Below are 57,671 nucleotides of genomic sequence, written 5' to 3'. Positions count from 1 at the left end.
ATGACCGTGCGTGGTATCGGTCCGATTATCGCCACGGCACTGCTGGCCAAGCAGACTGAACCTGAACGCTTCTCCAATGCGCGCATGTTTGCCGCCTACTTCGGCATGGTGCCTGAGCAGCACAGCAGCGGGGAGCAGGTGCGCCTGGGCAAAATGAGCAAGCGAGGCGATGGCTACATACGCAGCTTGATGGTTCAGGGTGCCCATTCGGTGTTGAGGCAACTGCGGCCTGATTCACAGCAGCCCGACGATCTGCGGCTGCTGCGCTGGTTAGGGCGCCTGGGTCGAAAAGAGGCGGCGGTCCGGTTAGCGAACCGTAACCTGCGCATCGTCTGGGCGCTGCTACAGAATGAACAGACTTATCGCCGCCAACCGGCCAATGGCCAAGCTGCGATGGGCCACTGATCCACAGAGTTCTGCCACCGTGGCGCGAAAGCGCTTCAACCCTTGCTAGAAAACATTGACCCCAGGTCAGACCGTCGCGGATTGATGCCTTGGCTCCTACTGGCCCTTGAGGCCTGAATGTAATTGGCATACCGCGAGCTGAACCAATGTTGGCCAGAAGCCGAAGACGGCTTCCTCGAATAGGCCTTATACATAGATGCAACCGGGTAGCGGTGTTTAAAAGCGGGTTGACAGTGGAGGCGAGTCCATACATAGGAGCCAGCGGTTGGTGAAATGGCCTAAATCACGCCAACTTCTTGTGACGCACCCGGTGCGGCTGGGAAGCTGAATCGCCGAGGCGCTTTTTGCGGTCGGCTTCGTACTCGGTGTAGTTACCTTCAAAGAAGATCGCTTGCGAGTCATCTTCGTAGGCGAGGATATGAGTCGCAACGCGGTCCAGGAACCACCGATCGTGAGAGATCACAATGGCAGCGCCTGGGAAATCGAGCAGTGCTTCTTCAAGCGAACGCAAGGTTTCCACGTCAAGGTCGTTGGACGGTTCGTCGAGCAGCAAGACATTGGCGCCCTCTTTAAGGGTCAACGCCAAGTGCAGACGACCGCGCTCACCACCGGACAAGTCTTTAACGAACTTCTGCTGATCGCCGCCCTTGAAGTTGAAACGGCCCACGTAGGTACGTGACGGAATTTCATAGTTGCCGATGCGGATCTGATCGGAACCGTCGGAGACCATTTCCCACACGGTTTTCTTGCCGTCCAGATCATCTCGACTCTGATCGACGCATGCCAATTGCACGGTATCGCCGACTTCGATGGTGCCCGAGTCTGGCGTTTCCTTGCCCATCAACATCCGGAACAGCGTTGATTTACCCGCGCCATTGCCGCCGATTACGCCAACGATGGCGCCTTTGGGCATGGCAAACGACAAGTTGTCGATCAACACGCGATCGCCATAGCCTTTGCTGACGTTTTTGAATTCGATGACCTTGTCGCCCAGACGGGGGCCGGCAGGGATATAGATTTCGTTGGTCTCGCTGCGCTTCTGGAATTCCTGCGATTGCATTTCTTCGAAGCGCTGCAGACGAGCCTTGGATTTCGACTGACGCGCCTTGGCGCCTTTACGGACCCATTCCAGCTCGTCTTTCATGGCCTTTTCATGGGCCGACTGCTGCTTGGATTCCTGGGCCAAACGGTCCGACTTAGCTTCAAGCCAACCCGAATAGTTACCCTCGTAAGGAATACCTGCACCGCGGTCGAGTTCTAGAATCCAGCCGGCCACGTTGTCGAGGAAGTACCGGTCGTGCGTGATCGCAACCACAGTGCCCGGGAAGTCGTGCAGAAAATGCTCCAACCACGCCACGGAGTCGGCGTCCAAGTGGTTGGTCGGTTCGTCGAGCAGTAACATGTCGGGCGCCGACAGCAGCAAACGGCACAGCGCGACACGGCGTTTCTCACCGCCGGACAGAAACTCGATTTTCGCGTCCCAAGCCGGTAGACGCAGTGCATCGCCGGCGACCTCCAGCTGGCGCTCAAGGTTGTGCCCATCGCTGGCCTGCAAAATAGCTTCGAGCTTGGCCTGTTCTGCCGCCAATTTATCGAAGTCGGCATCAGGGTCGGCGTATTCGGCGTAGACCTCATCCAGACGTGCCTGCGCGTTTTTGATCACGCTAACAGCCTCTTCCACCACTTCACGCACTGTTTTGGTGGGGTCCAGCTGAGGTTCTTGAGGCAGATAACCAATGTTGAGCTCTGGCATCGGACGCGCTTCACCGTCGAACTCGGTGTCGACGCCGGCCATGATTTTCAACAGTGTGGACTTACCCGAACCGTTTAGGCCCAGCACGCCGATTTTGGCGCCTGGGAAAAATGACAGGGAGATGTTTTTTAGAATTTCCCGCTTCGGCGGCACAACTTTGCTCAGCCGATGCATGGTAAAGACGTATTGAGCCATGGAAAGAAAACCCGATGTGTGACGATGAATAGAGTGCGAGCTTAGCGCGAGCCTCGACAAAAGCGATTGAAGTTTATTTATCTACGGCGGTTGCCGCCAGACACAATGCAGCCCTAAACAAAACAGTATCCCCCCAAGCGGCCGATTGCCGACCTGATTACTACTGGATCTGGATCAATATTTGCTTGCAGTGGAATCGCTATTGTGGGAATTGGGCTAGACACACGTCAGGCAAAGTTACGCGAATGCGTACGACAGGGCAAACCACTGAGCCTAATGAGACTGGCACTTAGCCACACTTCAGAGCATGCTATGCGCCCTTTGGGCGTCCAGCTTATAGTGCATTTCGCATTCGCTGCTTCAGTCCAGTCGTCAGGATTAACGTTTGTCCACACCAATAACTACTTCTTCGATACGCCCTCCTCTCGGCGAGCCCACGGCAGCTTTGCGTGGCTCATTGAAAGGTGCGCTGGCAGCGTTGGTGCTGTTGATGCTCATGTTGCTTTTATGGCAACTGCTTGATCAATTCCAGCAAACCCAAGACCGACAGCGACAGCGTAGCCTCGACTACAGCACGTTGCTGGCCGATCGTTTGAGCCTGAACATGGCGCTCACCGCGCAGGTCATGCTGAACCTTCTGGACGACCAGAAACAACAAGCTCCGTCAGCCAAACAACAGGCGCAATTGCTGGACAACCTGCGCTCGACCTTACCTTCTTTGCGTAGCGCAGCGTGGTTGAACGCCACCGGGGAAGTACTGAAGGACAGCCGGGGCATTGCGCCATCAGATGACGCTGCATTGCTTGCACAACTGACCCAGCGTATTAAAGACCGACCTTATTATTTTTCGAACGCCACCGATGGCGCTCAGATTTATCTCCTGGTCCGTCAGCCGGGCGACGTGACAAAAGGCTATTGGGCGTTGCGCCTGTCGCCGGATATTTTAGCCACGTTGACCCAGCAAGCCGCCCAAGACTTTCAGCCCAAGTGGCAATTGGAAACGGCGTCTACCCGGCACGTTATCTACCGTGACGAAGCCAGTGCGGCCGCGGCGGCCAGCGCCAGCCCTGACGCCACCAGCCAAAGCGACATTCAGACCGTTTTGCTGTCGCCGCTGACCAACGGTGATTGGGCATTACGTGGTCTATTCGATGCCAGTAGCGTACGCCAAGCCTTGATTCCCCCCTTACTGATCAAATGCCTGATCGGATTATTGTGCTCGCTGATACCGTTATTGGCACTGACCAGCTTGCGTCGCCGGCAACGCCAGCTTTACGAAAGTCAGCGCCGTTATCACGACATATTCGACGGCACCGACGTCGCGCTTTGCGTGCTGAATTTGTCAGGCCTTTCGCTCCAGATTGAACAGTTGCAATTGAAAAGCGCTGCCGATCTGGACCTTTTGTTGACCACCGATCCCCAGAGCTGCCATGAGCTGCTGCAGCAACTGCGGATCACTGAAGTCAACGAAGTGGCTTTGGACCTGCTGCATGTCGAGTCCAGCTCACAGGCATGGGTCCAACTGTTCAAAGATGAAACCGACAGCCTGCCGGGAATTGGCCTGCAACTGATTCGCGCAGTGCTGAGCAAACAGAGCCGGCTGGAATTGGAGATCCGCGTTGCCAACCCCCAAGGCGACGATCAACACCTGTGGCTGACCATGCGCCTACCAGCGGAACCGGCAGACTACCTGTCGGTGATCCTTAGCATCAGCGATATCACCAGCCGCAAACGCGTCGAGTTGTCGTTGATCGAACGCGAACGGTTTTGGTCCGACGTCGTGCACACGGTTCCGGATCACTTGTACGTGCAGGACCGGCCCAGTCAACGGATGATCTACAGCAACCATCATCTCGGAAAGACGCTGGGGTACAGCAAAACCGAGCTGCAGCAGATGGGCGAGTATTTCTGGGAAATCCTGTTGCACCCGGACGATGCCGCGTATTACCACAACATGCGCACTCAGCAGCGGCAAAACGGCAACGTCGAGCTGTTGCATTGCCAACTGCGCTTTCGCGACACCACCAACCAATGGCGCCGCTTCGACGTACGTGAACAAGCGCTCGCGTGGGACAAGGACAATAACGTTACGCGGATCATTGGCCTGGCCAAGGACATCACCGAGCAGCTCGAAGCCAGTGAATCCTTGCGCGACAGTGAGCAGCGCTACCGGATGCTCGCCGAAAGCATCAGTGACGTGATTTTCTCCACCGATAGCAACTTGAAACCCAACTACGTCAGTCCATCGGTGCAGACGGTCTTGGGCTACAGCGCCGAATGGATTCTCGATAACGGCTGGCAGTCGATCATTGCCAACCCCCAACAACTGGTCGGTATGTACACGCTGCTCGACCGGCTGGCCAAATCCCTTGGCAAACTCGATGAACTCGCGGTCCTGCGCGCGGAGCTGCCAACACAGCTGTTCCTGTTTGATTGCTTGCGCGGCGATGGACGCAAGGTGCCGATTGAGCTGCGCTTGATCTTGGTGTGGGATGAGCACGGCCTGTTCGAAGGCATTCTCGGTGTAGGCCGGGATATCAGCCAGCAACGCCGCGCGGAAAAAGACCTGCGCATGGCCGCCACGGTGTTCGAACACTCTACATCGGCCATCCTGATCACCGACCCCGCCGGTTATATCGTTCAGGCCAACGACGCTTTCAGTCGGGTCAGCGGTTATGCCGTAGCGCAGGTGCTCGATCAACTGCCCACCATGCTGACCGTCGATGATCAGCAAGAAGCGCACCTGCGCTACATTCTCAAACAACTGCATCAACGCGGCAGTTGGGAAGGCGAAGTCTGGCTCAAGCGCCGCAGTGGCGAGCATTACCCGGCGTGGGTCGGCATCACCGCCGTGTTCGACGACGAAGGCGATCTTGCCAGCTACGTGTGCTTCTTCAGTGACATCAGTGAGCGCAAGGCCAGTGAACAACGCATCCATCGTCTGGCGTATTACGACGCCCTGACTCATTTGCCCAACCGCACGCTATTTCAGGACCGTCTGCACACCGCCCTGCAACAGGCCGAGCGCCAGCAAGCGTGGGTTGTATTGATGTTCCTCGACCTTGACCGTTTCAAACCGATAAACGACTCATTGGGTCATGCGGCCGGCGATCGCATGCTCAAAGAGATGGCGACACGCCTGCTGGGTTGCGTCGCGGACGACGACACCGTGGCGCGCATGGGCGGTGATGAGTTCACGTTGCTGTTGCAACCGGGCGCTACTCGGCAGATCGCGCTGAATCGCGCGATCCATGTCGCGGAACAGATTCTCGGCAGCTTGGTCAGGCCCTTTGTGCTAGAAGGCCGCGAATTTTTCGTCACTGCCAGTATCGGCATTGCTCTTAGCCCGCAGGACGGCAATGAGCTGAGTCAGTTGATGAAAAACGCTGACACCGCCATGTACCACGCCAAAGAACGCGGCAAGAACAACTTCCAGTTCTATCAGGCGGACATGAACGCCAGCGCCCTTGAGCGTTTGGAACTGGAAAGCGACCTGCGGCATGCCCTCGAACAGCAAGAATTCACGCTTTATTACCAGCCGCAGTTCAGTGGCGACGGTAAGCGTCTGACCGGGGCTGAAGCCCTGCTGCGCTGGCGTCATCCGCGTCGCGGCCTGGTGCCGCCCGTTGAGTTCATACCGGTGCTTGAAGAGCTGGGGCTGGTGGTCGAGGTCGGCGATTGGGTGCTGACCGAAGCCTGCCGTCAGCTCAAGGAATGGCATCAAGCTAACGTTCGCGTACCCAAGGTATCGGTCAACATTTCAGCCCGGCAATTCGGCGACGGCCAGTTAGGCACCCGCATCGCCGCCATCCTCAGCGAAAGCGGCCTGCCACCTGCTTGCCTGGAACTGGAGCTGACGGAAAGCATTCTGATGCGTGAAGTCAACGAGGCCATGCTTATTCTTGATGGCCTGAAACAACTGGGCCTGAGCATCGCGATTGATGACTTCGGCACTGGTTATTCATCGCTGAACTACCTTAAGCAGTTCCCCATCGACGTGCTGAAAATCGACCGTTCCTTCGTTGACGGTTTGCCGTCGGGCGAACAGGACGCGCAAATCGCCCGAGCGATCATCGCCATGGCCCACAGCCTGAACCTGGCGGTCATTGCCGAGGGTGTGGAAACTCATGAGCAACTTGAGTTCTTGCGCGAGCACGGCTGTGACGAAGTTCAGGGTTACCTGTTCGGCCGCCCAATGCCCCCCGCCCGCTTTGAAGCGCAATTCAGCAACGACGCGTTGTTTATGCTGGATTGAAGGCAGCCCTGTAGAGCCAACTTGTAGTGGCGAGATGCCTGGCGCAGTGTGTGAGCGAGGTCGCTTCGCCAACAAGTTGGCTCCAGAGAGTTAGGTCTTGTCCTGCGTGAACGCCGCTTGTCCTGCACATGATTCCCTTTCATATGCCAGATAAAACCCTATGGGTTAGAATGCGGCCTCTTTTCTACTGCCCCGATCCATGAGGACCGCCATGTTCAGCCGTGATTTGACTCTCGCCAAGTACGACTCCGATCTCTTCGCCGCAATGGAGCAAGAAGCTCAGCGCCAAGAAGAGCACATCGAGCTGATCGCCTCGGAAAACTACACCAGCCCTGCGGTGATGGAAGCCCAAGGCTCGGTACTGACCAACAAGTACGCCGAAGGCTATCCAGGCAAGCGCTACTATGGCGGCTGTGAGTTCGTCGATGTGGTTGAGCAACTGGCTATCGACCGCGCCAAAGAGCTGTTCGGCGCCGATTACGCCAACGTTCAACCCCACGCCGGTTCGCAGGCAAACAGCGCGGTTTACCTGGCATTGCTGCAAGCCGGCGACACCATTCTGGGCATGAGCCTGGCCCACGGCGGTCACTTGACCCACGGCGCTAGCGTCAGTTCGTCGGGCAAGCTGTACAACGCCGTGCAGTACGGCATCGACGGCAATGGCCTGATTGATTACGACGAAGTCGAGCGCCTGGCCGTTGAACACCAGCCAAAAATGATCGTAGCGGGCTTCTCTGCTTACTCGCAGATTCTGGATTTCCCACGCTTCCGCGAAATCGCCGACAAAGTAGGCGCGTACCTGTTCGTCGACATGGCTCACGTAGCCGGTCTGGTGGCAGCGGGCGTTTATCCGAACCCGGTTCCTTACGCTGACGTAGTGACCACCACTACCCACAAGACCCTGCGCGGTCCACGTGGCGGCCTGATTCTGGCCAAAGCCAACGCCGACATCGAGAAGAAGTTGAACTCGGCCGTTTTCCCAGGCGCCCAAGGCGGCCCACTGGAACACGTGATCGCGGCCAAAGCAGTCTGCTTCAAAGAAGCGCTGCAGCCTGAGTTCAAGACCTACCAGGAACAAGTGGTGAAGAACGCCAAGGCCATGGCCGGCGTATTCATTGAACGCGGCTTCGACGTAGTGTCCGGTGGTACTGAAAACCACTTGTTCTTGCTGTCGCTGATCAAGCAAGACATCTCCGGCAAAGACGCCGACGCTGCACTGGGTCGCGCATTCATTACCGTTAACAAGAACTCGGTGCCGAACGACCCACGCTCCCCGTTCGTCACCTCCGGCCTGCGCTTCGGCACGCCAGCGGTGACCACTCGTGGCTTCAAGCAAGCAGAGTGCATCGAACTGGCTGGCTGGATCTGCGACATCCTGGCAGACCTGAATAATGAAGCCGTGATCGACGCCGTACGTGAAAAAGTAAAAGCCATCTGTGCGAAGCTACCGGTCTACGGCGCTTAACACACCCGTTACTGGCTGCATAAAAAAGCCCGGCTCTTATGCCGGGCTTTTTTATGTCTGGGTGATACCTAACCTGTGGGTCAACGTGCTGGCGAGGCGTCGTGCCTGATACACCGCAGCGAAACCCTTCGCCAACACGTTGGCTCCTATGTATGGACTCGCCTCCACTGTCAACCCGCTTTTAAACACCGCTACCCGGTTGCATCTATGTATAAGGCCTATTCGAGGAAGCCGTCTTCGGCTTCTGGCCAACATTGGTTCAGCTCGCGGTATGCCAATTACATTCAGGCCTCAAGGGCCAGTAGGAGCCAAGGCATCAATCCGCGACGGTCTGACCTGGGGTCAATGTTTTCTAGCAAGGGTTGAAGCGCTTTCGCGCCACGGTGGCAGAACTCTGTGGATCAGTGGCCCATCGCAGCTTGGCCATTGGCCGGTTGGCGGCGATAAGTCTGTTCATTCTGTAGCAGCGCCCAGACGATGCGCAGGTTACGGTTCGCTAACCGGACCGCCGCCTCTTTTCGACCCAGGCGCCCTAACCAGCGCAGCAGCCGCAGATCGTCGGGCTGCTGTGAATCAGGCCGCAGTTGCCTCAACACCGAATGGGCACCCTGAACCATCAAGCTGCGTATGTAGCCATCGCCTCGCTTGCTCATTTTGCCCAGGCGCACCTGCTCCCCGCTGCTGTGCTGCTCAGGCACCATGCCGAAGTAGGCGGCAAACATGCGCGCATTGGAGAAGCGTTCAGGTTCAGTCTGCTTGGCCAGCAGTGCCGTGGCGATAATCGGACCGATACCACGCACGGTCATTAGCCGTTTGGCGGTTTTGTCATCGTTCGCAGCAGTCTCCAGACGGCCAGTCAAGATGTTGATTCGCTCGCCCGTGTGGTGCCATTCACCCAGTAATTCGTCTATCAGTTCGCGCAACATATCGGGCAACGGCTGAGTAGCGTCTTCCAGCACTCGGGGTATGGTTTGGCTGATAGCAACATCGCCCTGCGCCAGCGCAACGCCGTGCTCTAACAGTAAGCCTCGCATCTGATTACTGATCGTTGTACGGCGGCGTACATAACCCTGACGAGCCCGATGCAAGGCCTGCATGGCCAGCGCTGCGGTGCTTTTGATGGGCACAGCCGCAATGCGGCTATCGCGGCCGGCACGCAATATCGCCAGCGCATCGTTGCGATCGTTCTTGGCACCGCTGCGATGATTAGCCACCAACCCCGCTGGAAGAATCCGCGCCAGATTGCCCTGATCCTGGAGCTGCCGCGCCCACGACTGAGCGCCTGGGCCAGTTTCCACCAGCACTATGACCTCTGGCGGCAGGTGACGCAGAAATGTAAAAAACGCTTCGCGCGACTTGATCCGCTCTTCGTAAAGTACATGGCCCAGGGCATCTTCCCCGGCGACCTGGAATACCCGCTTGGCAAGATCGACCGCCACTGTCGTGCAGGCCGATAGAGCGGCAGAAGACAAAGACTGATTAATCGTCGTATTCTTTTTCATGGACTCGCCCTCGCTGTCGTTGGCTTCTTAGACTGCCACCGTGGCGCATTGACGCCTCGGCTTGGGCGAGTCCATCCAATTACAATTAACCTGCGATCACCCGCTCAAACCCTTCCCGTATCTTCGCTTCCGGCAAGTCATCAGCAATAAACACGATGACGCTTTCGCGCTTTTCGTCTTGCGCCCATTCAGTGTCCCAATCAAAGCCGTACAACTTCAGCACGCCTTGGAACACCATGCGACGGGGTTCGTTGGCGATGCTGAGTACGCCCTTGTAGCGCAACAGTTGGTTGCCGTGTTCTTCCAGCAATTCGTTCATGAATTCGCTGAGTTTTTCGATATCCAATGGGACATCGCTGCGCAAGACCAGGCTGGTGATGCGATCTATTGAGTTGCCCGCTGGCATCACCGGGCGCAGGTTCATGCCGCCGCCAAGGTCGGCGTTGAGGTTGAAGCCGCGCACGTCCAGCAACTCGGCCAGATCAATGTTGCCGTGCTCGACGATACGAATCGGCGCGCGGCGGTTGATTCGCGTCAGGCGCAGACTCAACGCTTCGAACGCCGCATCGTCCACCAGATCTCGCTTGCTCACCAACAACCGATCCGCAAAACCGATCTGTGCCTGGGCGATAGTTTGGGTCAAGTGCTGCTCGGCGTGGGCGGCGTCCACCAAGGTGATGATGCCGTCAAGGATGTAACGCTCGCGCAGCTCTTCGTCGATGAAGAAGGTTTGCGCCACAGGCGCCGGATCGGCGAGCCCGGTGCATTCGATGACCAAGCGATCGAAGGCAATTTCACCGCTGTCGAGACGTTCAAGCAGCAGGAACAACGCTTTGGTCAGGTCCGTGTGGATGGTGCAGCACACGCAGCCGTTGGACAGGGTCATGACTTGCACGGGCTCGGTACCGAGCAATTGGGTGTCGATCCCTGCATCGCTGAATTCATTTTCGATAACTGCGATTTTCAGGCCGTGTTCAGCCTTGAGCAGATGACGCAGTAATGTCGTCTTGCCCGCTCCGAGAAAACCACTCAGAACGGTAACCGGAATAGGGGTGGTAACGGTCATCGGTACTCCTACACATAAAAACGCGCCACGACTGGCGTGGCGCGTTGGATCAAACCCTGCAGCGAATCAAGGCCTCAACAGCACTTGGGTCCGCCCTTTCCGCCATAACGCGCTTCCTGACGCTCCCGAAAGAACGCCTCGTAGGACATCATCGGTTTGTCGGGGTGCGTCAGTTGCATGTGCGCGACGTAGTTATCGTAGTCGGGCATGCCTACCATCAAGCGTGCGGCTTGACCGAGGTATTTCCCCAGTCGACTCAAGTCATTAAACATGGGTTGCACCTCCTATGAATCCCGCTTTGCCAGTGTTCAATGGCATGGCCTGGAAAGGCGCTTCCTTATCGGTGCGCTCTTTGCTGCCCCATGCCGCTACACCGACCTTGATCGCGTAGAACAGGATGGCGAATACCACGAACAGGAACAGCGCTGTCAACGTGGCGTTGGTGTAGGCGTTGAAAATCACGTGCTGCATCTGATCGACGCTAGTGGCCGGGGCCAGTACCTGACCCGCGTCCAGCGCCGTTTTGTATTTGCTCGCCAAGGCGAGGAAACCCAGTGCCGGGCTTGGATCGAACAGCTTGATGTAGCCGGCTGTGGTGGTGCAAATCAGCAACCAAACCGCTGGTAACAAGGGCACCCAAATGTAGCGCTGACGCTTCATTTTGATCAGGACCACGGTGGCGAGCATCAGCGCGATGCCGGCGAGCATCTGGTTCGAGATGCCGAACAACGGCCACAAGGTGTTGATCCCACCCAATGGATCGATCACGCCCTGGTACAGCAAATAACCCCACATCGCGACACAACCGGCGGTGGCGATCAGGTTGGCGGGCCAAGAGTCAGTGCGCTTGAGCGACGGCACCATGGTGCCGAGTAAATCCTGGAGCATAAAGCGACCGGCACGGGTGCCGGCATCGACCGCCGTCAAAATGAACAACGCTTCGAACAGGATCGCGAAGTGATACCAGAACGCCATGGTGTCTTTGCCGGGCAATGCCTTATGCAGAATTTGCGCAATGCCAACGGCTAACGTGGGTGCGCCACCCGCTCGGGCCAGCACCGTGGTTTCACCGATGTCTTTCGCCACAGCCATCAACGCGTCCGGGGTAATCGCAAAACCCCAACTGCTGACGGTTTGTGCCACGGTTACCACGTCACCGCCGACAATCGCTGCCGGGCTGTTCATGGCGAAGTACACGCCCGGATCAATCACTGAAGCTGCAACCATGGCCATGATGGCCACGAACGATTCCATGAGCATGGCGCCGTAGCCGATGTAACGGGAGTTGGCTTCGCTGTCCAGCAGCTTGGGCGTGGTGCCCGAAGAAATCAACGCGTGGAAACCGGACACGGCGCCACAAGCGATGGTGATAAACAGAAATGGGAACAAGCCACCCTTCCACACCGGACCGGTGCCGTCGGTAAACTGAGTCAACGCCGGCATTTTCAGCTCGGGCGAAATGATCAGAATGCCAATCGCCAACGCGAGAATGGTGCCGATTTTCAAGAACGTAGACAGGTAATCCCGCGGTGCCAGCAGCAGCCAAACCGGCAATACCGCTGCAACGAAGCCGTAGCCGACCAACATCCAGGTGATCTGAACCCCAGTGAAGCTAAATGCTTTGGCCCAAATCGGATCAGCAGCGACTTGCCCGCCCATCCAGATGGAAGCCAACAGCAAGATCACGCCAACCAATGAGATCTCACCGATTCGGCCCGGTCGGATGTAGCGCATGTAAATGCCCATGAACATCGCAATCGGGATCGTCGCGAGTACCGTGAACATGCCCCACGGACTGCCCGCCAATGCTTTGACGACGATCAACGCCAGCACCGCAAGGATGATGATCATGATCAGGAAGCAACCGAACAGCGCGATGGAGCCAGGGATGGCGCCCATTTCTTCGCGCACCATCTCGCCCAAGGAGCGACCGTTACGGCGTGTGGACAGGAACAGGATCATGAAATCCTGCACCGCACCGGCCAAGACCACGCCGGCAATCAGCCACAGCGTACCGGGCAAGTAACCCATTTGCGCAGCGAGCACCGGGCCGACCAGTGGGCCGGCGCCAGCGATGGCGGCAAAGTGGTGACCAAAGAGGATGTGTTTGTTGGTCGGCACGTAGTCCAGACCATCGTTATTGAGTACGGCGGGGGTGGCGCGATTGGAATCCAGCTGCATCACTTTAGTGGCGATGAACAGGCTGTAATAACGATAAGCGACCAGATAAATCGCGATAGACGCGACTACAATCCACAACGCACTGATGGGCTCGCCACGGCGTAAGGCCACGACTCCCAGAGCACAAGCACCGATGACCGAGAGGATTAGCCAGGGCACATGACGCAGCAGGCTATTATTGTTTTTCATTTTTTTTATTTTCCAGCTGAGTGGACTAGAAGAACAGCCCGCGGAGTTTAGCCCCACCAGCGCGAAAGGCCATCCCCCACAATCGTCTTGAGCGGTATATCGCCGACGAAACGCGAACTAAACGCCTCAACGAGTCGCCGGGAGAAAATGTTCACACGTACTGCGCAGCGTATGAAGCTATAGTCAGCGCATCAGAGGACAACATCATGACCGACTCCCACGCGGACCGCCGACGCTTCAAACGCTTCGCTTTCGATGCAAAAACCGAACTCAGTCAAGGCCAGAATCGCTGGCTTGTGCAGCTCACCGACCTGTCCCTCAAAGGCTTACTGATCCAGCGTCCGACGCCTTGGCTCGGCGACCCGGAGCGGCCCTTCGGCGTCACGATTCACTTGAGCGAAGACGTCGATGTCCACATGGATGTTGAGTTAAGCCATGAAGCGAACAAACAGCTGGGGTTTGTCTGTCTGCACATCGGTCTGGATTCGATCAGCCATTTGCGCCGGCTGATCGAGTTGAATCTGGGCGACATGGCAGAGTTGGAGCGCGAAATGCGAGCGTTAGTGGAAGAGTGATGTACGGCATCACTCTATCCTGGCCCCTCAATCGGCCCCGTATTTCGGCGAATAAGATTCGCAGCGCACACCTGATTTACGAACAGACGTGAGCCAACGTTTTTCAATCACTCGAACAAGGCGTCCAACGCCTGCTCAAGTCGGGTGACTGCTATCACTTGCAGCCCTGGCGGCGCTTCTTTGGGTGCATTGCCTTTGGGCACGATAGCCCGCTTGAAGCCATGCTTGGCCGCTTCTTTCAAACGCTCTTGACCGCTCGGCACCGGGCGGACTTCGCCTGACAAGCCGATTTCTCCGAACACCAGCAGGTCGTGGGGCAGCGGCCGGTTACGCAGGCTGGAGATAACGGCCGCCATCAGCGCCAGATCTGAAGCTGTCTCCAATACTTTCACGCCGCCGACCACGTTCAGAAACACATCCTGATCATGGGTAGGAATACCGCCGTGGCGATGCAAGACTGCGAGCAACATGGCCAGACGATTCTGGTCCAGGCCGAGAGTGACCCGACGTGGATTGGCCAAATGGCTGTCATCCACCAACGCCTGAACCTCCACCAGCATCGGCCGAGTGCCTTCCCACGTCGCCATCACCACGCTGCCGGGCACTTCTTCTTCGGCACGCGTCAGGAAAATTGCCGAGGGGTTAGAGACTTCTTTCAAGCCTTTGTCGGTCATGCCAAACACGCCCAACTCATTGACCGCACCAAACCGATTCTTTACCGCGCGCAGCAGGCGCAGACGACCGTCTGACTCGCCTTCGAAATACAACACGGTGTCGACCATGTGTTCCAGAACACGCGGCCCGGCCAGTGCGCCTTCTTTGGTGACGTGACCCACGAGGAAAATCGCGGTACCGCTTTGTTTGGCGTAGCGCACCAGCAACGCCGCGCTTTCACGCACTTGTGACACGCCGCCCGGCGCGGACTGCAATTGTTCGGTGTAAATGGTCTGGATCGAGTCGATGACCATGACCTTGGGCTGTTCGATGCGCGCCGTGGCAATAATGGTTTCGATACAGGTTTCGGTCATGACCCGAAGTTTGTCTTGCGCCAGCCCCAAACGACGAGCGCGCATGGCAACTTGCTGCTGCGATTCTTCGCCGGTGACGTACAGCGCGGGCATTTGCTCAGCCAGCGCGCAAAGGGTTTGCAACAGAATGGTGGATTTACCGATGCCCGGATCGCCGCCGATCAGCACCACCGAGCCGTCCACCAAACCGCCGCCGAGTACCCGGTCGAGTTCGGTGGAGTTAGTGGTAAATCGCGGCATCTCCTCGACGCTGACTTCGGCCAAGGTTCTGATCTGTGCTTTTTGCCCGGTCCAGCCGGTACGTCCGCTGGGTGGCGTGGCGGCACCATTTTCAAGCATCGTTTCGACCAAGGTGTTCCAGGCGCCGCATTCGCCGCACTGGCCAGCCCATTTCGGAAAAGTCGCCCCGCACTCCGTGCAGCCATACATGCGCTTAGCCTTGGCCATAACCACCCCAGTCGTAAAAAGGGAACAATCATAACGCAGGTTTGTACCGCTGCGGATCGCCGACCAGCCGGCGCAGCGATACCGCTCGGATAAAACTTACCGGCGAAAACCCTGTCGACTGCTAGGTCGCAAAAGCACGATACGCAGACCTGTCTTACACTTTCGAATCACTCATCTGTAAAAGGAACAAACTCATGAGCGTCCTTAGCGAGTTCAAGGCCTTCGCCGTCAAAGGCAATGTGGTCGACATGGCTGTCGGGATCATTATTGGCGCAGCCTTTGGCAAAATCGTTTCGTCGTTCGTCGGCGATGTGGTCATGCCGCCCCTTGGGCTGTTGATTGGCGGGGTGGACTTCAGCGATTTGGCCGTGACCCTGCGCCCTGCCGAGGGTGCGCTGCCCGCCGTGATGCTTTCGTACGGTAAGTTCATCCAGTCGATCATCGACTTCTTGATCGTGGCGTTTGCAATTTTTATGGGCGTCAAGGCCATCAACCGCCTCAAGCGCCAAGAGGCGGTCGCACCTACGCTGCCACCGGCGCCCACGTCGGAAGAAGTGCTACTGGGTGAAATTCGTGATTTGTTGAAAGTGCAGAATGAGCGGCCACTGGAAAGCATCCTTGCCGATCCGACCCGCCTGGGTTGATAGATACCTCACGGTTACCGCGCTCGAACGGGCGCTACCGTGATGCACCGGATTTACCAGTAGGTCTCGACCGCCACTTGCCCCGGTCGGCGGCTCAGGCTGAGTTGCATATCCCGCTGCTTAAGCAGGGTTCGGGTGTCTTCGATCATCTGCGGGTTACCGCACAACATGACGCGCGAGTGCTCCGGGGTCAGCGCTATGCCAGCGGCTTTCTCCAGCTCACCGTTTTCGATCAATTGCGTGATACGCCCATTTAGTGCCCCGGGATGCTGCTCACGGGTCACCGTCGGCAGAAACAGCAATTTCCCTGCATAGTCGGCCAAATAGTCCCGCTCATTCAGCCCGGCGATCAAGGACTGGTAAGCCAATTCACCACTTTCGCGCACGCTGTACACCAGAATGATGCGCTCGAATTTCTCCCACACCTCAAAATCTTGAAGAATCGAAAGGAATGGCGCGACCCCGGTGCCGGTGGATAACAGCCACAGATCCCGTCCATCGGCGAACCGGTCAAGGGTCAGGTACCCAAACGCCTGGCGGTCAATCAGCAGCGTGTCGCCTTCGCGCAACCGGCTGAGCTCGCTGGTGAACTCCCCGTCCGGTACGACGATAGAAAAGAACTCCAGGAACTCATCGTGGGGCGACGACACCATCGAATACGCCCGCCACACAACGCTGCCGTCGGCTTTGGCGACCCCCAGGCGGGCGAATTGGCCCGCACTGAATCGAAAGCCGGGATCGCGCGTAGTGCGCAATGTGAACAGGCTAGGCGTCAATGGCGTGACGTTGAGCAGCGTCTGACGGGTAAATTTTTCTGCGCTGGCAGTCATGTGCGCTTCTGGCTCCTGTGGCGGGACGTTGTGCATCAGTGTCCCGCAAAGTCCGGTCGATAAACACCGTCGGTTTGTAGTGGCTTTTAAATCAAAAGCGTTCAGACGCCATAGGTAAATCATCTAACTATCCCCTCTTTTCCCGACAGGTTTTTTCTACACTTGAAATGCCTACAACGAGTACGGACATTCAAAATGCAAACCTGGAATGCAGAAGAGGTACAGGGTTTGATCTCCGCTGTTGATGAAACAGTCCGTGAATATGCCCCTTCCTACATACAACCCGAAGGCTGGACACAGTCTATTCAGGCGCTTAACGGTATTGAACGAATGCTGGTTCAAGCCCGCACCCACGACGTTACGTCCTCGGCGAAACAGGTCGACAAGGCCGAGCAGATCGTGTGGCTGAGCGACTTGCTCCACACCATCACGCACAAACGATATGTACCCCAGACCACGGACCTCAATCACCTGTCGCTGTCGCTCAGGGAAACGGACGTCCTCAGATGGTCCGCTGCCGGCAAGACTGCAGTCGAAATCAGCGCGATTCTCAATTTGAAAGAACGCACCGTGCGTTTTCATATCAGCAATGCGATTAAAAAGCTGGGCGCAGCCAACAAAACCGGCGCCGTGGCGCAAGCGTTCATGTGCGGCGTTCTTTAAGCGTTTTAGAGCGAGGAGTAAAACCAGAGGCCATTGAGCGAAAAACACGTAAAATCGGCAACTTCTGCGAGCGCCATAAACAGTGGCGTTCGTGCAATAACGCCGAACCAGAGTTTTTTTTCCCATGCCCCTGCTTAACAGCCGCTTTGCTCAGCTCGACCTCATCCGCCAGCCTGACCAGCCGAATGAGCCTTTGCAGGCGTTCGATGCTGCGGATGAATACCTGCTCAGTTATGTTGCGGAACAAGGGCTGACATTGGGCAGCCGAGTGTTGGTGCTCAACGACAGTTTTGGCGCGTTGGCCGCCAGTTTGGCCACCCATGCAGCGGTGGTCAGCAGCAGCGATTCATTTTTAGCGCTGCAAGGTTTGGAAAAAAATCTGGTACGCAATGGCCAGCCCTTCAACGCCGTGCCCATGATTCCGGCAAACGAGTCATTTACCGGGTCGTTTGACTGGGTGCTGATCCGCGTACCGAAAACGCTGGCCTTGCTCGAAGAACAGCTGATTCGCTTGCAAGGCCACTTGGCGCCAGGTGCCCAAGTGGTGGCCGCCGCCATGGTGAAGCATTTACCCCGTGCTGCGGGTGAGTTGCTGGAGGAATACGTCGGGACGGTAAGTGCCTCACTGGCAGTGAAAAAAGCGCGCTTATTATTTGCCACGCCCGCACTCAAGAGCGTGCAGCCGTCGCCCTACCCTACCCGCTACACCCTCGATGAGCCTGCCATCGAATTGCTCAACCACGCCAACGTGTTTTGCCGCGAAGGGCTGGACATTGGCACACGGGCATTTCTGCCTTATCTGCCGACCGACCTCGGCTGCGCACGTGTCGCGGATGTAGGCTGCGGCAATGGGGTGTTGGCGATTGCCAGCGCACTGAGCAATCCGCAGGCGCATTACACATTGGTGGATGAATCGTTCATGGCGGTGCAGTCTGCGCAAGAAAATTGGCAGGCCGTATTGGGGGAGCGGGAGGTCATCGTGCGAGCGGCGGATGGACTGGCGGGCCAAGAGACTGACTCATTGGACGTGGTGCTGTGCAACCCACCGTTCCACCAACAACAAGTTGTTGGCGACTTCTTGGCATGGCGCATGTTCCAGCAGGCCCGTGACGCGCTGGTGGTTGGCGGCGCGCTGTACATCGTCGGCAATCGGCATCTGGGCTATCACAGCAAACTGGCGAAATTATTTCGCGGTGTGGAGCAAATTGCGATTACGCCAAAGTTCATGGTGCTTAAAGCGCGGAAGTGAATCGCGCGGTTTGTGTGAAGCACTGCTGCGCCCTTCCGAACGAATTCGGCCTCACAGACAATCGTAAAACCCTGTGGGACCGCATTAATTCGGGAAGCTTTTCTGCCACACCGCAGCATCGAGCGCTTCGCCAACAAGACGGTATCTACAGGGTCGTGGGGTTACCACCTAATGACTGGTCAACCCCGCTGCGTTCATGAACAAGCGCATGCCGTAGGCGACAATGCCCAGCGCTGTTACGCTGCCGACGTAAATCACAATCAACCACCCGACCCGCTGCCACATCGGCTTTTTCAGGGCCGGGTCTGGTTCGTGAACAGACCCTTTGCTAGCCATCAGCGCATCCCCCCTAGTGATAACCGTCTTCGTGAGTCACCTTGCCGCGGAACACGTAGTAGCTCCAGAACGTGTAACCCAGAATGAACGGGATGATGAACAGCGTGCCCACCAACATAAAGCCTTGGCTTTGCGGCGGCGCGGCGGCGTCCCAAATGGTGATCGACGGCGGCACGATATGCGGCCACAGGCTAATCCCCAAACCGCTATAGCCGAGAAAGATCAACACCAGCGTCAACAGAAAAGGCGTGTAGTGAGCGTTCCGAGCCACCGCTTTAAACAAACCGTACATCGTGACCAGCACCAACACTGGCACTGGCAAGAACCAGAACAGGTTCGGCAGGCTGAACCAACGGTGGGCGATTTCGGCATGGGCCAGAGGTGTCCAGATACTGACAACGCCCGTCACGGCCAACACCACCAACGCCAACGGTCGCGCCAAATCATGCATCTGCTTTTGCAGCTTGCCTTCAGTCTTCATGATCAACCACGTGCAGCCCAGCAGCGCATACGCAACGATCAGCGCCACCCCGCAAAACAGCGTAAACGGCGTCAGCCAATCCAATGAGCCACCGGAAAACTGTCGATTGACCACCGGAATACCGTCAATAAAGGCCCCCAGCGCGACGCCCTGAAAGAACGTAGCCGTCAGCGAGCCACCGATAAACGCCATGTCCCACAAATGACGTTTCTCAGCCTTGGCCTTGAAGCGAAACTCGAAGGCCACGCCGCGAAAGATCAAACCAATCAGCATCAGAATCAGCGGCAAGTACAGCGCCGACAATACGACCGCATAGGCCAGCGGGAACGCGCCAAACAGCGCCGCGCCGCCCAATACCAGCCAGGTTTCATTACCGTCCCACACCGGCGCGACCGTGTTCATCATCACGTCACGCTCAGAATCGTCCTTGATGAACGGGAAAAGAATCCCGATGCCCAAGTCGAAGCCATCCATAACCACGTACATCATGATGCCGAAGATGATGATTACGGCCCAAATCAGCGGAAGATCAATACCCATGACTCAGTTCCCCTTGCTCAGGCTGTCGTGTGGGTCGCCGTCTTCGGAGCCTTCAACGGCAGCGGAGAGTGGACGAGCAGGCGTACGTTTCTGGCCAGGACCGCCGTGCTTCTGTTCCTTGCCTTCGTTGTTGATCGGACCTTTGCGCACCAAACGCATCATGTAACCCAGACCCACACCGAACAGCGTGAAGTAGACCACCACAAACAAGCCCAGCGTCAGGCTCATCTGCCCGAAGCTATGCCCGGAAGACGCATCTGCGGTGCGTAGCAGGCCGTAAACCACCCATGGCTGGCGCCCGATTTCAGTGGTGAACCAACCGGCCAACATTGCGATCAACCCCGATGGCCCCATCCACAACGCCATGTACAAGAACGCTCGGGATTGATAGAGCTTGCCGCGCATCCGCAGCCAGAGGCTCCACAACCCGGTGAAAATCATCAGGAAGCCCAAGCCAACCATGACCCTGAACGACCAGAACACAATGGTCGAATTAGGCCGATCTTCAGGCTTGAAGCTCTTGAGCGCTGGCACTTGCTCGGTCAAGGTGTGCGTCAGGATCAAGCTGCCCAAGTAGGGGATTTCTACAGCGTATTTGGTTTTCTCGGCTTTCATGTCCGGCAGACCGAACAGGATCAACGGGGTAGGCTTGTCGCCATCGTTTTCCCAGTGGCCTTCAATCGCGGCGATTTTAGCCGGTTGATACTTCAACGTATTAAGGCCGTGGAAATCGCCGATCACCGCTTGTATTGGCGCGACCACCAGCGCCATCCACATTGCCATGGACAACATCGTGCGGATTTGCGGGGTATCGCGACCACGCAACAGGTGCCAAGCAGCAGAGGATCCGACAAAGAAGGCGGTGGCGACAAACGCCGCAGTGGCCATGTGCGCCAAGCGGTACGGGAACGACGGGTTGAAAATCACCGCCAGCCAATCCACCGGGATCACTCGGCCGTCGACTATTTCAAAACCCTGGGGCGTTTGCATCCAACTGTTGGACGCCAAAATCCAGAATGTCGAAATCAGGGTGCCGATAGCGACCATGACGGTGGAGAAGAAGTGTAAATTACGCCCGACCTTGTTCCAGCCGAAGAGCATGACCCCAAGGAAACCAGCTTCCAGGAAGAACGCAGTCAACACCTCATAGGTCAGCAGCGGACCAGTGACGGAACCGGCGAAGTCAGAGAACCGGCTCCAGTTGGTACCGAACTGATAGGCCATCACCAGCCCAGAGACCACGCCCATGCCGAAGTTAACCGCAAAAACCTTCGACCAGAAGTGGTACAGATCTCGGTATACATCGTTCTTGGTCTTCAGCCACAACCCTTCGAGTACCGCCAGGTAACTTGCCAAACCAATGGTGATGGCAGGGAACAGGATGTGAAACGAAATGGTGAATGCGAACTGAATTCGGGCGAGATCAATTGCCTCCAAACCGAACATAGGTCTTCCTCTAATCAGGTGATTGTGGCGACTGACCAAGGTCAGCACCAACTGCCCCCACAGATATGAGTGCTGGGTGTTGGAATTTTTCTGTAATAATTTCGCGACGCAGGATTGCAGAAGACCTGGAATAAAGCGCCGTGCGACACCTTGATCCAGATCAACCATGGATCAAAGAGTAGACCTATTTCGGGGCTTGAACTGTGCGGTTGATTGTCGCGTGGCGAGTTGTCTCACTTCGTGACAAGAGGTACGACAACTATCACTGACGCAAACAAATGTTACAAAGCACATGGTAACCTCGCCCGTCACCGTCGAGGCCGCACCCGAAATGCCGAACCAAGAAGCTACGCTATTGCGTCACCATCGTCCGTTTTTGGCGTTTTGGTTTGCACGAATTTTCACCGCCAGCGGCTTTCAGATGCTCAGCGTCGCCATCGGCTGGAACATTTACCAATTGACCGGCAACGTACTGGACCTGGGGCTTGTGGGCCTGGTTCAGTTCATTCCACGGGTCATTTTCATGCTGCACACCGGGCACGTGGCAGACCGTTATGACCGGCGCAAGGTCGCATCGATTTGTCAGGCGGCTCAAGCGTTGATCGCACTGGCGCTGTTCATCAGCAGCAGCACCCGCACCATTACCCCAGAAATAATCTTCATCCTGTCGTTTTTACTCGGCGCGGCCCGTTCGTTCGAAATGCCAACGACTCAGGCGCTGCTGCCTTCCATCGTGCCCAATACGCTGTTCCCGCGAGCGGTGGCCGCTGCACAGTCGGCTCAGCAATCGGCGACCATTGTTGCGCCCGCTCTCGGCGGCTTTTTGTACGCCTTCGGCAGCTCTTGGGTCTACGGACCGACCGTGGCGCTGTACATCATTGCCTGCGTACTGATGTTTAACCTGCCTGCGCGTCAAACACCGTTGAACACAGGTAAAGCAACCCTAAATTCATTGCTGGCAGGCATTCGCTTTATCCGCAGCCGTCCGGACATTCTCGGCGCGATTTCACTGGATTTGTTCGCAGTACTGCTGGGCGGGGCCACGGCGCTACTGCCGGTGTTCGCCAAAGATATTTTGCTCACCGGGCCGTGGGGCCTTGGCCTGCTGCGTTCGGCTCCAGCAGTGGGCGCGCTGCTGATGTCGTTCTGGCTGGCACGATTCTCAGTGGACCGTAATGTCGGTCGTGTGATGTTCACCTCAGTGGGCGTGTTCGGCGTGGCAACCATCGCCTTTGGCCTGTCGACGTCGTTCTGGTTTTCGCTGGCAGTGCTGGCAGTGCTCGGCGCGGCAGACATGATCAGCATGGTCATTCGCGCCTCGTTCGTTCAGCTCGAAACCCCCGACGAAATGCGCGGCCGGGTCAGCGCGGTGAATGGCTTGTTCATTGGCGCGTCCAACCAGCTCGGCGAATTCGAATCGGGCCTGACCGCCCACTGGTTCGGCACCGTGCCCGCTGTGGTACTGGGCGGTATCGGTACGCTGGTGGTGACTGGAACCTGGGTCAAACTGTTCCCTACATTGGCTAATCGTGACCGGATGCGGGACATCGTTGTGGAGCAGGAAAAGCAGGCGGTTTAGTCATTTGACCAAATTCGTCGGGAATCGGGCAGCGCGGCGTACCTGACAGACCGCGTCGCGGCCTTCGCAAGCATGCTTGCTCCCATAGAATTTGCAGCCGACCACACCTGGGGAAGTTCGCGAGCTTTCAAACTAATTATCCGCGCTCCAGCCGCACGACTGTCGAATAATGCAGAACGAATACTACCGCCCCTACACACGCACAAATCCACCAAAGCATAGAACCGCCGTATGCACCGTATATCCACATGCCTAGGCTAGGGCCGTAGAGTGAGTGCCCCAACCATGCCGCCGTGAATATGCCCAGGTACTTGCCCTTTTGACGAGATTCAGCACGTGCCAGGACAACCAGCGTCCAGACGGGAATCAACAACAACTCGGCTGCCGTAATGACCAGCATTGTCAAAACCGCCCACCCAATGTGATCGCCCGCGTTTAGCAACAAGAACGCACAACTCAGAAAAACAATCCCTATCCGGGCAGCGGCAACCATCCCGTGGCGGTCGATTAGCCGAGTTACGGGCATCTGCAATATCACTACCAACACCGCATTCATTGAGAACAGATAAGCAATCCATTCCGGTCCAGCGTTGGAATGCTCGCGTAAAAACACCCCGAACGTACCGTACATTTGATCGAAAATGCCCAGGGCAAGAAGCTGCCCAAAGATGAAGAGTAGAAATAACGTGTCTCTCCATGGGGAGCATGCTGTTGCTGACATTTCTTGCGGAGATTCTGTTGTGGCACTTTTTGTATAACCCCACAGTGCTCCAGCGTATTTGTATGCGTAGCTCAGCAAAAAAAGACTACCAAATACATTGAGCACTCCTTGGAACAGAAATACATACTCGTATCCGAAACTCACCAAGGTGCCAACAATAAGGCCAGCAGCGGCAATACCAAGATTAAACACAACCCGATGCAGCCCCTGAACAGGGAGCTTAAGTTCCCGGGGACTGGCATCGGTAATTAGCCGCAAATTGACCGGGCGAAAGGCTCCATCGAAAATTCCAACCAACGGAACAATAAGGAATAAAACCGTCAATGGTGGAACCAGCGAAAATGCAGCGGAGACCACACCGCTGCACAACAATGAGCTCCCAGCGATCCACTGAGCATTTAAATACTCGGACAGCACCCCACTGAAGTAAGCGCCAACAATGCATCCGGCGCCATAAGCCCCCATCAGCCACGCGATAATTGTGAAATCAAAATGATAAATTTCGTAAAAAAACAGCGGCAGAAACAGTTTTAGGATGCCGCCAGCGCTATTGCAGGCTGCTGCCAAAAGCTGAAGTTTTATAATTACTGGAAGCTTAGCTAGCATGTTATCACCGAACAATCAAAGCAAATAGCCCAACCCACTCAATGCAATGTTTTTTTAATATTTATCTTTATAGATTTTGCGATAGAGGTAGCAAGATCCATAGCTTCAGATGCAGAGTTATGGGAGACAATTACCGAACCTATAACACCTTGATTAGATTCAGCCGGCTCGTACCAATTATTTAATATACCTAGCACTTTGATACTCTCAACACCGGCAAGGGCAATCATCTCCTCTTTATTATTTAAACCTAAAAAATATCCGGCTATCGGCATCGTCAACCTGTGTATCGCTACTCCTCTCGAAATAGTCGGTTGCCATTCAAGGTTTTTACCCATCGCAAGATCAACAACCGCGTGAGCCGGATTTTTTCCAGTTGCTATCTCAACCATATGACTTCCCATCTGATCCCCGACTAGACGAGGATTAATCTCTAAGATCTTTACATCTGCACCTACAATTTTACAATCAATATTTACAGCACCCACTTCGAAGTTTAACTGATTCAAAACGGGGGAAATTTTATCGAATAGCAACTTAGTCTCTCCACGAGGAGCAGGGAAACTAGCACCAATTTTAATATAATCAGTACCAAGGCCATTAGATATTATCTTTCTAAAAGCACCGACCAGTATTAAATCACCATTAACTGGTTTTAGAAAATCAACACAAAACTCCTCCCCTCCAATAATTTCCTCTAATAAAACGCCAATAGCAAAATCTCGACCGGAAGCATCTACCCCCCAACGGTCACGGATGACGAGATACTCCTCAAGCTCTTCGATGTTGCGAACCTTCTTCACATACAAACTATCATTACCGTTCACAGGTTTGGCGATAAATGGGAAACCCGTACTCTCGATAAATTCGTCAGCATCTGCCAGACTCTCAATCAAGCAATACTTAGGATTAAGCGACGAATCAACGAGATCAATTGCTTGACGTACAGCATACTTATTTTTGAACAGCCTGACTGCATCTGGTGTATTAGTAGGCAGCAAATAATACTGTGCGAGCTGTGCCGCCTCAACAACAGAAAAATCGCTAGTTGTAGTAATAGCCTTTATATCTTCCACTGACATTAGCATTGCTAAAGCCTCTACCATTTCATACACATCCATCGTATCCACGCTAACCACATGATTACAATATTGGACGATAGCCTGCGGATAACGACCGGGGTCTGTGGTTAACAGAACGACACTATAACCACATTGACGGGCATAGCGGCATGCTACTTCTCCTGCACCAGTCTGACTTGCCTCAACGAATATGATAGTATCCAAAAAAAATTCCTCGGAATTAATGATTAGGCCTAAACTTTAAAAGAACAGAGTCCCAATAGCGTGTAGAAGCAAACTCTCTCAAAAGAACGCCTTTCGCAAATAGCTTTGCCACTCCAGCGCCCTTCTGGTTTATCTCGGATAAGATAATATTTTCCAGCCACCCATCAGCATGTTTTGCATCTAGCTCGGAGTGTTCGTAATGATAAGCAAGCCCGTCTCCAGACAACCCTAAGCGTTTTCTGCCCATTGCAATACTTGCAAAACGATTGGGGGTCAACGCTTCCAAAAAACACAAGTAACCAGCGCAATAGTGGTAAAGGCTTCGAAAATGAGCTAAATAGAGCATATAGTTTCCGCACGCCATAGCTTGCCACGCAAGACTACTTTTCTTGACCGTTCCGATCTCAAGCTCTGAAATCAGCCGACCAAACATAGCAAGATGAAATCTATCTGGATCGCTGCCCCCTAACTCGTCTTTGAAATTTTCGAAAAATTCCAGTTTTGCGGCGCCCCTTACTCCCACTTGATTGAGCGCTATTACATCATCAAATGAAGCATGCACACCTGCCTCAGTTTCAATAAAGTAATGAAACTGATCCATCGTCGCATGATCTCTAATATAATCAAACAAAGGATGTGTAGATACCTCATATTTAGTGCTTCTTGCAGAAAACCACTTTCTGAATTGTTCGGCTGTAACCGGTAAATTCTCTTCACTCACCTGCGCCAAATCACTGTCTATCTGCGCACCCATTATTAGTTGTTGAACCTTGAACATCAAAGGTGATAATTCGACTGCGTCACCGACAAGGAGGTAGCGACGGTTCAATAATTCATTCGCTACAAAGTGCAATGCCGTAAGACTCTCATCATTACCATACTTAAAAGCTTGAGTGAGCTCGACGGCAAGAAGCCCCAACAACTCTCCGTCTTCAGTTTCGAGAAAGGCTAGACTTCCCGATTCAATTTTAGCCTGAATACTGGATACAAATTTATTCTTATATTCAAATCGCGCATAATTTTCTTTTACGCCATTCAATTCCACAGACTCAAAAGTTGACATATTCCTTCCCTATTTTTCACAACGGTCAAATTTATCAAAGAACTCATGCAACACTTCTATGGTGACTTGCGTAATAGCTAGCATCTGAACTGAGTTTTCCTCGCCCATCGAAAAACGCAGAAAAGGCGGCATATTGTCTGCCATCGCAGCTGCTGCCGAAACGCGAATGGTCGAAAAGCCAAAGCTCACCCCCTTCGTAATTTCGACTTTTCGTTCGCGACAGCGCTGCAGAAGAAGCCCTATAAACCCTTCAAGACATGCACGATTGTTGAATCCTCCGTCCTTCATGGAAATTGCTACAACGCCTCCTCCATGCTGCCAACCTAGCGCATACCAATCTGAGGGATAGGCTATATCAAGCCGAGCGATCAAATTCTGTTCATTTGAAATAGCTTCAACAAAAAAAGCCGCATTTTTGCTAAGCAACTTCATTCTAATCAAAAATATTTTTCGATCATAATCAGGTAGCTTAGTTACTGCGGATTGGTACATTACACTGCCTGTATTTCTCCTGCTTACAGCCAGTTTTGCTATGTGGCTTTTTGGAGCAACAACGACACCAGCCATTTGAAGATCCATCCCAAATTGCAAGTATTTACTTCCACTCTCGTAATAAAGAACTGTTGGATGGTTTTCCGCACAAAAAAGAGCAAAGACGTCAACGCCACCGGACACCATTGTCCCGTCTATAACCAGCCATTTATCCCCCCACGACTGCGCCTCCAACTTCCGTGCCAAACCACTTAGATCAAGGACATTCATTTCACCTAAATTTGCCAGCGCATCGAGAAAAATAACGGTAGCGTCTTTGGCATTCACTAAGTCTATTAACGAGTCAAGATCCCAAGTCTTGGATCGGGTCAACTCAATATGCTTTAACCGCTCTAACTGCTCCAACGCTTCAAAATATATATAAGGAGATGTTACTATACTTGCTCCAGGGACTAAGACATTCCCCAAAAGAAAACTTTCGATAACGGTATAAGCGGCCTGGCCTGAAGATACAAGCAAAAGATCCTGACTACCAGTATCGAAGCCTAGGCTCAACAACAAATCAATCTCAACTTCTCGTAAAAGCATAGATCCGTATCGGTCATAGTTAAGGCTGCCCTCATTATTTTCCTGAGGGTCAAAAAACATAACACGGCCACTCTGATCGTTACTTGCGCTGCACCAAGCCAAACTATTTCTCAGAAACCCAAACTCCTGAAGTTTCAATCTGTAAACACTTCTCATTCTGTCTAGATCATGAGTGGTACTATCCACCTTGTTTAACTCTGTGATGACTTCACTCGTCCGACGAAAAACATAGTCGACAGTCTCGAGATCTACGTCGAGCCCTTCTCCTATCGCATACTCCTTATGCCGCTTAATATCACGCAATAACGCGTCGAGCCTAGCAACTAGTTTTCTCGATAGTCCGAACCAGATACTGACCTCAACACATTCAGCTTCTCTGTCACTCGCAACAACGAGAGATCCTTCCGAAACAATATATTCCCGCTCCATTTCGGCAACTCGTTTCACCGACTGGTGACCAAGAAGCTTTGCGGAGTTCGAATTACACTCATGAGTGGCAAGACATTTCATTACGGAGGATGTCGAAATATTACCGCCACTTATAATCACCAGTGTATTTCCCTGGATATCGCTTCCACCCAGATCAGAAATCAGTGGAGCGAGAGATATCGCACCAGCTCCTTCGGCCAGAATTCCCTCGTTATGCAGAAGCGCAACAATGGCGCACTCAATTTCTTTTTCACTTACAGCTCTATCGGAGTCGATGAGAGGTGATACAAACTGCAGCAGCTCAGCATCTTCGACACCGTGCTGTACGGCTAGACCGTCCGCGACAGTTGGGTAAACTCCTTTACGCAGCGCGGCTGACAGTCCGTCCTTGAAGTTGCGATTGAACGCTTCAGGGTGCACCGCAATAATTTTGGTATCTGGGCTATGGGTTCTAAATACCGCACCAACACCGGCCAACAACCCACCTCCGCCGAACGGAATGATTAGATTCTCGAACGCAACGGCAGCCTCTTCCAGCATTTCCATCCCCAAAGTACCCTGTCCCTTTATGACGTCAGGGTGAGAAAAAGGGGAAATAAATATCCCACCAACTTTACGAGCTTGTCGTTTTGCAATTTCTGACGATTCATACAAATCTTTACCAGCAGCTTCGACACAGGCGTTGCCATTGATTAATCGTCTGAGCTTTAACTCCGAGGCATTGACTGGAACGTAAACGGTACACTTTCTTTTCATTTCTTGGGCAACATATGACACTGCCAGACCATGATTACCCGCAGATGCCGTAAAAATAGGAACATCGGGAGCAATCTTTCTAATCGCGTTATAAGCCCCCCCTTACTTTAAAGGAGTTAGTCAGTTGGTTACACTCCAGTTTCGCCCACACGGTCCGCTTCGAGTTACTCAACCACGGTAGTTTTATAAGTGGCGTGCGCAACGTTAAAATTTTTACATCCTGCCTATCGCTGACAACAGCTTCGGTAAATTTTAGGTAGCGCTTCTGGAGAGTTTCCTCATTTAAATAATACATATAATACTTCCCTGCGAATGGGCGTTTCAGCCCCCTATCATCCATTGGAAACGGTCGCAACAACTACACTACAGAGACGCAACGACCGGTTGAGGCCCAGTATTCTCAAAAGAATAATTTAAATATATATACATTTTTTAAACATCTAAAGCATAAGACCTGACCAGCATGCTTTTTTGTAGGAGTTTTCTGACAAGAAAGCCCCGTAACAAACTGTCACACTCAGGCTTGCCGAATATTTCCACTAATACATAGCATTTACTTGGCCATGCAAAGGAGTTTATAAACACCCCAATAAAATAACTTTTCACTAGACCGCACTATATCTGGCGCCGTTTTTTTACGAAGATGCTTGCCGCTCGATGACGTGCACAAATAAGCTCTTTATTCACCTTTTCCCACGCAGCAGATTGTTCCCGACATTAGCCAACCGCGACCAGATGCGCGACATCGTTGTGGAGCAGGAAAAGCAGGCGGTTTAGGTTTTTTTGAGTTTCGGGGAGTGCTTTTGGGAATGTCTTAGGCCAAAAACTTTCTTAGGGCGACCAAAAGCTCTTCATATAACGTGTCTACCTCTGCAGCTTTGCCTTTGGCGCGTAAGCAGCCGTGGACCAAGCCTGTGCCCAGATAAAACTCACTCGACACCTGCGCATCCTTGAGTGCTTGGTGATAGCAAACGCCATCGTCCCGCAACGGATCGTATTGAGCCGAAGCTATGAATGCCGGGGCCAATCCGCTGAAATCGCTGGCCATCAACGGCATCGCGTAGGGCAGTTTTTCTGGGTCGCGATGACGCAAATACAGCGCCCGGTAACATTCCACATCGTTACTGCTCAACAACGGCGCGTCTGCACACTCGGTGCGTGACGGTAGGTCCGATGCCCCGCCCAACCCCGGATACAGCAATGCTTGTCCTTTGGGCTGAGGTTCACCGCTATCACGCAACGTTAAACAGAGCGCCGCTGCCAGGTTACCGCCTGCGCTGTCCCCGGCAATCGCCAGCCTTTGAACGTCTACGCCCAAGCTGCTGGCCTGTTGCTGAATGCCTCGCCAGACTGCCAAACAATCATCGAACGCCGCAGGGAATGGAAACTCCGGAGCCAAACGGTAATCCACCGCGATAACTACTGCGCCCAAATCTGACGCTAACGCGCTGGTCAAAAAATCGTGAGACTCCAGATCGCCCACCACCCAGCCACCCCCGTGCAAATACACCACGCACGGCCAGCCATTTGCGGGCGCTGTACCCAAAGGCCGGTAACAGCGCACGGGCACTTCGGCGAGGGGAAGGTCAGTAACGTCCAAACCCGCTGGTCGCTCAGGCGTAAAGGCGCGGCACATGCGCGAATAGGCTTCACGCATGCCGTTGATGTCAGGGGTTGTGGCGGTAAAACTGAGGGTCTGCGCGATAAAATCGGCCATCGCGGGAGACAAAATATAGCGTGAAATCATGCAAGCTCCAGCCCCGCCCAACAACACGGCGGGGCCGGGCAACTGCGAGGGCGTTGGCGTTATTGGCTGAGGCTAAGTTGCAGGTTTTTGGCCGCGTCTTTACCGTCGAACGTGGTGACACCGGCCAACCAGCGTTGCACGTCTTCAGGGTGATCACGCAGCCACTGCTTGGCCACGTCGTTTGGCGCTTTGCGGTCCATTATCGGCACCATCAACTGGCTTTCCTGCGCGGCGTTGAACGTCAGATTGCTCAGCAGGCGGCTGACGTTAGGGCAACGCTGGGCGTAATCCGGTGCCGTGACGACCGACACGGTAGCGGCGCCTTCATTTGGGCCGAACACGTCTTCACTGCCCGTTAAGTAAGCGATTTTCATGTTGATGTTCATGGGATGCGGCGTCCAGCCGACGAACACCACCCACTCATTGCGCTTGATCGCCCGCGACACGGCCGCCAGCATGCCGGCTTCACCCGATTCGACCAGCTGAAAACCACCGAGGCCGAACTGGTTGCTGTCGATCATGGCTTTGATGGTGGAGTTGGCACCGGTGCCAGGCTCGATGCCGTAAATTTTGCCACCGAGTTTGTCTTTGAACTTGGCGATATCGGCGAAGGTTTTGAGACCACCCGCAGCCACATAATCGGGCACCGCGAGAGTCGCCTGAGCATCATTCATGCTCGGTTTTTCGAGCACCTTCACCTGATTAGCCGCGATAAACGGTGCGATATTTTTATCCATGGCCGGTTTCCAGTAGCCAAGGAACACATCCAGCCGCCCGTCCCGCATACCACCAAATACGATTTGTTGCGCCGCGCTGGTTTGTTTGACCTGATAACCCATGTTCTGGAGCAGCACTTCAGCCACAGCACTCGTGGCAATTACATCCGTCCAGTTGACCACGCCCATGCGCACATTCTGGCAAGCGGCGGGCTCAGCCGCCATCAACGCGGTACTGCTCAGCATCAACACACCACAACCGATATGACGGATAAATCTCTTCATGCGTGCTCCCTCGGGTTGACTGATTTTTTATGTGCAGCGCGGCAATCGAATGTTGCCGTGTCGTACCAAATTAACCAGCAGCCCCGCAAACAAAACGCCTCTATGCGACCTGCGCTTGCACCCTAGCGACATGAAACAACTTGTTGGCGAAAGGCATAACGCGTGTGGGGCATCCTTTAAATCAACTTATCCAAGGTGATCGGGAAGTCGCGAATCCGCTTGCCGGTGGCGTGGTAGATGGCGTTCGCCACGGCGGCGGCGACACCACAGATCCCGATTTCACCGACTCCTTTGGAACCCAGCGCATTGACGATGTCGTCATTTTCTTCAACGAATATCACCTCTATATGACCGATATCCGCGTTCACCGGGATGTGGTATTCGGCCAGGCTGTGGTTCATGGTGCGCCCCAGGGTGTGGTCGGTCTGCGCCTCTTCATGCAACGCCATGCCGATGCCCCAGACCACGCCTCCGAGAATCTGGCTGCGCGCCAGCTTCAGGTTGATCACTTGCCCGGCCGCAATGGCACTGACCACTCGACTGACATTCACGGTACCCAAGTCTTCATCCACCTGGACCTCGACGAACACCGCCGAATGCGTCGCCGTGGCATAAGGCTTACGCTTTTTTTCGTCAGGTTTGGCGTCGACCAGAACCTCCACCTGTTGTCCGGGGAGGCTGCGCACGACCTCCGCCAGTGAAAGCCGCTGCTCACCCCAGTGCAAATAACCCTCAGCGGTCGTCACTTGGTCTGCCGCTATCAACGCCAACGCCGGATTGACACCGCGAGCCGCTTCCAACAGCTTTTCTCGAAGTGCCTCACACGCTTGCTGCACCGCCGTGCCTACTGATGAGACGGTGAATGAGCCACCTTGCAGAGGCGCCGTGGGCAGCGATGAATCACCCAATACAAACGTAACGTTTTCCAGCGCCACCCCGGCGCTGGCCGCCGCGATTTGAGTCATGACGGTGTAGGTGCCAGTGCCAATGTCAGTGGTTGCGCTGCTAACGGTCAATCTGCCGTCAGCGTCAATCTGCGCCTTGGCACTGGCCTTCATTTGCATTGACTCCCAGACACCGCCCGCCATTCCCCAACCGATCAGTTGCCGACCGTTGCGCATGCTGCGGGGTTCGGGATTACGCTGATCCCAACCGAAGCGCTCCGCGCCCTGGGCATAACACGCTCGCAGCTCTTTACTGGAATAGGGTTTGTCTTCGTTACCATTGCGCTCAGCAAAGTTGACCAAGCGCAGCTGTACCGGGTCGATGGCCAGCGCACATGCCAGCTCGTCCATGGCGCATTCAAGACCGTTGACGCCTAACGCAGCACCGGGGGCGCGCATATCCAGCGGGGTATAGACGTCCAGCGGCGCCAGCTTGTAGGTCAACTCAACGTTGTCGCAGGCGTAGAGCATGCCGCTCCATTCCACCACATGCTCGGTGAAATCCTCGAACCGCGAGGTCTGGCCGATTGCATCGTGTCCCACCGCTACCAACCGGCCATTGGCTGCAGCGCCCAACCGTAAGCGCTGCAACGTGCGCGGACGATAACCAAAGGTAAACATCTGCTGGCGAGTCAGGGTCACGCGCACGGAACGCTTGAGCTCCAACGCCGCCATCACCGCCAACGGCAGCTGATATTGCGGGCGCAAACCAGAGCCAAAAGCGCCCCCGACAAACGCCGCCAGGATCCGTACCTGGTCCTTTTCCAGCCCAAAGACTTTTTGCACGTAGCTCTGGCAGTTTTGCAGGCCTTGGGTTTTGTCGTGAATCTGCAAGCTGCCATCAGCTCGGTAAAGCACCGTCGAGGCGTGGGGCTCCATTGGGTTGTGGTACTCGTTCGGCGTGCTGTAGTGAACATCGATGCTCAGTGCTGCACCGGCCAGCTCTGCCTTGAAATTGCCGCGTGGCTTGGGCGTTTCGGCGGGCGCGGTATGCGCCTCGTCTTGCTCGGCCAGCAGATCGGTTTCGTGCGGTTCGTAGGCGTATTCGATGCGGATCAACGAACCGGCATAGCGCGCCAGCTCAAGGGTATCGGCGATCACCAAGGCCAATGGCTGGCCACTGTAAAGGACACGGTCGTTATACAGCGGGCGAAACGGCGAGCCCTCGGCGGCGTCAGCGTCGTCGTAATCCTTGTCGTAACTGGCGAGCATAGGTCGATTGCGATGGTCGAGAACCCTCGCCACACCTGGCACCTTCAGTGCTGCTGAGGCGTCAATGCTCACTACCCGACCTTTAGCGATGGTGCTGGACACCACGCTACCGTGCAGCAGGCCGGCTTCTGGAAACTCACCGGCGTACCGCGCCTGACCCGTAACCTTTAATACACCGTCAACGCGGTCCAGCGACTGACCCATGGGGGAAGAAGTAATGTTCATCAGGCGTGCCCTCCCGCAGCGGCATCGCCTAGGGCGCGAATGATTGCGCGGCGTGCCAGTTCAATTTTGAATCCATTGTGTTCCAGCGGCTGTGCGTGCTTAAGCACTGCGTCGGCGAATGCAGCGAAATGCTCGACCGTCGCGGCTTCGCCAATCAACAACGCTTCTGCCTCTTGATCGCGCCAAGGTTTGTGCGCCACGCCACCTAACGCCACCCGTGCGTCGAGAATGACGTCGCCGTCCATTTCCAGCGCGGCGGCGACAGACACCAGCGCAAAGGCATAGGAGGCTCGGTCTCGGATTTTCAAATAACTACTGTGGGCAGCAAAGCTTTCAGCGGGAAGCTCCACAGCGGTGATCAATTCATGGTCGGCCAACTGGTTGTCGCACTCGGGGGCATCGCCTGGCAATCGGTGGAAGTCGGCAAACGCCAGGGTGCGCTCGCCATCACGGCCCTGTACATGCACCACCGCCTCCAGCGCCGACAAGGCTACGCACATGTCGGACGGGTGGGTGGCGACGCACTCGTCGCTGGCGCCGAGGATCGCATGAATCCGATTTAAGCCTTCCCGCGCGGGGCAACCGCTGCCTGGTTCGCGCTTGTTGCAAGGCACAGTGGCGTCATAAAAGTAGTAACAACGGGTGCGTTGCAACAGATTGCCGCCAGTAGTGGCCATGTTGCGTAACTGCGGCGATGCCCCAGCGAGCAGCGCCTGGGAAAGCAAGGGATAGCGCAGTTCGATTTGCGGGTGCCACGCCAGATCAGCATTGCTTACCAGTGCGCCAATCAACAGGCCTCCGCTGGGCATGTCATGAACGTCACCCAGGGGCAGCCCGGTGATATCGATCAAATGCTCCGGCCGTGCGATGTTTTCTTTCATCAAATCCAGCAGGTTGGTGCCGCCCGCAATAAAGCGCGTGGCCGGGCCTGACAAGTTGATTGCCTGAGCCACGTCGAGCGGTTTGCTGTAGTTAAACGGATTCATTCGTCAGCCCCTCCGTGTTGAACGACGGGCTGCTGCCCACGCAATTGCGGCAAGGTCTCTTCGACAGCTGCAAGAATGTTGCTGTACGCACCACAGCGGCACAGATTGCCGCTCATCATTTCCTGAATCTCGGCCGAGCTGTGAGCGCGGCCTTCGTTCGCCAGCCCCACCGCAGAGCAGATTTGGCCTGGGGTGCAATATCCGCACTGAAACGCATCATGTTTGATGAAGGCCTGTTGCAACGGGTGCAACGTATCGCCTTGGGCCAGACCCTCAATGGTGGTCAGCTCCGCGCCATCGCACATGATTGCCAGCGTCAGGCATGCATTGATGCGCTTGCCGTCGCGCAGCACAGTACACGCGCCACATTGGCCATGATCGCAACCCTTTTTGGTGCCGATCAGGTCCAATTGGTCGCGCAACAGGTCAAGCAGCGTTGTCCACGGCTGCACATCGAGCTGTTGGATTTGGCCATTGAGAGTCAGGCGGATCGCGTGGCCAGCGAAATCCGTTTGGGGTGTCACGCTCATGGAAACCTCACGGTAGGTAGCTGCAGCGCAGTTTGTCTGCGTCTTGGTTCTACGACTTCGTGAGGTGGGCAAACGTTCAGGCATCGCGATGGGCGTCTTTGAGCCAACGTGTTGTCGCAGGCTTTGCGCGAATATCCGGCCCTATGTGGTTGCTCGACCATTCTGTAAGCGCCAACTTGTTGGCTCTTACAGATCTGTGCATCGCCAGAGAAACCTGTGGGACCGAAGCGGGGCATTAACCCAACAGTTTCAAAACCGTCGCCCGCTTGCCCTTTCCGCACAAGGTCTCAACCAGCACCAATACAAACTCCAGTGCCGCCGTAGAACCTTGGGCGGTAATGCAATTGCCATCCACCACCACCGGTTGATCAACAAACACGCAACCCGACAACCGACTGCTCACGTCGGGATGGCAGGTCATGCGTCTTTGTTTGAGCACTCCGTAGGCTTGCAACGCAACGGCAGGCGCCTCGCCGATGGCTGCAAAAAAAAACCCGGCTTTCATCTGTTCGACCAGCCGTTGAGCCAGTGGCTGATGCGCAGCCAAATGTTCAACGCCTGGCATTCCACCGGGCAGGACGATCACGTCAAAGGGTTGCGCTAAGACATCGACCAACATGGCATCGGCAGTCATACGGGTTCCGCGTGCCGCCGTTAGCATCCGCCGTGACTCAATGCTGGCGACAACCACCTCAACTTCGGCACGGCGCAGTACATCAATCAGCGTCACGCTTTGCAGGTCATCAATGCCGTCCGCGACGACGATCAGGGCTCGTTGAGTCATCTAAAATTCCTTTGCAGTAATCCTGTGAGCGTAGTCAGCTTTTATGATCCGGTCGCTATTAGGTGCCGATAAACGGCATGGCCGATTTCCTGCATGTTTTCCATTGAACATCTGCCAGCAGCCATCCACTCGGGCGGCTGGTATGATGCGCGGCTTTTTCCGACATGCAGAAAATGTACGGGCGCATTCGACAGCCTGTGCTTTGCTGTTTTAGTCGATTCATTTACGGCGCGGGATGCGTCATGGGGAGCTAGACATGCTGGAAAGGCTGTTCCAACTCAACGCACACAATACGAATGTGCGTACCGAAATCCTCGCGGGCGTCACCACGTTCCTGGCCATGGCCTACATCCTGTTCGTCAACCCGAGCATCCTCGGCGACACCGGCATGGACAAAGGCGCGGTCTTCGTCGCGACCTGCCTTGCCGCTGCCATCGGCTCGGCCATCATGGGCTTCATCGCCAACTACCCGATCGCCCTCGCACCGGGCATGGGCCTTAACGCCTTCTTTACCTACACCGTGGTTCTGCACATGGGCCACACCTGGCAAGTAGCGCTGGGCGCGGTGTTTATCTCGGCGGTGATGTTTTTCATCCTGTCGATTTTCAAGATTCGCGAATGGATCATCAACAGCATCCCGCTGCCGCTACGCTCGGCCATTGCGGCAGGCATTGGCTTGTTCCTGGCGCTGATCGCCCTGAAAAACGCCGGCGTCGTGGTGGCGGATCAAGCCACCTTCGTCGGCTTGGGCGACTTGGCCAAACCGGGACCGATTCTCGCCACCCTCGGCTTTTTCCTGATTGTGGCGCTGGAAGCCCTGCGGGTGAAAGGCGCGGTGTTGATCGGGATTCTGGCGGTAACGATTGTGTCCATCATCTTCCACTTCTCGCCGTTTGGTGGCGTGATGTCGATGCCGCCGTCCCTGGCCCCGACCTTCTTGCAACTGGACATCAGGGGCGCGTTGGACATCGGCTTGTTCAGCGTGATTTTCTCGTTCTTGTTCGTCGATTTGTTCGACAACTCCGGCACCTTGATCGGCGTCGCCAAACGCGCCGGGTTGATGGGCAAGGACGGCTACATGCCGAAAATGGGCCGCGCGTTGGTGGCTGACAGTACCGCCGCCATGGTCGGTTCGCTGCTGGGCACTTCGACCACCACCAGCTACATCGAATCCGCAGCGGGCGTCAGTGCCGGTGGCCGTACCGGTCTGACTGCCATTGTCGTGGCGATTCTGTTTCTGCTGGCGCTGTTCTTCGCCCCGTTGGCTGGCAGCGTTCCGGCCTACGCCACCGCCCCGGCGCTGATGTTCGTTGGCGTGTTGATGATGTCCGGCCTGGCTGAAGTCGAGTGGGACGACATCACCATTGCGGCTCCGGTAGCGATCACCGCACTGGCCATGCCGTTCACCTTCTCCATCGCCAACGGCATCGCCCTGGGGTTTATCTCCTGGACTGCGATCAAATTAATGTCTGGGCGCGGCCGCGAGCTGAACTCAGCGTTGGTGATTCTTTCAATTTTGTTCGTGATCAAGTTGGGCTGGTTTAGCGCATGAGTGTTCCCTTCGACCCCGCGAGCTATAGCAGTCAGCTCGCAGATAAAGCCACGCGCTTGCGTGAACTACTGGCGCCGTTCGACGCGCCAGAGCCCCAATTGTTCGAGTCAGCGCAGCAGCACTATCGGCTGCGTGCGGAGTTCCGCTTGTGGCGCGAAAACCAGCAGCGCTTTTATGCGATGTTCGCGCCGGGAAACAACCACACGCCGATCCTGATCGACGACTTCCCCATCGCCAGCCAGCGCATCAATGAATTGATGCCCTTGCTGCGCGAACGCTGGGAGGCCAGCGCAACGCTGAACTTCAAGCTGTTCCAGGTGGATTTTCTGACGACTCTGGCCGGGGACGCGATCATTACGCTGTGTTACCACCGCCCGCTGGACGATGTCTGGCAGGTGGCAGCAGAAAAACTCGCCGCTGACCTCAACGTCAGCGTGATTGGCCGCTCGAAAGGCAAGCGCATTGTGATCGGGCGCGATTATGCGATCGAGACCTTGGAAGTGGCCGGTCGCAGCTTCACCTATCAGCAACCGGAAGGCTCCTTCACCCAGCCCAACGGCGCGGTTAACCAGAAAATGCTCAACTGGGCGTACGAGTCCCTTGGGCAGCGCGATGACGACTTGCTGGAGCTGTATTGCGGCAATGGCAACTTCACCCTGCCGCTGGCAACTCGGGTTCGTAATGTATTGGCGACCGAGATCAGTAAAACCTCCGTTGCTGCCGCATTGAACAACCTCGACGACAACGGCGTGACTAACGTCAAGTTGGTGCGTTTGTCCGCTGAAGAGCTGACGCAAGCCTTGAACGACGTGCGTCCTTTCCGTCGCTTGGCCGGCATCGACCTGAAAAGCTACGCGTTCGGCAGTATTTTTGTCGACCCGCCTCGCGCCGGTATGGACACCGATACCTGCGAACTGGCACGCCGTTTCGAACGCATTTTGTACATCTCCTGCAACCCGGAAACCCTCGCTGCCAACATCACTCAGTTGCACGACACCCACCGCATCGAACGCTGCGCGCTGTTCGATCAGTTCCCGTACACGCCGCACATGGAATCGGGCGTGTTGTTGGTCCGCAGAACTTAATCGCCTTCCCTCCCTCTACCTATTCGCAGCACCGAGTTGCTGTCCTGCCCTTCCTCGCCAGACGACCGGTCTGGCGAGGTGATCGAGCAGCAACGACACTCCTTAATAGGGCACACAGAGGATCTCCCCATGCATGGAAGAAAGGCAGACGCAGCGATAACGTCGAGGAAGCGCCCGACGACGGTGGGGGCAGCGGGGGCGGTGGAATGCGCTTTGGCGGCGGCAAGGGCCTTGGGCTGTTAGGCATCGTTGTTGTCGTCGCATTTGGGCTGCTGACAGGGCAAGACCCGATGCAGATTCTCGGTCAGTTAACCAGTCAGATGGGACAGCAATCCACGGCCGTCGCACCGCAGCAGCGCCAGGCACCCTCTGCCAACGACCCGCAGGTAGATTTTGTTCGAGCTATTCTGGGCGACACGGAAGACACTTGGCAGATGATTTTTCAACAGGCAGGCCGCCAATACAAAGACCCGACGCTGGTCCTGTTCCGCAGCCGAGTAAGCTCAGCCTGTGGCTTGGCGTCGTCTGCCAGCGGCCCGTTTTATTGCCCCGAAGACCAAAAAGTCTACCTGGACCTGGATTTCTTCCGCGAAATGTCCCAACGCTTCAAAGCGGCGGGCGATTTCGCCCAGGCGTACGTCATTGCGCACGAAGTTGGACATCATGTGCAGACATTGCTCGGTATTTCAGCGAAGATTCAAACCGCCCGCCAACGTGGTGAACGCATGGAGGGCAGCAATGGGTTATCGGTGCGCCAGGAACTGCAAGCAGACTGCTTTGCAGGTGTCTGGGCCTATAACGCACAAAAGCGTTTGAATTGGTTGGAGCCGGGTGATATTGAAGAAGCCCTGAATGCCGCTAACGCCATTGGCGATGACCGATTGCAGCAACAGAGTCAGGGCCGTGTCGTACCGGACTCATTCACTCACGGCACCTCGGCACAGCGCGTGCGCTGGTTCAAGACCGGTTTTGCCCAGGGCCAACTCAATCAGTGCGACACCTTCTCCGCAAAGAGCCTCTAATCACATGATAAAACCGTTATTGGTCCTGTTGTTGAGCACCCTTCTGAGCCTTACGGCGAATGCAGCGGATCAGGCGGTGAAAGCCTTAAGCCCCGAAAGACTGGCCATCAATGGCAGTTTGGCGACCATCGGGCTGAGCAAACAATGGAAGCAACCGCAGCCCGGCACGCGGCGGGCGGTGATCATCATTCATGGTCGTTTGCGCAATGCTCAAACCTACTTGCGCAGCGCCGAGAAAGCCTCCTACCGCTCCGGGCTGCGCAGCTCGACGCTGCTGATCGCCCCGCAGTTCCTGGACCACAAAGACATCGTCAGTCACCATCTGCCGGAAAACATTCTGCGCTGGCACAAAGATGACTGGATGGACGGCAGCGCCGCTATCAATCCTTCGCCAGTGAGTTCGTTTACGGTTATCGATGAAATTCTGACCAAACTCAGTGACAGAAAACTGTTCCCGAACCTGCAAGAAGTTGTCATCGCCGGGCACTCCGGCGGCGCCCAAGTGGTGCAGCGTTACGTCATGGTCGGTAAAGGCGGCGCGGACTTGGAAAAGGTCGGAATCAACCTGCGCTACGTCATTGCCAACCCATCGTCCTACGCCTATTTCAGCCCGGACCGGCCTGAAGCGGTCAGCGCCGCGACATGCCCTGGGTTCGACACCTGGAAATACGGCATGAACAAGCTCCCGCCGTATGCCGGCAAACAAACCGCCGAGCAGCTCGAAGCCACCTACGTCAGCCGTGATGTCACCTACCTATTGGGCCAGCTGGACACCGACGTTAACCACCCGGCACTGGATAAAACCTGCGCGGGCGAAGCTCAGGGCGCGTACCGCCTGATTCGCGGACACAACTTCTTCAGCTACCTGCAAAAGCGCCATCCCGAAGGACTGAAGCAGCAAATGATTGAAGTCCCAGGCGTAGGCCACGACGGCGACCTGATGTTCACCTCGCCCGAAGGTCAGGCTGCGTTGTTCAGAAAGCTCTGAACACAAGGCGCCGCCTTCGCGAATGAATTCGCTCCCACAGGGTTATGCAATCTCTGTGGGAGCGAATTCATTCGCGAAAGGCGCACCACAGTTTTCAGCCTAAACCGCCAACATCCCACGCAATGCGATGCAATCAACGGCGTACCAATCGGTCAATTCTGGCCACGGGTTTTCCGGCAGATTGACCAATACGGTCTGTGCGCCCGCCGCGCGGCCGCAGTCGAGGTCGAAGCGGTAATCGCCGACCATGACCATCTGCGACGGTTCGACATTCCAGCCGTGTGCCAATTTCAGCAGTCCACCGGGATCGGGTTTCGGCGGTGCTTCATCGCGCCCAAGCACGTCGTCGACGGCGAAACAATCGGCCAAGCCAATCGCCTCAAGCGTAACGTGGGCCAGTTCACGGGCATTGCGGGTGAGGATGCCAAGACGGTAGCCGCGCGCCGCTAACTCACGCACCAGTGCCACTGCGCCGGGTGCGGGCTGCGAGGCCAAAGCCAACTCACGCTCATGCTCCAACAGCCACGCATGCTTGGCCGCAGACACATCAGCCGGCAGCGCCGCGAGGTGACTAAGGATGTCGTCCTGAAGCGGGATATCCAGCGCACGCTTGATCGCCGGAAAATCATGCACAGCAAGGGTCAGGGTGCCGTCCATGTCGAAGACCCAATGCCGAACTTGTTGAAGACTCATGCCCAATCCTTGCGGTGGCGAATCAATCCTTCCTGGCAGACCGATGCCACCAACTGCCCGGCGCGGTTGTACACGCTGCCGCGACTGAAACCTCGAGAATTGCCCGCCCAAGGACTGTCCATCGCGTACAGCAGCCAGTCATCGGCACGCAGGTCAGCGTGGAACCACAGCGAATGATCAAGGCTGGCGATCTGCATGTCCTTCTGGAACACAGACTTGCCGTGGGGTTGCAGGGCCGTGGTGAGAAGATTGAAGTCCGAGGCATACGCCATCAGGTATTTATGCAGCGCAGCGACGTCGGGCAAGCTGCCATCTGCGCGGAACCAGACATACTTTACGGCTTCGGACGGGGCCGGGTTGTAGGGGTCAATGTCAGTCACCGGTCGAAATTCGATGGGTTTGGGGCACAGCAGCTTTTCGCGCAATTTTTCGGGAATCAGTTTCGCCCGCTGCTGGGTCAACTCCAGTTCAGAAGGCAAGTTTTCAGGCCCGACGACGTCCGGCATCTGGGTTTGATGCTCGAAGCCCTTTTCGTCGTACTGGAACGAGGCGCTGCAGGTGAAGATGGGTTGGCCCTTCTGAATGGCCGTGACGCGACGGGTACTGAAACTGCCACCATCACGCACTCGATCCACTTGATACACCACCGGCAACGCCACATCGCCGGGGCGCAAGAAATAACCGTGCAGGGAATGCACATGGCGTTCGTCTTCCACCGTCTGACTGGCCGCCGACAACGATTGCCCCAGGACTTGGCCGCCGAACAGCTGACGAAAACCAAGGTCTTGGCTGCGCCCGCGAAAGAGGTTTTCTTCAATCGGTTCCAGGGTCAGTAGCTCAACCAAATCATCTAACACTTGGCTCATTTAGAAATTCCTCACACAAAACAATGCTGCGCCTCCAGGGCGGCGGCGAACGGTTCAATCAGCGGCAACGGGCAGTGAACTCGGCGTTCATCCCAAACTGCGCGGTCAAGCCGTAAATGATACAGAAATTGTCAGTGTGAGCCGTATTCATCCTTGCAACGTTTTCAGCCACTGTTGGCGGGTAATCCGGTAGAGCACGTGAGGTTTCAACGGATCTTTATTGGCCAGGGCCGGATGATCGAAGTCATCGACCGGATCTCGCTGCATGCCAATGGCTTGCATGACTTTCTGTGACGGCAGATTGAGTTCGGCGGTAAACGACACGATCTCATCCAACCCCAGGCGGTCAAAACCACAGCCTAGAGCAGTCCAGGCCGCTTCGCTGGCGTAGCCGAGACCCCAATGTTCACGCGCTAGACGCCAGCCGATTTCCACCGCTGGCGTGAAATGCGCTTCGATGCCCACAACGCACAACCCGGTAAAGCCGATGAAGGCTCCGGTATCCTTGCGTTCCAACGCCCACAGGCCGAACCCCAATTCAGCGAAATGCCCGCGCACTCGCCCGATCAACGCCGCGCTTTCCAGGCGGCTCATGGGCTCCGGGAAATAGCGCATCACCTGCGGGTCGGCGCACATCGCTGCGAACTCGGGTAAATCATCATCGCGCCAGCGCCGCATTAACAATCGTGGGCTGTTGAGTTCGAAAATCGGCTCCATCGGCTTACTCCCCTGGCCCACCCCATAACATCTGCCGTATTGTTCTCTCGGCCAACCGTCATTCACCAACGGCAATACAGGCAAGATCAGTCTTCGACCTCTTATGAACTGAAAAATGTCCATGCCATTCATCCACCGTGCCGGAATAACCCATACGCTCAATAATTTATCCACAATGGCTGTGGAACTGCCTGTGGATAACCTGAGCGAAAGCCTCGCAGAGCCTTATGACAATAGGGCTAGCAGCACTTGGCTAATTTTTAACCAATAGTTATTCACAGGTCCGCTCCATGCAAGGTGCTTAAAAGCGTGGACGTCCTCGGGTAGAATGCCCGGCTACTTCGCTGATCCACAGTGCGCCATGACCTCTCCCCACTCAGCAACGCCCCCTTCAGTCGCAATTGTAGGCGGTGGTCCTGCGGGTTTGATGGCGGCCGAGGTTTTGAGCCAAGCGGGAATCAACGTCGATTTGTACGACGCGATGCCATCGGTGGGCAGAAAATTCCTGCTGGCGGGCGTCGGCGGCATGAACATCACCCATTCCGAGCCTTATCCGGCCTTTCTCTCTCGGTACGCTGAGCGGGCGCCTTTTATTGCGCCACTGCTCCGAAGTTTTGGCCCAGACACCTTGCGCGACTGGATTCAACAGTTAGGCATCGAGACATTTGCCGGCAGTTCCGGTCGGGTATTTCCCACCGACATGAAGGCCGCCCCCTTACTGCGCGCTTGGCTCAAGCGCCTACGCGACGCGGGCGTGGTTATCCACACTCGTCACCGCTGGCTGGGCTGGAATGCTGACGGCACTTTGCGTATGGCTAACGCCGAGGGCGAACAGACCCTCAAACCAGACGCGGTGTTGCTGGCCTTAGGCGGTGCCAGTTGGGCGCGGTTGGGTTCCGATGGTGCGTGGTTGCCGTTGCTGGAAGAACAAGGCATCACCATCACCGCCTTGCAACCGAGTAACTGCGGGTTTGAAGTGACGGGATGGAGCGAGTTACTGCGCAGTAAATTCGCTGGCGCCCCGTTAAAGAACATTGCTGTCGGATTACAGAGCCAGACACCGCGCATGGGCGAATGCGTTGTGACCGAAACGGGGGTCGAGGGCAGCTTGATTTACGCGCTGTCGGCGAAGATTCGGGAGCAAATCAATCAGCAGGGATTTTCCACCGTGGAGATTGATCTGCTGCCAGGTAAAAACATTGGCAACATCCAGTCCGCGCTGGCGAAACCGCGCGGCTCGCGCTCGATGTCCAAACATTTGCACAGTCAGTTGGGGATCGACGGGGTGAAGGCCGCTTTACTCCGCGAACTGGCGCCCACTGAGGTGTTTGCGGATCCGCTGCTGCTGAGCAAGTCACTGAAAGCCTTGCCGCTGACGTTGATTAAACCGCGCCCCATCGACGAAGCCATCAGCACCGCAGGCGGTGTTCCGTTTGAAGCGCTGACGGCGGAGTTGATGCTAAAACACCTGCCGGGCGTGTTCTGCGCGGGCGAGATGCTCGATTGGGAAGCACCCACTGGCGGCTACTTGCTGACCGCGTGCTTCTCCAGCGGCCGGGCGGCTGGGCTGGGAATGGTCAGCTGGCTGAAGCACCTGTAGGGGCCGACGTGTTGGCGAGGCCATCTACATGACACACCACATCAAGGCTTCTCGCCAAAAAGTTGTCTCCTAAAGAAAATACCGACCCCTGCAATAATTAAGGCTTTTTCTTACGTGGGCCGGTGTTGAACACGGGCACTTTGCGCACGGCTTTGACTGCGGGGATGTCGGCGGCTTTTTCGTTGCTGTCTACCCATTTGCCCAGGTTGCGTTTGGCGCCGCCCGGTACTTTTGGTTTTTTCGGCTTCTTCGGTTTTTTCAGGATCTGGCCGCTGGCGTCGGTGGCGGGCACCCGGTGTTCCGGTTCAAAGTCCTGCTCTTCCTGGCGATCCAGTGTCTGGCGAGTCAGGGTTTCAATGGCGGACAGCAATTCGACTTCATCTGCACAAACAAACGAAATCGCTTCGCCGGTCAGCCCCGCCCGACCGGTACGGCCGATGCGGTGGATGTAGTCCTCGGCCACGATAGGCAGATCGAAGTTAACCACGGTTGGCAGGTCATCGATGTCCAGACCGCGAGCGGCGACATCGGTGGCCACCAAAATCTTGACTTCGCTGGTCTTGAAACGATCCAGCGCGCGCTGGCGGGTGGCTTGAGGTTTGTCGCCGTGAATACCGTCGGCGTTGATACCAAGACCTTGCAAGCGCTCGACCAGTTGATCAACGCCAATACGAGTCTTGGCGAACACCAATACCTGGCCCCAATGCTGCTTTTTCAGCAGATGAATAAACAGTTCAGTCTTGCGCTTCTTGTCGACCGGCACCACCCATTGCTTGACTGAGCTGGCGGCGACGTTACGCGGACTGACTTCGATGGTCAGTGGGTCGTCGAGCATTTGCCCGGCCAACTGACGAATCGCGTCGGAGAAGGTCGCCGAAAACAGCAGCGTCTGACGGCGCTTAGGCAAGGCCGCATAGATGTCGCGCAGTTCTTCGGAGAAACCGAGGTCGAGCATGCGGTCGGCTTCGTCAAGGACCAGAATTTGCAGTTGGTTGAACTTGAGCGCTTTCTGCCGATAAAGATCGAGCAAACGACCGGGGGTAGCCACCAGAACATCGACACCGCTGCGCAGCTTCATCATTTGCGGGTTGATGCTGACGCCGCCATACACCGCGTAGGTTTTCAGCGGCAGGTTTTCGTTGTACTGCTCAATGTTTGCGTGAACCTGCTCGGCCAGTTCGCGAGTTGGCACCAACACCAGGGCCCGCACCGAGTTGGCCGCCACTTTCGGGCCCTCCATGGTCAAGCGCTGCAGCAACGGCAAGGCGAAACCGGCGGTCTTGCCGGTGCCGGTTTGAGCGGCCGCCATCAAGTCGCGGCCGGCCAGCACCGGAGGAATCGCCTCAGCCTGAACAGGCGTCGGAGTCTGGTAGCCGAGGGCCGTAACGGCACGCAACAAGGGTTCGATCAGGCCGAGAGTGGCGAATGTCATGGGGATACCGTAGGGAAAATTCAGCGCAAGGCGCGCAGTTTACCCTGTCCGCACAGATCCAGCCTGCTCGTGTTCCTTTTCCAGCGGTGCGAGCCTTGGCTGCGGTCGCTTGCGCCATTGCGGAAGACCAATCAACACCACGGCGCTGATGATCACCGCCATGGCCACGCACTCTTCAAAGCCGATATGTTCACCGGCAAACAGAATGCCCAACAACACCGCCACCGCAGGATTGACGTAGCAATAGCTGGTCGCGGCCGCCGGGCGCACGTTTTTCAGCAGGTACATATAGGCGCTGAACGCGACGATGGAGCCGAACACCACCAGATACGCCAAAGCGCCCCAGCCCGCAGCGGGTGGCATCTGCTCCAGGCGCTCGCCGCGCACCGCACTGCCCAGCAACAGCGCGCCTCCGGCCACGATCATTTCCGCCGCGCTGGCCATGGGACCCGGTGGCAAAGGAAGGCTTTTGCTCCATACCGAACCAAACGCCCACGACGCCGCCGCGAAGATCACCAACGCGGCGCCATAGGGGCTGGATTGCAGGTTAGAGCCCATGTTGAGCATGATGATGCCGATCAAGCCTAGAAAGATCCCAGCCCATTCAAGCCGTGTGTTGCGATGGCCCCACAGCAAGCCAAACAACAGCGTGAACAACGGCACCACCGCCACCGACAGCGCCGCAACCCCAGAGGCCACGCCCGCGTGCTCAGCCAATGTAATACCGCCGTTGCCGCAGGCCAGCAGCAGAAAACCGATCATTCCGGCCGCCCGCCATTGCTTCCAAGTTGGTGCCGGGGCGCCGCGAAAGCGCAAGAAGGCATATAACAAGCTGCCCGCAATCGTGAACCGAATACCGGCCAACATCAGCGGCGGCCACGACGCGACACCGATGCGAATCACCAAATAGGTCGAGCCCCAAATCACGTACAGGGCAAAGAAGGCTCCGATCAAGATCAAGGGAAAACGTCGAGAAGTCGGCATGGCGTGCTCATAAGTCCTTTTTAGGGTGACTTATCTTATGAAAGCAACACGTCAAAGATAAGGAACAAAACCTGTTTATCTCAGCCATACAGTTTTCAAAACATGGTTTATTAATCGTGCGCGCTGAAGAGAAGCAGATAGGTGCGCCAGGACACGAGATCGAATGATCAGGTTTTGCTAGAGGTAAATACTAAAAGCGAGAAGCCCGCACTTAAAAACCGCGTTGGCGTTTGAGGGCTTCGCTGATTTTTGCTGCCGGCACTTTTTGCAGCGTGCACAGAAACTGATGGGACACCCCAGAAATACCGTGGGTCTGACGCAATTCGTTGGCCAGGTGCACCGTCAGGTTGGCGGCCATTTCCGCATCGGCCATGGCCCGGTGAGCCTTGCCGGTGTGAGGCAGCTTGGCCCAAGTCGTCAGGGTGCCGAGCTTGTGATTCGGCGCGCCTGGCATTAAGCGCCGCGCCAGCAGCATGGAGCAGGCAAAACTTTGCTCGCGATTACGCTGAATCCGCGACAGCTCGTAGTCCCAGAATTTCTGGTCGAAAGAAGCGTTGTGTGCCACCAACGGCGTGCTGCCGACGAACTCCGCCACTTCCTGCATGACCTCAGTCGCCGGGGGTGCGGTGCGCAGCATGCTGTTGCTGATGCCGGTCAGCGCTTCGATAAAGGCCGGGATGCGCACGCCCGCATTCATCAAGCTTTGGTAACGCTCGACGATACGTCCCTGCTCCATGATGACCACGGCAATTTCAGTCGCCCGGCAGCTGTGGCTAGGGGAAATACCGGTGGTTTCAAAGTCGATGACGGCAATACGTTCCAAACCTGGCCCAACCCTTCAGAAATCCAATAACAAAAAAACGGCTTTCAGACGCTTAGCTTCTTAAAAGAAACGCGCCTTCAATCGGCACATAACGACTGGCAGCGCGGATCAGCGAGTTGGCGGTCAAACCCGGCACGCCGTAGGCGATCGCCTCCACCCCGTGCTTGCTGATGATCCGCTCGAGCAGCAAATCAAAGTCGCCATCACCGGAAGCCAGTACCACTTCATCGACATGGGGCGCGACGTCCATGATGTCGATGGTAATGCCTACATCCCAATCGCCCTTGGCCGAGCCATCGCTGCGCTGAATGTACGGTTTGAGTTTTACCGTGAAGCCGAGGTTGCGCAAAATCTGCTGGAATTGTTGCTGCTTGCTGTCACCACGGTCGATGGCGTACGCATAGGCTTCGACGATCTGCCCGCGCTGGCTGATATCGGCCCAGAGGGCGGCGTAGTTGAAATGGCAACCATGGGCCTGACGTACGGTGTAGTAGAGGTTCTGTACATCGGCGAACACAGCGATTTTTTTCACCGGATATCCCTCCATGGCGCAAGCGCGCGAGCTGGCAGCAACGATTCAGAAATTGAGTCGGCGCTCAGTATGCCAGTTTGAGGACGGTTTTAAGCGCTTGGGGCGGGCAATATCTGATCGACTGCCTTGGTCAGGGCAGCCGATCAATAGGGATCAGGCAGCCGGATCAGACGTAGGAATCGTCGTCATCCGAAAAACCACCGCTGTCGTCGCCGAAGTCGTTATCGGCAAAACCACCACTTGGGTCGTTATTGCCGAACGAGTTGTTATCGCTCACGCGCTGGTTATCGTTACCCCAACCGTTGTCGCCACCGTTGGAGTTGTTGTCATTGCCGCGGTTTGGCTCCTGAATGACTTCAACAATTTCCTGCGGCTGCTGGTTGTGATGGAACATGCTGCTGATGCCTTCTGCCAGCATCACACCGCCCGCTACACCGGCGGCGGTTTTCAACGCGCCGCCAAGAAACCCGCTGCCAATCGGCGCGGCAGCTGCTGCTTGTGGCTGGTACTGGCCCTGAGGCGGACCGTTGTAGTTGCCTTGCGGGGCATTGTTATATGGCGGCGGGCTTTGAGAAGGCCCGGATTCACGCCATCCACCCGGCGACTGTTGAGGTGATGCCGGCCGTGGTTGCGAGAACGACGGTTGTTGGGCTTGAGGTGCAGGATCACGGGAGCTGCCGAAAATGCTCGACAGGAAACCACCGCTGCTCGGCGCTGGCGCAGATTGAGCTTGTTGCAGCTGAGCTTGGGTCTGCTGCAGCTGGTTTTGCAGTTGACTCACTTGCTCGGCGAGCTGTTTATTTTGTGCATCGAGCTGCTTGATCGCGGCTTCTTGCACCAAAATGGTCTGCGTCATGTAGTACGGCAGAGCCGGCTGCTGAGTCAGATGCTCCTTGATCCGTGCTTCAGCCTGGGTGTCACGGGGGGCTGAGTCCGCTTCGGCTTGTCTCAATTTCGAGAAAAGACCATCGATCAGGGTTTGCTCTTCGCTGTTCATGGCGACCTCGTTAGATTGCCGTTAAAAAAACATCGTCTGGCCAAAATGGGACAGGCGTATCCAAGGTTATGGGGTTGAACCGTGCCGTTTCAATAGTTCGTTCAAAATGTTACCGCCGCCACGCTGAACGTAGGCTGTTGGCCGCTCAGTGGCCATACGCTAAAGTGTCGCACTGCTTTTGCCATGCGATCTGATTGATGAATCCGCTGACTGTTCTACAAGACTCGTTGTATTTTTTCCGGCGCAACCTGACCAGCATCCTCATGCTGTGTCTGCCTTTGGTGGTGCTTGAAGCACTGAGCAAACAGGCCTTGAGTAATGCGCTGGCGTCCAACGCTTCGCAGGTTTACGAGTTGTTGATCGGGCTGCTTTTTTACCCGCTGTACACCGGCGCGCTGATCCTGTTTCTCGACGCCCGCAGCCGCAGCGAGCAACCGCGCAAACGCGACTTGATGGCGATGGCCCTGCGCCTGTGGCCTACCTTCGCGGTGATGTCGGCGCTGAGCACGTTGCTGATCATGTTCGGGTTATCGATGTTTGTCGTACCCGGCATTTGGGTCATGGTCAAACTGGCGTTTTCCGAATACCTGCTAGTGCTGCGAGGCATGACGCCGCTGGCGGCCATGCGTGAGAGCATCAAGATGACTCAAGGACACTTTCTGCGGATTCTGGCTTGCGTGTTGTGCGTTTACATTCCACTGTCAGCGCTTGAAGGGGTCAGCTTGTTCATACTGCCTGAGCCGCTGAGCGCACCGGTGTCGTTGCTGATCGACAGCATCAGTAGTTTCTTGCAGCTATTTACCAGCGTTGTAATTTTTCGCCTGTTCATGCTGATCAACGAGCCACCAGAAAAAAGCCTGATCCTTTAGCGCCCTGCCCCTTTGGCAGCCGAGCGGTTATGCTCGGGCTCATCTTGCAACGATTCAGTCATTGAACGCTCTGCGTTCTAAGTCGAGCCGATGACCCGATTATTGCGCTACACCTTGATTGGCCTGATACCGATTGGCCTGTTGTGCTTGCTGGTCTATAGCTTGACTTGGCATCCGTCCGCCAAGGAGACCGTGACGCCTGTCTGCAAAGGTAACGTCCCGGTGTTAGCGCCCGGCCAAGCGCTAAAAGTCATGACCTGGAACATCCAATACCTGGCGGGGAAACGCTATGTGTTTTGGTACGACATGGCCGACGGCAGCGGCACGGATGAGCGACCAACGCCGGAAGACATTGCCTACAACCTTGATGAAGTTGCGAGGGTGGTCCGGGATGAACAGCCGGACATCGTTTTGCTGCAAGAAGTGAACGACGGCGCCAAGAACACTGACTACGACAACCAACTGGCGTTGCTTCAAGAGCGCGTGGCTGATTTATACCCGTGCAGCTCCGAAGCGTTTGACTGGAAGGCCGACTTCGTTCCAGACCGGCATATTTTCGGCAGCGTCGGGATGAAACTGGCGACGTTGTCCCGCTATGAAATCGAACACGCTGAACGCATTCAATTGCCGCGAGCTGCGGGCAACTTCATTCATCGCCAGTTCCAGGCAAAACGCGCCTTGCTGGTGAGTTATTTGCCGTTACGTGATGGCGGGCAAATCGCGGTGATCAATACGCACCTTGATGCGCCTCGAGCAAACGACGACACCCTGGAGCGCCAAGTGCAGGCCGTCAGTAAGTGGCTGGACACCCTTGAGAGTCGCGGCACGCCGTGGTTGATCGGCGGCGATTTCAATCTACTGCCGCTGGGCCAGTACCAACGGTTGGCACCGGCAACGCGCGGCGAATATTCGCAAGACAGCGAGCTGCATGAGCTGTGGGACAAATACCCGATGATCCCGACCAATGCGGAATCTGGCGGAGTTGATCGTCGGCAATGGTTAACCCATTTCCCCAACGACCCACGGATTGATGGACCGGACCGGACTGTGGATTACTTCTTCCACAGCCCGCGAATCAAACGAATCGAGGCGCAAGTGAGGAAAGAAGACACGTTGCTGATTTCGAATCATTTGCCCGTGATCGCCCGGTTCTTGCTGCCGGTGTTGCCGTAATCCCTCTGCTGCCGGACGCGATAAGATTTTCCGTTCCTACAATTTCGTGTATGCCGAAGTCCCTTTGGGGGGTTGCTTGCCAACGAAAGCGTCATTGCAGGCAACCCAGGTTTCAGGTCGACATCAGCGGCGCGATTACGGGCCCCTTCGCAGGCAAGCCTGCTCCCACAGTATCTAAGGCCCCATTCGCGGCATCGAAGACAAGGCGCCATCTCCTACAGATAAGTGTCATTGTGTTTACTTGCGCGGCTTGATCCGCGCGGTCGGTTCCGCCACCAAGGGATCGTCCGGCCAGTAATCAGCGACATCATGTAGCCCCGAGAGGATTGACACCTTCGAAGTGGCCAAATTTCCTGGGTGGGCACTGAAAATGCTCATCGTCGGTTGACTGTCAAGGTTGAGCGCGTGATTGACAAAATACGCGTCGTCCTGAAGGCTGGATTGACACATTAATTTCGGCCAACGCGCCAGCCAGCTCGGTGGATTGACACATTACTTTCGTGTTACACCTATCTTGAGATGAGAGAAGGCCTGCTGCATCCGAATAAGTCGAAAGCTACATCCCAAGCTAGCAATGCGTAACAGAAAACTGCTGTTGCTAGATTATGCAATACTTTCACTTTCTGAGGCCGGCAGTTGGAACCGCTCTCTTGCCACTACCACAAGACGTTGGCTGAACTCTCTGCGCAGTGCTGCAAGATCGGCTTGACCGCAGTTCCAGTGAATCCTACGCAGCAAATCAGTTCTCAATTGCTCGTCGTCTCGCGCTCGTACGAAGGCTCTAACCTGCTCTACGAATGATTCGCTTTCGAGCAAGCGACGCAGCGATGTCAGGTCTCCACTCTTTGCGATTGAACGCCAGTACACTAAGCCGGGCTCTCCTGGCGGAAACAGTGGATACTCATACCAAAGCAGTAGTGGTCAGTAGCGTAGGATCAGGCCGGAATCCGGAAATAACTAGACCCGTGGAACCTCGTTCTAGCTTGACGCGTGCCGAAATTCCATCAGATCGAATCAAACACCAGATAAAGCAATATCCAGGCAGTCGATGCGAGCTTTATTCGATCATCAACGCTGGCCAGAACGCTTGATTAATCACCATGGTGACTGTTTGAGTGGATTTGCGCTTTACCCCATCCATTAGGGCTTTGTTATAGTTGAAGTCATAAATAAATTTCGGCTCGTCCGAGTTAATTCTGATGCCCAAAAAACCGTACCATAACAAAAGATCCATAACATTAGCAGCTTGCTGTTGATCAAGCCCAGACTCTATGAGAGTGTCCAGTACTTCGACTTCATTAAGATCTGACGGAGAAGCAATAAAAGCGTAAAGTACGCTTTCTGTCTCTTGCGAAATATCTCTCAATTCGTATCCGATATCCCGAAGCAAGTCAGAGGAGTAAGCAGCAACTCCTTTTTCGATATCTGCACTTTCTACCAACTCATGATTCAAATTTATCGCAAAGCTTTTACAGTGGTTAATCAAATTCAGTAAAAAGCGCGGACGCATCAGCGATCGATCTATCAGGTACTGCGACGTCTCTTCGCCTTTGAAATGACTAGTAAATACTTTTAGCCAAGCATTTTTAAAGTCTAACTCGTCATCGAGCCCATTTGAAATAATTCGCAAGCGTACTAGTTCACGAAGCAAATCAGCATCAGTCCAATCAAGCACTACACTAGCTTCCTTTCCACGATCCGAAGTTTCTTTTACGAGTAACTCGTAAACATCGTTCCTTAAGAAAACTACTGTCTTCACACTAAAATGGGACCGGCTAAACTGTCTTTCTATTTTTCTCGTTGCTTCAATCAAAGCCCTGATTATCAGAAGGTCCTCATGCTGAAGGCCAGACGTAGGCCATCCATTATCGAGATTATCAAAAAGCAACCATAAAAGCTCTTTGTTCTCCAAATAGCTCCCAAGCTTATTTTTTAACTGCCTTACATCATGCTTATATATCAGCTCTGTAACTTGGGACGATGTTAAACTTACCTTGCTTTCGTCCCCGAATTTGGATTGATACTCTGAGTATATTCGTTCCATTAATACAGACATGCGTTCTGAAAAGTCGCCTTGATAGTCGTACCCTTCTGCATGGAATAGCTCCGACAACTCACGGTAGCCAGCGTAAAGACGATGATCATGGATGTGTCGAGTTTTATCCTTTTCAAGGATCTTGTAGCAGATTTCGAGTAAAAGCACGTATTCCCAAAATGCCGTAACGGTGTGCTGATATGTGCCCTCCTCAAGAAAATTCAGTATCCTTTCTTTAAACTTAATTAGCTTGTAACCGTCAGGCTTCAGATCTAGAACAATGTTTTTGTTCCTGTTTTTCTCTCGTTCACTGTCTCTGATTTGTAAAAAAATTGCAGACTTCCCGGAACCTTTTCTTCCGACTACGAGATGCGCCTCGCCTCTTAAAGATTTCAAGAACTGATCCGTTTCTAAATAGTATTTTTCGAGGTCACGCATCTCATTTTCTGCTGATGTAGCGCCCAGATTTAATTTTTTTAAAAATGATCGTTCCTGCTTTGAACCGCTCGGCTCAAGTCTTTGAAAGGCCTGGGTTACCTTGCTAGCGAACAGTTCAATTGCTTGATTAACATCGTCCGGGTGGTAGGTGACATGCACAAAATCTCTGTAGTCTAACGGAACCGGATCATCACCGGATTGCAGGATGCAGAGCGCCTTTTCCATTCCGTCAGCTAAACCCGCAATGAATGCTGCTCGAAGATTGTGAATTTGAAAGCCCGCAGAATTTACAGATAGTAGGGGGACAACTATTCCGTGTGATTGTGAAACTTGAGCTATTGCATCATAGGCGGAAAGCCGTGGCATCTCATTCGGATCAAAATTTCGGAATGTATAACCTGCTTTTTTGATTCTTGAAATTATCCTAGTCGACCAATCTGTCTTGAATGGAGTGTCTAGCAAGTAGATTGGCGCTTTGATATTGAGGATGCTGGAAATCTCAATAGGTTTTGTAAGATTCGCATTATTTACAAAACTAATTAACTCGGCGGAATTTTGATATTCACGATATCCTAAAGTATCAAATATCCCAACATCGGAAATCTTTGCACCTTGGGGCGCTAAGCTTTTGTTTTTAACCAGCAGCACTCTTTTTGACTTGCCAATCGCATATCCAATTTCATATGTTACGTTGAAATTTAGTACAGAGATATCGGCCAAAAAAAAATCTGCGCTATCAATGCCGCTTAGTACTTCCCCGGAAATGAAATGCCCGGCAATGTCGAGTGCTTTCCAGGTGTTTACTGAAATGGCTTTATTGTACTTTCCAACGCTTTCCATTGCGCTCTCAATCACTTGCCCAATATCAGCGGGGGAAGATGCATAGGCAAAAAAACCAGTGTCACTGCTCACTTGGACGTCCTTATCGTACATGCATAAATTGCCCCATGATCGGGAGCATGGCGGCATAACGCCATCGATGAGTATGATTTTTACACAACTCAACCAACGACCGCTAGTAAGCCTAGACCAACTGCCACTCGGGCTGCACGCGCATTGGTTCTGGCCGCCTTCTGCCTGTCACGAATGACCGGTTTGGGTCGAAGCTGTGTAAAAACGTTTTAGAGCAGGTTTGACTGTCAGGATCGGGACAAAAATAGCGTTTCTACGCAAATTGTTGCATCTTTGCCCAACCAGTCGCCGACAGATTTTACGTAGCAACGCAGGCTTCAGGGCGGGGTGCCCGCGTTTTTACACAACCTCGGCCGAAATCGGCCGGTCGCAGTGTCTATGCGAAATTGCGCTCCACTTGACCACCCGTTTTGCATTCGACCTGACCAGTCATTTTCATTCGTTCTGACCACCGATTGCATCGGAGTTGACCAGCACGCGTTGTAACCATGATCGGCAGAGAACGGCCGATTCTGTTGAAAAAGTCGAAATTTCAGACTGGAAGACATCGAGGTTGGCCGTCACTTCAGTACCTATTCACCACATTGGGTGGCTTTTCGGTTCTGCGTTGACCGTTGCAGCTTTGTCAGTGGGTTAATTTGAGGTTTTTTGCTTGAAGCAGGCGCACCTATCCCGTGGCGGGCGGCCCTTGAGATGTAAGTTTGGCCAGTCGACGCAGGTTCTGCACCGCTGCCGCCAGCGTGAATTCATCAGTTGCCCCACTCATGCCACGTAGTCTCAAGCGATCCAGTTTCAGGATGCGTTTGAGGTGGGCGAACAACATTTCGACCTTCTTGCGTTCGTGACGAGAGCGCACATATTCCGGCGTCGCCGCGATTCGACGCGCCACATCACGAGCGGCTTCATGAACGCTGCGGACGATCTTACGAAACGAAGTGCTCGGGCAGCACTTGGCTTTCATCGGACACGCCGCGCAGTCGGATTGTCTGGATCGAAAGATAATGGTGTTGGCTTTGGTGACGTGCGAACGCTCGTTCTTGAAGGCTCGCCATTCGCTGCGCAATACGTTGCCGGCCGGGCAAAGATATTCCTCCGCCTCTTCATTCCATTGAAAATCGCTGCTGGAGAAACTGTCATTCTTGCGCTCGGTTTTGTCCCACACCGGCACATGCGGCTCGATATCCTTTTCCTCTACCATCCAGGCCAGCATTGGTGCTGTACCGTAAGCGGTATCACCGATGAGGCGATCAGGTTTGATCTCGAACTGCGACTCGACCCGATCGATCATCGTCTTGGTGCTTTCGACTTCGGCTGTTCGATGGGCAGGTGTGGATTCCACGTCCATGATCACGCCGTGCTCAGTGTCGATCAGGTAGTTTGTGGAATAAGCAAAAAAGGCGGGACCGCCCGGCGCGGCCGTCCAGCGGGCTAGAGGATCAGTCAGCGATAAGCGCTTGGGAAGTGCTTCAGCCAGCGCCTCTTCATCGAGTGCTTCGAGGTACTCACGTACGGCACGCGTACTGAGCGATGGATCGCTCCAGTTGACCTCCTCCTCACCAGGTACGCCGCGCTGCCGACTCGCATCTGCCTTGATGATGCTGGCGTCCACGGCAAAGCCTTCGCCCTTGACCAGACCCGCGTCCATGCAGCGACGCAGCACTTCATTAAACAGCCAGCGAAACAGATCGCTGTCCCGGAAACGGCCGTGTCGATTCTTGGAAAACGTCGAGTGGTTGGGGACTTCATCCTCAAGGCTCAATCGGCAGAACCTGCGATACGCCAGGTTTAAATGGGCCTCTTCGCACAACCGCCGCTCGGAACGAATGCCATAGCAATAGCCCACGACCAGCATGCGGATCATCAGTTCAGGATCAATCGAAGGACGCCCGATCGGGCTATAGAAATCGGCGAGGTAGTGGCGCAGGTCACTCAGATCGAGACATCGATCAATGCTGCGCAGCAGATGATTTGTTGGGATGTGGTCTTCAAGGTTGAACGAGTAAAACAGCCGCTCCTACCCACTCGATAACTGTCCCATCATGCTGCGTGCTCTCCCGCCGGCCGATGGAGTGATTTTGCCGCAGGCCAAACAGGAGAGCTACTTTTTCAACAGAATCGGCCAGAAGCAGACATTCGATTACCGTAGTGCAACTGGTATCAGCACGACGGATCTTCCGAGGTTGTGAGATCAGCGGACGCTAGTGATTCATCAGTACGTGGGCCCGCGCAACGCTGGCGACGCTTCGGAATGTTCGGACCACGCGGTGTTCCCGTAGCGCCGAAGGCCAGTTCAGCATCACGATCAAACCTAGCGCTGGCGCTGTCGAACCATTCATACAGAGTTTGATCGCGGCAATGCATGCCTAATTCCCGTTTCGCACACTGGATCTGATGGTAGTAGAACACCATGGAATGGATAGCTTTGTTCATGGCGGGAATCATTGAAATGTTGCGAAGCTCCAAGTGCGCGAGGTCCTTGTCGCGGCAAACCTTCATCTGCTCTCGGAATTGCTTGAACTCATCGAAGGAAACTTCCATCGAGGTGAGCATGTTCTCTCTAAATGTATCTTCGTCATCCGGAAACACCTTCTTCCAATGCAAGGCATCATTTTGCTGGCCGAAAGCGTGGCACCAGTCCAAAACTGCTAGGTCCAGCGCATTACGGGAGATTTGGCTCCAAAAATTACTAAGAACCCTGCCTCGGCCGAGCTGTTCCCGCGTAGCGCCAGACAGTGCCAAGTTATTCACAAAGCT

The 57,671-nt window shown here is 55.1% G+C and carries 45 protein-coding genes and 1 pseudogene (2 of these 46 running past the window's edge); 15 read left to right on the top strand and 31 right to left on the bottom strand.

The window, feature by feature from the left end; all coding sequences use genetic code 11:
• Positions 1-405, top strand: partial view of an IS110 family transposase gene (locus tag RHM59_RS20635; RefSeq protein ID WP_322167083.1) — the 3' portion only. 696 nt of this gene lie to the left of the window's left edge; the window shows 405 of its 1,101 coding nt (coding positions 697-1,101); the start codon falls outside the window, past its left edge; the stop codon is at positions 403-405.
• A 283-nt stretch (positions 406-688) separates the two neighbouring features.
• Here RHM59_RS20635 and ettA read toward each other — a convergent pair whose 3' ends face one another.
• Positions 689-2,353 (bottom strand): energy-dependent translational throttle protein EttA, encoded by a 1,665-nt coding sequence (gene ettA, locus RHM59_RS20630; protein WP_322166143.1) that lies wholly within the window; start codon positions 2,351-2,353, stop codon positions 689-691.
• A 385-nt stretch (positions 2,354-2,738) separates the two neighbouring features.
• Between ettA and RHM59_RS20625 the strand changes: the two genes are divergently transcribed.
• A complete protein-coding gene (locus RHM59_RS20625; RefSeq protein ID WP_416195032.1) occupies positions 2,739-6,608 on the top strand; it encodes an EAL domain-containing protein in 3,870 nt (1,289 codons plus the stop codon).
• Positions 6,609-6,819: 211 nt separating this feature from the next.
• Positions 6,820-8,073 (top strand): serine hydroxymethyltransferase, encoded by a 1,254-nt coding sequence (gene glyA, locus RHM59_RS20620; RefSeq protein ID WP_322184843.1) that lies wholly within the window; start codon positions 6,820-6,822, stop codon positions 8,071-8,073.
• Between the two features lie 401 nt (positions 8,074-8,474).
• On the opposite strand, the gene RHM59_RS20615 is transcribed toward glyA, so the two are convergent.
• From RHM59_RS20615 to RHM59_RS20600, 4 genes are all read right to left on the bottom strand, one after another.
• The gene (locus tag RHM59_RS20615; protein WP_322167083.1) at positions 8,475-9,575 is read right to left on the bottom strand and encodes an IS110 family transposase; all 1,101 of its coding nucleotides are present in this window, start codon (positions 9,573-9,575) and stop codon (positions 8,475-8,477) included.
• Positions 9,576-9,660: 85 nt separating this feature from the next.
• Positions 9,661-10,641: a GTPase gene (yjiA, locus tag RHM59_RS20610; protein ID WP_322166145.1), complete on the bottom strand. Its 981-nt coding sequence runs from the start codon at positions 10,639-10,641 to the stop codon at positions 9,661-9,663.
• 74 nt (positions 10,642-10,715) lie between these two features.
• Positions 10,716-10,913 carry a YbdD/YjiX family protein gene (locus RHM59_RS20605; RefSeq protein WP_322166146.1) on the bottom strand — a complete coding sequence of 66 codons (198 nt, stop codon included), beginning with the start codon at positions 10,911-10,913 and terminating at the stop codon, positions 10,716-10,718.
• Entirely contained in the window at positions 10,906-13,011 is a 2,106-nt protein-coding gene (locus tag RHM59_RS20600) for a carbon starvation CstA family protein (protein ID WP_322285296.1), read from the bottom strand. The genes RHM59_RS20605 and RHM59_RS20600 overlap by 8 nt, the downstream gene beginning before the upstream one ends.
• 206 nt (positions 13,012-13,217) lie before the next feature.
• Between RHM59_RS20600 and RHM59_RS20595 the strand changes: the two genes are divergently transcribed.
• Positions 13,218-13,586, top strand: a complete 369-nt coding sequence (locus tag RHM59_RS20595; protein ID WP_322166148.1) for a PilZ domain-containing protein — start codon at positions 13,218-13,220, stop codon at positions 13,584-13,586.
• Positions 13,587-13,693: 107 nt separating this feature from the next.
• Here the strand turns inward: RHM59_RS20595 and radA are convergent, their stop codons facing one another.
• Positions 13,694-15,061 (bottom strand): DNA repair protein RadA, encoded by a 1,368-nt coding sequence (gene radA, locus RHM59_RS20590; protein WP_322285295.1) that lies wholly within the window; start codon positions 15,059-15,061, stop codon positions 13,694-13,696.
• A 194-nt stretch (positions 15,062-15,255) separates the two neighbouring features.
• On the opposite strand from radA, the gene mscL reads away from it, so the two are divergent.
• Complete coding sequence (gene mscL, locus RHM59_RS20585) at positions 15,256-15,705, top strand: large-conductance mechanosensitive channel protein MscL (protein WP_322166150.1); 450 nt, start codon at positions 15,256-15,258, stop codon at positions 15,703-15,705.
• Positions 15,706-15,758: 53 nt separating this feature from the next.
• Here the strand turns inward: mscL and RHM59_RS20580 are convergent, their stop codons facing one another.
• Positions 15,759-16,535, bottom strand: coding sequence for a ferredoxin--NADP reductase (locus tag RHM59_RS20580; protein ID WP_322184837.1), 777 nt, complete (start codon positions 16,533-16,535; stop codon positions 15,759-15,761).
• Between the two features lie 195 nt (positions 16,536-16,730).
• Here RHM59_RS20580 and RHM59_RS20575 point away from each other — a divergent pair, with 195 nt between their 5' ends.
• Positions 16,731-17,198, top strand: coding sequence for a helix-turn-helix transcriptional regulator (locus tag RHM59_RS20575; protein WP_322184835.1), 468 nt, complete (start codon positions 16,731-16,733; stop codon positions 17,196-17,198).
• A 124-nt stretch (positions 17,199-17,322) separates the two neighbouring features.
• Positions 17,323-18,447: a methyltransferase gene (locus RHM59_RS20570; RefSeq protein WP_322184833.1), complete on the top strand. Its 1,125-nt coding sequence runs from the start codon at positions 17,323-17,325 to the stop codon at positions 18,445-18,447.
• 168 nt (positions 18,448-18,615) lie between these two features.
• On the opposite strand, the gene RHM59_RS20565 is transcribed toward RHM59_RS20570, so the two are convergent.
• Genes RHM59_RS20565 through RHM59_RS20555 form a run of 3 tightly spaced genes read right to left on the bottom strand, consistent with a single transcriptional unit; the run spans position 18,616 to position 21,250 of the window.
• Positions 18,616-18,783 (bottom strand): DUF2474 domain-containing protein, encoded by a 168-nt coding sequence (locus RHM59_RS20565; RefSeq protein ID WP_322166154.1) that lies wholly within the window; start codon positions 18,781-18,783, stop codon positions 18,616-18,618.
• A gap of 13 nt (positions 18,784-18,796) precedes the next feature.
• Positions 18,797-19,804, bottom strand: a complete 1,008-nt coding sequence (gene cydB / locus RHM59_RS20560; protein ID WP_322166155.1) for a cytochrome d ubiquinol oxidase subunit II — start codon at positions 19,802-19,804, stop codon at positions 18,797-18,799.
• A gap of 3 nt (positions 19,805-19,807) precedes the next feature.
• A complete protein-coding gene (locus RHM59_RS20555) occupies positions 19,808-21,250 on the bottom strand; it encodes a cytochrome ubiquinol oxidase subunit I (RefSeq protein ID WP_322166156.1) in 1,443 nt (480 codons plus the stop codon).
• 331 nt (positions 21,251-21,581) lie between these two features.
• Between RHM59_RS20555 and RHM59_RS20550 the strand changes: the two genes are divergently transcribed.
• The gene (locus RHM59_RS20550) at positions 21,582-22,829 is read left to right on the top strand and encodes an MFS transporter (RefSeq protein WP_322286732.1); all 1,248 of its coding nucleotides are present in this window, start codon (positions 21,582-21,584) and stop codon (positions 22,827-22,829) included.
• A gap of 136 nt (positions 22,830-22,965) precedes the next feature.
• Here the strand turns inward: RHM59_RS20550 and RHM59_RS20545 are convergent, their stop codons facing one another.
• The 10 genes from RHM59_RS20545 to RHM59_RS20500 form a co-directional block, all read right to left on the bottom strand.
• Positions 22,966-24,156 carry an MFS transporter gene (locus tag RHM59_RS20545; RefSeq protein ID WP_322285294.1) on the bottom strand — a complete coding sequence of 397 codons (1,191 nt, stop codon included), beginning with the start codon at positions 24,154-24,156 and terminating at the stop codon, positions 22,966-22,968.
• Between the two features lie 38 nt (positions 24,157-24,194).
• A complete protein-coding gene (locus RHM59_RS20540) occupies positions 24,195-25,442 on the bottom strand; it encodes an ATP-grasp domain-containing protein (protein WP_322285293.1) in 1,248 nt (415 codons plus the stop codon).
• A gap of 16 nt (positions 25,443-25,458) precedes the next feature.
• Complete coding sequence (locus RHM59_RS20535) at positions 25,459-26,505, bottom strand: iron-containing redox enzyme family protein (RefSeq protein WP_322285292.1); 1,047 nt, start codon at positions 26,503-26,505, stop codon at positions 25,459-25,461.
• Positions 26,506-26,514: 9 nt separating this feature from the next.
• Positions 26,515-28,791 carry a pyridoxal-phosphate dependent enzyme gene (locus tag RHM59_RS20530; RefSeq protein ID WP_416195031.1) on the bottom strand — a complete coding sequence of 759 codons (2,277 nt, stop codon included), beginning with the start codon at positions 28,789-28,791 and terminating at the stop codon, positions 26,515-26,517.
• Positions 28,792-29,584: 793 nt separating this feature from the next.
• Positions 29,585-30,514 (bottom strand): alpha/beta hydrolase, encoded by a 930-nt coding sequence (locus tag RHM59_RS20525; protein ID WP_322286730.1) that lies wholly within the window; start codon positions 30,512-30,514, stop codon positions 29,585-29,587.
• Between the two features lie 62 nt (positions 30,515-30,576).
• Positions 30,577-31,518, bottom strand: a complete 942-nt coding sequence (locus RHM59_RS20520; protein ID WP_322166157.1) for a choline ABC transporter substrate-binding protein — start codon at positions 31,516-31,518, stop codon at positions 30,577-30,579.
• 176 nt (positions 31,519-31,694) lie between these two features.
• A complete protein-coding gene (locus RHM59_RS20515) occupies positions 31,695-33,899 on the bottom strand; it encodes a xanthine dehydrogenase family protein molybdopterin-binding subunit (protein WP_322184831.1) in 2,205 nt (734 codons plus the stop codon).
• A complete protein-coding gene (locus RHM59_RS20510; protein WP_322166159.1) occupies positions 33,899-34,885 on the bottom strand; it encodes a xanthine dehydrogenase family protein subunit M in 987 nt (328 codons plus the stop codon). Before RHM59_RS20510 ends, RHM59_RS20515 begins: the two co-directional genes overlap by 1 nt.
• Positions 34,882-35,415: a (2Fe-2S)-binding protein gene (locus tag RHM59_RS20505; RefSeq protein WP_322184829.1), complete on the bottom strand. Its 534-nt coding sequence runs from the start codon at positions 35,413-35,415 to the stop codon at positions 34,882-34,884. The genes RHM59_RS20510 and RHM59_RS20505 overlap by 4 nt, the downstream gene beginning before the upstream one ends.
• Before the next feature lie 235 nt (positions 35,416-35,650).
• The gene (locus tag RHM59_RS20500) at positions 35,651-36,199 is read right to left on the bottom strand and encodes a DJ-1 family glyoxalase III (RefSeq protein WP_322285291.1); all 549 of its coding nucleotides are present in this window, start codon (positions 36,197-36,199) and stop codon (positions 35,651-35,653) included.
• Positions 36,200-36,455: 256 nt separating this feature from the next.
• Here RHM59_RS20500 and RHM59_RS20495 point away from each other — a divergent pair, with 256 nt between their 5' ends.
• The 4 genes and pseudogenes from RHM59_RS20495 to RHM59_RS20480 all read left to right on the top strand — a co-directional run bounded on the left by RHM59_RS20495 (position 36,456) and on the right by RHM59_RS20480 (position 40,846).
• Entirely contained in the window at positions 36,456-37,751 is a 1,296-nt protein-coding gene (locus RHM59_RS20495) for an NCS2 family permease (protein ID WP_322166161.1), read from the top strand.
• A complete protein-coding gene (gene trmA, locus RHM59_RS20490) occupies positions 37,748-38,836 on the top strand; it encodes a tRNA (uridine(54)-C5)-methyltransferase TrmA (RefSeq protein ID WP_322166162.1) in 1,089 nt (362 codons plus the stop codon). The genes RHM59_RS20495 and trmA overlap by 4 nt, the downstream gene beginning before the upstream one ends.
• Before the next feature lie 134 nt (positions 38,837-38,970).
• Positions 38,971-39,858: pseudogene (locus tag RHM59_RS20485) on the top strand (neutral zinc metallopeptidase); the annotation flags it as partial.
• Between the two features lie 4 nt (positions 39,859-39,862).
• Complete coding sequence (locus RHM59_RS20480) at positions 39,863-40,846, top strand: alpha/beta hydrolase (RefSeq protein ID WP_322184823.1); 984 nt, start codon at positions 39,863-39,865, stop codon at positions 40,844-40,846.
• A 99-nt stretch (positions 40,847-40,945) separates the two neighbouring features.
• Here the strand turns inward: RHM59_RS20480 and RHM59_RS20475 are convergent, their stop codons facing one another.
• The 3 genes from RHM59_RS20475 to RHM59_RS20465 form a co-directional block, all read right to left on the bottom strand.
• On the bottom strand, positions 40,946-41,539 hold the full coding sequence (locus RHM59_RS20475) for an HAD family hydrolase (RefSeq protein ID WP_322285290.1): 594 nt from the start codon (positions 41,537-41,539) through the stop codon (positions 40,946-40,948).
• Positions 41,536-42,405: an acyl-CoA thioesterase II gene (tesB, locus tag RHM59_RS20470; protein WP_322285289.1), complete on the bottom strand. Its 870-nt coding sequence runs from the start codon at positions 42,403-42,405 to the stop codon at positions 41,536-41,538. The genes RHM59_RS20475 and tesB overlap by 4 nt, the downstream gene beginning before the upstream one ends.
• Positions 42,406-42,552: 147 nt before the next feature.
• Positions 42,553-43,122, bottom strand: coding sequence for a GNAT family N-acetyltransferase (locus RHM59_RS20465; protein WP_322166167.1), 570 nt, complete (start codon positions 43,120-43,122; stop codon positions 42,553-42,555).
• A 361-nt stretch (positions 43,123-43,483) separates the two neighbouring features.
• Here RHM59_RS20465 and RHM59_RS20460 point away from each other — a divergent pair, with 361 nt between their 5' ends.
• Positions 43,484-44,722 (top strand): TIGR03862 family flavoprotein, encoded by a 1,239-nt coding sequence (locus tag RHM59_RS20460; protein WP_322285288.1) that lies wholly within the window; start codon positions 43,484-43,486, stop codon positions 44,720-44,722.
• Between the two features lie 97 nt (positions 44,723-44,819).
• Here the strand turns inward: RHM59_RS20460 and RHM59_RS20455 are convergent, their stop codons facing one another.
• From RHM59_RS20455 to RHM59_RS20435, 5 genes are all read right to left on the bottom strand, one after another.
• Complete coding sequence (locus RHM59_RS20455; RefSeq protein ID WP_322166169.1) at positions 44,820-46,154, bottom strand: DEAD/DEAH box helicase; 1,335 nt, start codon at positions 46,152-46,154, stop codon at positions 44,820-44,822.
• 39 nt (positions 46,155-46,193) lie between these two features.
• Entirely contained in the window at positions 46,194-47,138 is a 945-nt protein-coding gene (gene yedA, locus RHM59_RS20450) for a drug/metabolite exporter YedA (protein WP_322285287.1), read from the bottom strand.
• A 211-nt stretch (positions 47,139-47,349) separates the two neighbouring features.
• Complete coding sequence (locus RHM59_RS20445) at positions 47,350-47,961, bottom strand: 3'-5' exonuclease (protein ID WP_322166171.1); 612 nt, start codon at positions 47,959-47,961, stop codon at positions 47,350-47,352.
• 52 nt (positions 47,962-48,013) lie between these two features.
• Positions 48,014-48,508 (bottom strand): NYN domain-containing protein, encoded by a 495-nt coding sequence (locus RHM59_RS20440; protein ID WP_322184817.1) that lies wholly within the window; start codon positions 48,506-48,508, stop codon positions 48,014-48,016.
• Between the two features lie 151 nt (positions 48,509-48,659).
• Positions 48,660-49,490, bottom strand: a complete 831-nt coding sequence (locus RHM59_RS20435; RefSeq protein ID WP_322166173.1) for a DUF2076 domain-containing protein — start codon at positions 49,488-49,490, stop codon at positions 48,660-48,662.
• A gap of 197 nt (positions 49,491-49,687) precedes the next feature.
• Here RHM59_RS20435 and RHM59_RS20430 point away from each other — a divergent pair, with 197 nt between their 5' ends.
• The gene (locus RHM59_RS20430; protein WP_322166174.1) at positions 49,688-50,359 is read left to right on the top strand and encodes a YciC family protein; all 672 of its coding nucleotides are present in this window, start codon (positions 49,688-49,690) and stop codon (positions 50,357-50,359) included.
• A gap of 90 nt (positions 50,360-50,449) precedes the next feature.
• Positions 50,450-51,532 (top strand): endonuclease/exonuclease/phosphatase family protein, encoded by a 1,083-nt coding sequence (locus RHM59_RS20425; protein ID WP_322166175.1) that lies wholly within the window; start codon positions 50,450-50,452, stop codon positions 51,530-51,532.
• Positions 51,533-52,589: 1,057 nt separating this feature from the next.
• On the opposite strand, the gene RHM59_RS20420 is transcribed toward RHM59_RS20425, so the two are convergent.
• The 3 genes from RHM59_RS20420 to RHM59_RS20410 form a co-directional block, all read right to left on the bottom strand.
• Positions 52,590-54,917 carry a P-loop ATPase, Sll1717 family gene (locus tag RHM59_RS20420; RefSeq protein ID WP_322285286.1) on the bottom strand — a complete coding sequence of 776 codons (2,328 nt, stop codon included), beginning with the start codon at positions 54,915-54,917 and terminating at the stop codon, positions 52,590-52,592.
• A 667-nt stretch (positions 54,918-55,584) separates the two neighbouring features.
• Positions 55,585-56,925, bottom strand: coding sequence for an IS1182 family transposase (locus tag RHM59_RS20415; RefSeq protein WP_322286729.1), 1,341 nt, complete (start codon positions 56,923-56,925; stop codon positions 55,585-55,587).
• Positions 56,926-57,074: 149 nt separating this feature from the next.
• On the bottom strand, positions 57,075-57,671 hold the 3' portion of the coding sequence (locus RHM59_RS20410) for a hypothetical protein (protein WP_322285285.1). Its footprint extends 45 nt past the window's final position; 597 of the gene's 642 nt are visible here — the last part of the coding sequence; its start codon lies off the right edge, out of view — the gene reads right to left on this strand; it ends in the stop codon at positions 57,075-57,077.

The sequence above is a fragment of the Pseudomonas sp. MH10 genome (genome assembly GCF_034353045.1).
In the GTDB taxonomy this organism is placed as follows: Bacteria; Pseudomonadota; Gammaproteobacteria; order Pseudomonadales; family Pseudomonadaceae; genus Aquipseudomonas.
Note: the sequence above shows the minus strand (reverse complement) of the source record. Positions and strands in the feature narration are given on the sequence as shown.

Coding starts and splice junctions, on each gene's coding strand:
- yjiA (WP_322166145.1), bottom strand. CDS start 10,641: ATGACCGTTACCACCCCTATTCCGGTTACCGTTCTGAGTGGTTTTCTC.
- RHM59_RS20440 (WP_322184817.1), bottom strand. CDS start 48,508: ATGGAGGGATATCCGGTGAAAAAAATCGCTGTGTTCGCCGATGTACAG.
- RHM59_RS20605 (WP_322166146.1), bottom strand. CDS start 10,913: ATGTTTAATGACTTGAGTCGACTGGGGAAATACCTCGGTCAAGCCGCA.
- RHM59_RS20505 (WP_322184829.1), bottom strand. CDS start 35,415: ATGAGCGTGACACCCCAAACGGATTTCGCTGGCCACGCGATCCGCCTG.
- glyA (WP_322184843.1), top strand. CDS start 6,820: ATGTTCAGCCGTGATTTGACTCTCGCCAAGTACGACTCCGATCTCTTC.
- radA (WP_322285295.1), bottom strand. CDS start 15,061: ATGGCCAAGGCTAAGCGCATGTATGGCTGCACGGAGTGCGGGGCGACT.
- RHM59_RS20570 (WP_322184833.1), top strand. CDS start 17,323: ATGCCCCTGCTTAACAGCCGCTTTGCTCAGCTCGACCTCATCCGCCAG.
- cydB (WP_322166155.1), bottom strand. CDS start 19,804: ATGGGTATTGATCTTCCGCTGATTTGGGCCGTAATCATCATCTTCGGC.
- RHM59_RS20555 (WP_322166156.1), bottom strand. CDS start 21,250: ATGTTCGGTTTGGAGGCAATTGATCTCGCCCGAATTCAGTTCGCATTC.
- RHM59_RS20430 (WP_322166174.1), top strand. CDS start 49,688: ATGAATCCGCTGACTGTTCTACAAGACTCGTTGTATTTTTTCCGGCGC.
- RHM59_RS20515 (WP_322184831.1), bottom strand. CDS start 33,899: ATGAACATTACTTCTTCCCCCATGGGTCAGTCGCTGGACCGCGTTGAC.
- RHM59_RS20460 (WP_322285288.1), top strand. CDS start 43,484: ATGACCTCTCCCCACTCAGCAACGCCCCCTTCAGTCGCAATTGTAGGC.
- RHM59_RS20480 (WP_322184823.1), top strand. CDS start 39,863: ATGATAAAACCGTTATTGGTCCTGTTGTTGAGCACCCTTCTGAGCCTT.
- RHM59_RS20500 (WP_322285291.1), bottom strand. CDS start 36,199: ATGACTCAACGAGCCCTGATCGTCGTCGCGGACGGCATTGATGACCTG.
- RHM59_RS20615 (WP_322167083.1), bottom strand. CDS start 9,575: ATGAAAAAGAATACGACGATTAATCAGTCTTTGTCTTCTGCCGCTCTA.
- RHM59_RS20580 (WP_322184837.1), bottom strand. CDS start 16,535: ATGACTGCCAGCGCAGAAAAATTTACCCGTCAGACGCTGCTCAACGTC.
- mscL (WP_322166150.1), top strand. CDS start 15,256: ATGAGCGTCCTTAGCGAGTTCAAGGCCTTCGCCGTCAAAGGCAATGTG.
- RHM59_RS20595 (WP_322166148.1), top strand. CDS start 13,218: ATGACCGACTCCCACGCGGACCGCCGACGCTTCAAACGCTTCGCTTTC.
- RHM59_RS20520 (WP_322166157.1), bottom strand. CDS start 31,518: ATGAAGAGATTTATCCGTCATATCGGTTGTGGTGTGTTGATGCTGAGC.
- RHM59_RS20545 (WP_322285294.1), bottom strand. CDS start 24,156: ATGCTAGCTAAGCTTCCAGTAATTATAAAACTTCAGCTTTTGGCAGCA.
- tesB (WP_322285289.1), bottom strand. CDS start 42,405: ATGAGCCAAGTGTTAGATGATTTGGTTGAGCTACTGACCCTGGAACCG.
- RHM59_RS20600 (WP_322285296.1), bottom strand. CDS start 13,011: ATGAAAAACAATAATAGCCTGCTGCGTCATGTGCCCTGGCTAATCCTC.
- RHM59_RS20535 (WP_322285292.1), bottom strand. CDS start 26,505: ATGTCAACTTTTGAGTCTGTGGAATTGAATGGCGTAAAAGAAAATTAT.
- trmA (WP_322166162.1), top strand. CDS start 37,748: ATGAGTGTTCCCTTCGACCCCGCGAGCTATAGCAGTCAGCTCGCAGAT.
- RHM59_RS20565 (WP_322166154.1), bottom strand. CDS start 18,783: ATGGCTAGCAAAGGGTCTGTTCACGAACCAGACCCGGCCCTGAAAAAG.
- ettA (WP_322166143.1), bottom strand. CDS start 2,353: ATGGCTCAATACGTCTTTACCATGCATCGGCTGAGCAAAGTTGTGCCG.
- RHM59_RS20435 (WP_322166173.1), bottom strand. CDS start 49,490: ATGAACAGCGAAGAGCAAACCCTGATCGATGGTCTTTTCTCGAAATTG.
- yedA (WP_322285287.1), bottom strand. CDS start 47,138: ATGCCGACTTCTCGACGTTTTCCCTTGATCTTGATCGGAGCCTTCTTT.
- RHM59_RS20575 (WP_322184835.1), top strand. CDS start 16,731: ATGCAAACCTGGAATGCAGAAGAGGTACAGGGTTTGATCTCCGCTGTT.
- RHM59_RS20550 (WP_322286732.1), top strand. CDS start 21,582: ATGCCGAACCAAGAAGCTACGCTATTGCGTCACCATCGTCCGTTTTTG.
- RHM59_RS20510 (WP_322166159.1), bottom strand. CDS start 34,885: ATGAATCCGTTTAACTACAGCAAACCGCTCGACGTGGCTCAGGCAATC.
- RHM59_RS20475 (WP_322285290.1), bottom strand. CDS start 41,539: ATGAGTCTTCAACAAGTTCGGCATTGGGTCTTCGACATGGACGGCACC.
- RHM59_RS20455 (WP_322166169.1), bottom strand. CDS start 46,154: ATGACATTCGCCACTCTCGGCCTGATCGAACCCTTGTTGCGTGCCGTT.
- RHM59_RS20495 (WP_322166161.1), top strand. CDS start 36,456: ATGCTGGAAAGGCTGTTCCAACTCAACGCACACAATACGAATGTGCGT.
- RHM59_RS20465 (WP_322166167.1), bottom strand. CDS start 43,122: ATGGAGCCGATTTTCGAACTCAACAGCCCACGATTGTTAATGCGGCGC.
- RHM59_RS20425 (WP_322166175.1), top strand. CDS start 50,450: ATGACCCGATTATTGCGCTACACCTTGATTGGCCTGATACCGATTGGC.